The sequence below is a fragment of the Streptomyces sp. NBC_00557 genome, from assembly GCF_036345995.1.
Lineage (GTDB): Bacteria > Actinomycetota > Actinomycetes > Streptomycetales > Streptomycetaceae > Streptomyces.
The window spans coordinates 5651698-5708308 of record NZ_CP107796.1 but is presented as its reverse complement, the minus strand read 5'-3'; the positions used below and the strand labels follow the sequence as shown (position 1 = coordinate 5708308).

Annotated in this window: 55 protein-coding genes and 1 pseudogene (1 of these 56 cut by a window edge); 11 read left to right on the top strand and 45 right to left on the bottom strand. The window is 69.1% G+C overall.

The window, feature by feature from the left end; all coding sequences use genetic code 11:
• Window positions 1–256: 256 nt before the first annotated feature.
• The 3 genes from OG956_RS24940 (at window position 257) to OG956_RS24930 (ending at window position 4312) form a co-directional block, all read left to right on the top strand.
• A complete protein-coding gene (locus tag OG956_RS24940; RefSeq protein ID WP_330340213.1) occupies window positions 257–655 on the top strand; it encodes a hypothetical protein in 399 nt (132 codons plus the stop codon).
• Between the two features lie 268 nt (window positions 656–923).
• A complete protein-coding gene (gene adhE / locus OG956_RS24935) occupies window positions 924–3611 on the top strand; it encodes a bifunctional acetaldehyde-CoA/alcohol dehydrogenase (protein WP_330340212.1) in 2688 nt (895 codons plus the stop codon).
• 209 nt (window positions 3612–3820) lie between these two features.
• Window positions 3821–4312 carry a pyridoxamine 5'-phosphate oxidase family protein gene (locus OG956_RS24930; RefSeq protein WP_330342939.1) on the top strand — a complete coding sequence of 164 codons (492 nt, stop codon included), beginning with the start codon at window positions 3821–3823 and terminating at the stop codon, window positions 4310–4312.
• 94 nt (window positions 4313–4406) lie between these two features.
• Here the strand turns inward: OG956_RS24930 and OG956_RS24925 are convergent, their stop codons facing one another.
• The 4 genes from OG956_RS24925 to OG956_RS24910 form a co-directional block, all read right to left on the bottom strand.
• Window positions 4407–5306 carry a universal stress protein gene (locus OG956_RS24925; protein WP_330342938.1) on the bottom strand — a complete coding sequence of 300 codons (900 nt, stop codon included), beginning with the start codon at window positions 5304–5306 and terminating at the stop codon, window positions 4407–4409.
• A gap of 127 nt (window positions 5307–5433) precedes the next feature.
• Window positions 5434–6183, bottom strand: a complete 750-nt coding sequence (pflA, locus tag OG956_RS24920; RefSeq protein ID WP_330340211.1) for a pyruvate formate-lyase-activating protein — start codon at window positions 6181–6183, stop codon at window positions 5434–5436.
• A complete protein-coding gene (pflB, locus tag OG956_RS24915) occupies window positions 6180–8441 on the bottom strand; it encodes a formate C-acetyltransferase (RefSeq protein ID WP_330340210.1) in 2262 nt (753 codons plus the stop codon). The genes pflA and pflB overlap by 4 nt, the downstream gene beginning before the upstream one ends.
• A gap of 177 nt (window positions 8442–8618) precedes the next feature.
• Window positions 8619–9059 carry a pyridoxamine 5'-phosphate oxidase family protein gene (locus OG956_RS24910; protein WP_330340209.1) on the bottom strand — a complete coding sequence of 147 codons (441 nt, stop codon included), beginning with the start codon at window positions 9057–9059 and terminating at the stop codon, window positions 8619–8621.
• Between the two features lie 177 nt (window positions 9060–9236).
• Here OG956_RS24910 and OG956_RS24905 point away from each other — a divergent pair, with 177 nt between their 5' ends.
• Complete coding sequence (locus tag OG956_RS24905) at window positions 9237–9626, top strand: STAS domain-containing protein (RefSeq protein WP_330340208.1); 390 nt, start codon at window positions 9237–9239, stop codon at window positions 9624–9626.
• 92 nt (window positions 9627–9718) lie between these two features.
• Here the strand turns inward: OG956_RS24905 and OG956_RS24900 are convergent, their stop codons facing one another.
• A complete protein-coding gene (locus tag OG956_RS24900) occupies window positions 9719–10699 on the bottom strand; it encodes an Acg family FMN-binding oxidoreductase (RefSeq protein ID WP_330340207.1) in 981 nt (326 codons plus the stop codon).
• Between the two features lie 296 nt (window positions 10700–10995).
• On the opposite strand from OG956_RS24900, the gene OG956_RS24895 reads away from it, so the two are divergent.
• The 4 genes from OG956_RS24895 to OG956_RS24880 all read left to right on the top strand — a co-directional run bounded on the left by OG956_RS24895 (window position 10996) and on the right by OG956_RS24880 (window position 16417).
• Complete coding sequence (locus OG956_RS24895; RefSeq protein WP_330340206.1) at window positions 10996–11595, top strand: Rv1733c family protein; 600 nt, start codon at window positions 10996–10998, stop codon at window positions 11593–11595.
• A gap of 186 nt (window positions 11596–11781) precedes the next feature.
• On the top strand, window positions 11782–12471 hold the full coding sequence (locus OG956_RS24890) for a hypothetical protein (RefSeq protein ID WP_330340205.1): 690 nt from the start codon (window positions 11782–11784) through the stop codon (window positions 12469–12471).
• Complete coding sequence (locus OG956_RS24885) at window positions 12468–14417, top strand: hypothetical protein (RefSeq protein WP_330340204.1); 1950 nt, start codon at window positions 12468–12470, stop codon at window positions 14415–14417. Before OG956_RS24890 ends, OG956_RS24885 begins: the two co-directional genes overlap by 4 nt.
• Before the next feature lie 53 nt (window positions 14418–14470).
• The gene (locus tag OG956_RS24880) at window positions 14471–16417 is read left to right on the top strand and encodes a hypothetical protein (protein WP_330340203.1); all 1947 of its coding nucleotides are present in this window, start codon (window positions 14471–14473) and stop codon (window positions 16415–16417) included.
• Window positions 16418–16441: 24 nt separating this feature from the next.
• Here the strand turns inward: OG956_RS24880 and OG956_RS24875 are convergent, their stop codons facing one another.
• The 4 genes from OG956_RS24875 to OG956_RS24860 all read right to left on the bottom strand — a co-directional run bounded on the left by OG956_RS24875 (window position 16442) and on the right by OG956_RS24860 (window position 20584).
• Window positions 16442–17344, bottom strand: coding sequence for a ParB N-terminal domain-containing protein (locus OG956_RS24875; RefSeq protein ID WP_330340202.1), 903 nt, complete (start codon window positions 17342–17344; stop codon window positions 16442–16444).
• A gap of 2 nt (window positions 17345–17346) precedes the next feature.
• Window positions 17347–18681, bottom strand: coding sequence for a putative antirestriction adenine methyltransferase (locus tag OG956_RS24870; RefSeq protein ID WP_330340201.1), 1335 nt, complete (start codon window positions 18679–18681; stop codon window positions 17347–17349).
• Window positions 18682–18812: 131 nt separating this feature from the next.
• A complete protein-coding gene (locus tag OG956_RS24865; RefSeq protein WP_330340200.1) occupies window positions 18813–19226 on the bottom strand; it encodes a DUF488 family protein in 414 nt (137 codons plus the stop codon).
• Between the two features lie 209 nt (window positions 19227–19435).
• A complete protein-coding gene (locus tag OG956_RS24860) occupies window positions 19436–20584 on the bottom strand; it encodes a ParB/RepB/Spo0J family partition protein (RefSeq protein ID WP_330340199.1) in 1149 nt (382 codons plus the stop codon).
• 1392 nt (window positions 20585–21976) lie between these two features.
• On the opposite strand from OG956_RS24860, the gene OG956_RS24855 reads away from it, so the two are divergent.
• The gene (locus OG956_RS24855; RefSeq protein WP_330340198.1) at window positions 21977–22744 is read left to right on the top strand and encodes a hypothetical protein; all 768 of its coding nucleotides are present in this window, start codon (window positions 21977–21979) and stop codon (window positions 22742–22744) included.
• On the opposite strand, the gene OG956_RS24850 is transcribed toward OG956_RS24855, so the two are convergent.
• Window positions 22741–23730 carry a recombinase family protein gene (locus OG956_RS24850; RefSeq protein WP_330340197.1) on the bottom strand — a complete coding sequence of 330 codons (990 nt, stop codon included), beginning with the start codon at window positions 23728–23730 and terminating at the stop codon, window positions 22741–22743. The two genes, OG956_RS24855 and OG956_RS24850, sit on opposite strands and share 4 nt — an antisense overlap.
• A gap of 632 nt (window positions 23731–24362) precedes the next feature.
• Between OG956_RS24850 and OG956_RS24845 the strand changes: the two genes are divergently transcribed.
• Window positions 24363–26129 (top strand): tyrosine-type recombinase/integrase, encoded by a 1767-nt coding sequence (locus tag OG956_RS24845; RefSeq protein WP_330340196.1) that lies wholly within the window; start codon window positions 24363–24365, stop codon window positions 26127–26129.
• Window positions 26130–26811: 682 nt separating this feature from the next.
• Window positions 26812–28299, top strand: coding sequence for a hypothetical protein (locus tag OG956_RS24840; RefSeq protein WP_330340195.1), 1488 nt, complete (start codon window positions 26812–26814; stop codon window positions 28297–28299).
• A 144-nt stretch (window positions 28300–28443) separates the two neighbouring features.
• Here the strand turns inward: OG956_RS24840 and OG956_RS24835 are convergent, their stop codons facing one another.
• From OG956_RS24835 to OG956_RS24665, 35 genes and pseudogenes are all read right to left on the bottom strand, one after another.
• Window positions 28444–28917: a hypothetical protein gene (locus OG956_RS24835; protein WP_330340194.1), complete on the bottom strand. Its 474-nt coding sequence runs from the start codon at window positions 28915–28917 to the stop codon at window positions 28444–28446.
• Window positions 28918–29087: 170 nt separating this feature from the next.
• Entirely contained in the window at window positions 29088–30170 is a 1083-nt protein-coding gene (locus tag OG956_RS24830) for a DUF4192 domain-containing protein (protein WP_330340193.1), read from the bottom strand.
• Window positions 30167–30679: a hypothetical protein gene (locus OG956_RS24825; protein WP_330340192.1), complete on the bottom strand. Its 513-nt coding sequence runs from the start codon at window positions 30677–30679 to the stop codon at window positions 30167–30169. The genes OG956_RS24830 and OG956_RS24825 overlap by 4 nt, the downstream gene beginning before the upstream one ends.
• Window positions 30676–31686 carry an N-6 DNA methylase gene (locus OG956_RS24820; protein WP_330340191.1) on the bottom strand — a complete coding sequence of 337 codons (1011 nt, stop codon included), beginning with the start codon at window positions 31684–31686 and terminating at the stop codon, window positions 30676–30678. The genes OG956_RS24825 and OG956_RS24820 overlap by 4 nt, the downstream gene beginning before the upstream one ends.
• 89 nt (window positions 31687–31775) lie before the next feature.
• Complete coding sequence (locus tag OG956_RS24815; RefSeq protein ID WP_330340190.1) at window positions 31776–32078, bottom strand: hypothetical protein; 303 nt, start codon at window positions 32076–32078, stop codon at window positions 31776–31778.
• A gap of 60 nt (window positions 32079–32138) precedes the next feature.
• Window positions 32139–32777 (bottom strand): hypothetical protein, encoded by a 639-nt coding sequence (locus OG956_RS24810; RefSeq protein ID WP_330340189.1) that lies wholly within the window; start codon window positions 32775–32777, stop codon window positions 32139–32141.
• Between the two features lie 297 nt (window positions 32778–33074).
• A complete protein-coding gene (locus tag OG956_RS24805) occupies window positions 33075–33704 on the bottom strand; it encodes a hypothetical protein (RefSeq protein ID WP_330340188.1) in 630 nt (209 codons plus the stop codon).
• Window positions 33705–33741: 37 nt separating this feature from the next.
• Window positions 33742–34236: a hypothetical protein gene (locus tag OG956_RS24800; RefSeq protein WP_330340187.1), complete on the bottom strand. Its 495-nt coding sequence runs from the start codon at window positions 34234–34236 to the stop codon at window positions 33742–33744.
• A 61-nt stretch (window positions 34237–34297) separates the two neighbouring features.
• Complete coding sequence (locus OG956_RS24795) at window positions 34298–34639, bottom strand: HU family DNA-binding protein (protein WP_330340186.1); 342 nt, start codon at window positions 34637–34639, stop codon at window positions 34298–34300.
• Window positions 34640–34791: 152 nt separating this feature from the next.
• Window positions 34792–35211, bottom strand: a complete 420-nt coding sequence (locus tag OG956_RS24790) for a hypothetical protein (protein ID WP_330340185.1) — start codon at window positions 35209–35211, stop codon at window positions 34792–34794.
• A gap of 18 nt (window positions 35212–35229) precedes the next feature.
• The gene (locus tag OG956_RS24785; RefSeq protein WP_330340184.1) at window positions 35230–35955 is read right to left on the bottom strand and encodes a hypothetical protein; all 726 of its coding nucleotides are present in this window, start codon (window positions 35953–35955) and stop codon (window positions 35230–35232) included.
• A gap of 27 nt (window positions 35956–35982) precedes the next feature.
• Entirely contained in the window at window positions 35983–37473 is a 1491-nt protein-coding gene (locus OG956_RS24780) for a DNA cytosine methyltransferase (protein WP_330340183.1), read from the bottom strand.
• Window positions 37474–37680: 207 nt separating this feature from the next.
• Window positions 37681–38301, bottom strand: a complete 621-nt coding sequence (locus OG956_RS24775) for a hypothetical protein (protein WP_330340182.1) — start codon at window positions 38299–38301, stop codon at window positions 37681–37683.
• Window positions 38302–38391: 90 nt separating this feature from the next.
• The gene (locus OG956_RS24770; RefSeq protein ID WP_330340181.1) at window positions 38392–38670 is read right to left on the bottom strand and encodes a hypothetical protein; all 279 of its coding nucleotides are present in this window, start codon (window positions 38668–38670) and stop codon (window positions 38392–38394) included.
• Between the two features lie 76 nt (window positions 38671–38746).
• On the bottom strand, window positions 38747–39718 hold the full coding sequence (locus OG956_RS24765; protein ID WP_330340180.1) for a helix-turn-helix domain-containing protein: 972 nt from the start codon (window positions 39716–39718) through the stop codon (window positions 38747–38749).
• 87 nt (window positions 39719–39805) lie between these two features.
• The gene (locus tag OG956_RS24760) at window positions 39806–40948 is read right to left on the bottom strand and encodes a PD-(D/E)XK nuclease family protein (protein WP_330340179.1); all 1143 of its coding nucleotides are present in this window, start codon (window positions 40946–40948) and stop codon (window positions 39806–39808) included.
• Between the two features lie 61 nt (window positions 40949–41009).
• A complete protein-coding gene (locus OG956_RS24755; protein WP_330340178.1) occupies window positions 41010–41990 on the bottom strand; it encodes a recombinase RecT in 981 nt (326 codons plus the stop codon).
• 16 nt (window positions 41991–42006) lie between these two features.
• Window positions 42007–42351 (bottom strand): hypothetical protein, encoded by a 345-nt coding sequence (locus OG956_RS24750; protein ID WP_330340177.1) that lies wholly within the window; start codon window positions 42349–42351, stop codon window positions 42007–42009.
• Between the two features lie 106 nt (window positions 42352–42457).
• Window positions 42458–42661, bottom strand: coding sequence for a hypothetical protein (locus OG956_RS24745; RefSeq protein WP_330340176.1), 204 nt, complete (start codon window positions 42659–42661; stop codon window positions 42458–42460).
• An 89-nt stretch (window positions 42662–42750) separates the two neighbouring features.
• Entirely contained in the window at window positions 42751–43320 is a 570-nt protein-coding gene (locus OG956_RS24740; RefSeq protein ID WP_330340175.1) for a hypothetical protein, read from the bottom strand.
• A 157-nt stretch (window positions 43321–43477) separates the two neighbouring features.
• On the bottom strand, window positions 43478–43927 hold the full coding sequence (locus tag OG956_RS24735) for a hypothetical protein (RefSeq protein ID WP_330340174.1): 450 nt from the start codon (window positions 43925–43927) through the stop codon (window positions 43478–43480).
• Between the two features lie 79 nt (window positions 43928–44006).
• Window positions 44007–44252, bottom strand: a complete 246-nt coding sequence (locus OG956_RS24730) for a hypothetical protein (RefSeq protein WP_330340173.1) — start codon at window positions 44250–44252, stop codon at window positions 44007–44009.
• 331 nt (window positions 44253–44583) lie between these two features.
• Window positions 44584–45486: pseudogene (locus tag OG956_RS24725) on the bottom strand (peptidoglycan-binding protein); the annotation flags it as partial.
• 146 nt (window positions 45487–45632) lie between these two features.
• On the bottom strand, window positions 45633–46070 hold the full coding sequence (locus OG956_RS24720; protein WP_330340172.1) for a hypothetical protein: 438 nt from the start codon (window positions 46068–46070) through the stop codon (window positions 45633–45635).
• Window positions 46071–47174 carry a hypothetical protein gene (locus OG956_RS24715; RefSeq protein WP_330340171.1) on the bottom strand — a complete coding sequence of 368 codons (1104 nt, stop codon included), beginning with the start codon at window positions 47172–47174 and terminating at the stop codon, window positions 46071–46073.
• 2 nt (window positions 47175–47176) lie between these two features.
• Complete coding sequence (locus tag OG956_RS24710; RefSeq protein WP_330340170.1) at window positions 47177–48103, bottom strand: hypothetical protein; 927 nt, start codon at window positions 48101–48103, stop codon at window positions 47177–47179.
• Window positions 48104–48115: 12 nt separating this feature from the next.
• On the bottom strand, window positions 48116–49072 hold the full coding sequence (locus tag OG956_RS24705; RefSeq protein WP_330340169.1) for a phage distal tail protein: 957 nt from the start codon (window positions 49070–49072) through the stop codon (window positions 48116–48118).
• On the bottom strand, window positions 49072–53340 hold the full coding sequence (locus tag OG956_RS24700) for a phage tail tape measure protein (protein ID WP_330340168.1): 4269 nt from the start codon (window positions 53338–53340) through the stop codon (window positions 49072–49074). Before OG956_RS24700 ends, OG956_RS24705 begins: the two co-directional genes overlap by 1 nt.
• 34 nt (window positions 53341–53374) lie before the next feature.
• On the bottom strand, window positions 53375–53773 hold the full coding sequence (locus OG956_RS24695) for a hypothetical protein (protein ID WP_330340167.1): 399 nt from the start codon (window positions 53771–53773) through the stop codon (window positions 53375–53377).
• The gene (locus OG956_RS24690) at window positions 53716–54198 is read right to left on the bottom strand and encodes a hypothetical protein (protein WP_330340166.1); all 483 of its coding nucleotides are present in this window, start codon (window positions 54196–54198) and stop codon (window positions 53716–53718) included. Before OG956_RS24690 ends, OG956_RS24695 begins: the two co-directional genes overlap by 58 nt.
• Window positions 54199–54272: 74 nt before the next feature.
• A complete protein-coding gene (locus OG956_RS24685) occupies window positions 54273–54911 on the bottom strand; it encodes a phage tail tube protein (protein WP_330340165.1) in 639 nt (212 codons plus the stop codon).
• A 130-nt stretch (window positions 54912–55041) separates the two neighbouring features.
• Window positions 55042–55485 (bottom strand): hypothetical protein, encoded by a 444-nt coding sequence (locus OG956_RS24680; protein WP_330340164.1) that lies wholly within the window; start codon window positions 55483–55485, stop codon window positions 55042–55044.
• On the bottom strand, window positions 55482–55910 hold the full coding sequence (locus OG956_RS24675; RefSeq protein WP_330340163.1) for an HK97 gp10 family phage protein: 429 nt from the start codon (window positions 55908–55910) through the stop codon (window positions 55482–55484). The genes OG956_RS24680 and OG956_RS24675 overlap by 4 nt, the downstream gene beginning before the upstream one ends.
• A complete protein-coding gene (locus OG956_RS24670) occupies window positions 55910–56341 on the bottom strand; it encodes a DUF6093 family protein (protein ID WP_330340162.1) in 432 nt (143 codons plus the stop codon). The genes OG956_RS24675 and OG956_RS24670 overlap by 1 nt, the downstream gene beginning before the upstream one ends.
• Window positions 56331–56611 carry the 3' portion of a hypothetical protein gene (locus OG956_RS24665; RefSeq protein WP_330340161.1) on the bottom strand. Its footprint extends 97 nt past the window's final position, so the window shows 281 of its 378 coding nt (coding positions 98–378); the start codon falls outside the window, past its right edge; its stop codon occupies window positions 56331–56333. The genes OG956_RS24670 and OG956_RS24665 overlap by 11 nt, the downstream gene beginning before the upstream one ends.

Here is a 56611-nt window from a genome sequence, read left to right as displayed (position 1 = left end):
CCCGCGGCCATGAGATACCTCTGCCGCCAGAGTACGAAACGGCCCGTCGCCCCCTTCAGTGGTCAGGTGCCACGGCTCTGATGCTCTGGGAAGCCGAAGCCGAAGCCGAAGCCGAACCGGGCCCGCATACCCGAATCGCACCATCCCCAGGGTGAAGGTCCAATGGCCCCGCTGCTGGGGCCCGACAGCCCTGGGCCGGGACCGCTGATCGCAGAAGTCTGGAGCCGCTGCGAAACGATCAGAAGGAGCGGAGCACATGACTGCCAAGGACACCAGCACCCAGGTCACGAGCACCGTCGCCGTAGAGGTGCGTGTGGAAGGTGATGTGGACGAGGAAGCCGTCGCATACCTCCGGGAGAAGGTCGACGCGGTCCTCGGCCGACCAGGGCTTCCAGCCGTGAGCGGTGCGGTGAGGGTCACCAGGGCGGTGGCGCACCACGCCGAGCGGCCCTGGTCCGCCGGGGCCGAGCTCGTCGTGGGGAACGCCCTCGTGGTCGTGCATGCCCAGGAGGCCACGGGACACGAACTGGCGGACCGGCTGCAGGACCGGCTACGCAGCCAGATGAACCGTGTCCTGCACCGCAAGGAGGAGGCCCGCAGGTCGGCCACTCCTCCTCCGTGGCGCGGCGGCCGTGCCGACAGCGGCCGAGAGTAGAACCCATCGTGAGCCTCCGCTGCGGCACGGTCGCTCTTCTCCGCGTACGTGTGGTTCCTGAGCCCCGGCGAGGGGGCTGCTCGGACGGGTCGCCAGGCCTCGCCAGACCAGTGCTGGTCAGCCCCCGGAAGGGACCATCGGCACCTGGGAGTCGGGGCCGGGCAGGACGAGAGTGAAGGCGTGAGCGGCACCGATCCCCCGCGGTGCCGCTCCCGTCCGCCCACCGTCGGCCACCGCCGACGGCTCTCGTCAACGGAGGCGCTCCCCAATGACCCGTCATGAGGCCGGAACCCAGGCGACAGCAGCTGCCGACGCGCCGTCCGACATCGCCATCGCCGTGGACCAGCTGGTCACGAACGGACTCAAGGCGCTCGCCGACTACGACGCCCTCACCCAGGAGCAGGTCGACCACATCGTCAAGAAGGCCTCGGTCGCCGCCCTGGATCAGCACACCACGCTGGCCCACCTGGCCGTGGATGAGACCGGACGCGGGGTCTTCGAGGACAAGGCCGCGAAGAACATGTTTGCGTGCGAGCACGTCACGCACAGCATGGGCCCGATGAAGACCGTCGGGGTCATCGCCCGCGACGACATCGAGGACATGATCGAGGTGGCCGAGCCGGTCGGCGTGGTCTGCGCGATCACACCGGTCACCAACCCGACCTCCACCACTGTCTTCAAAGCCCTGATGGCGCTGAAGACGCGCAACCCGATCGTGTTCGCCTTCCACCCCTCGGCCCAGCGGTGCAGTGCGGCGGCGGCCCGGATCGTACGGGACGCGGCCGTCGCCGCCGGCGCGCCGGAGCACTGCGTGCAGTGGATCGAGACCCCGTCGGTGGAGGCGACCGGCCTCCTGATGCGCCACCCTGGCGTCTCGCTGATCCTCGCCACCGGCGGCAACGCCATGGTCAGGGCCGCCTACTCGGCGGGCAAGGCCGCCCTGGGAGTCGGTGCGGGCAACGTCCCGGCGTACGTGCACAAGAGCGCGAAGCTGCGCCGGGCCGTCAACGACCTGGTGCTCTCCAAGTCGTTCGACAACGGCATGATCTGCGCCTCCGAGCAGGCCGTCATCCTGGACGACGAGATCTACGACGCGGCACTGGCCGAGTTCCGCACTCTGCACGCTCACGTGGCGACCGCCGAGGAGAAGGCGAAGCTGGAAGCTTTCCTGTTCCCGACGGGCCCTGCGAACGCGGGCTGCGAGCCCAAGGTCAACGCCGCGGCCGTCGGTCAGAGCCCTGCATGGATCGCCAAGCAGGCGGGCTTCACCGTCCCAGGCGACACCTCGCTGATCCTGGTCGAGGCCGAGCGGGTGGGTCCGGACGAGCCGCTGACCCGCGAGAAGCTCTGCCCGGTGCTCGCCGTGCTGCGCACCGGCTCCGAGGAGCAAGGCTTCGACCTCGCCGCGGACATGGTCGCGTTCCACGGCCAGGGTCACACCGCGGTCATCCACACCGAGGACCCGGCGCTCGCGGAGGCATACGGCCGGCGCATGAAGACCGTACGGATCATCGTCAACGCCCCCTCGTCGCAGGGTGCCATCGGCGGCATCTACAACAGCCTGCTGCCATCCCTCACCCTGGGCTGCGGCTCCTGGGGCCACACCTCGGTGTCCAACAACGTCTCCGCCGTCCAACTGCTGAACATCAAGCGGGTCAGCACGCGCCGCAACAACCTGCAGTGGTTCAAGGTCCCGCCGAAGATCTACTTCGAGCCGCAGTCCCTGCGCTACCTGACCTCCATGCCGGACGTCCACCGCGTCACAGTCGTCACCGACGCCACCATGACCCGCCTCGGCTTCGTCGACCGCGTCAGCAGGGTCCTGCAGCGGCGCCACGAACCGGTCACCCTCCAGATCATCGACAACGTCGAACCGGAGCCGAGCATCGACTCCGTCCGGCGCGGTGCCCAGCTCATGCGCGACTTCCGCCCGGACACGATCATCGCGCTCGGTGGCGGCTCGCCGATGGACGCCGCCAAGGTGATGTGGCTCCTCTACGAGCACCCGGACATCGACTTCGCCGACATGCGGCAGAAGTTCTCCGACATCCGCAAGCGCGCCTTCCGCTTCCCGGTCCTCGGCACCCGGGCCCGCCTGGTGTGCGTGCCCACCACCTCCGGCACCGGCGCGGAGGTCACCCCCTTCGCGGTGATCTCCGACCCCACCAGCGGCAAGAAGTACCCGCTCGCCGACTACGCGCTCACCCCGAGCGTGGCCATCGTCGACCCGCTGCTCACCGCGGACCTGCCCCCGGCGCTGGCGGCCGACAGCGGCTTCGACGCCCTCACCCACGCCATAGAGGCGTACGTGTCCGTCTACGCCAACGACTTCACCGACGGCCCGGCCCTGCACGCGATCCGGCTGATCTTCGACAACATCGAAGCAGCGGTGAACGACCGCAAGGGCCGTCCCGACGCACGGGAGAGGATGCACAACGCCGGCACGATCGCCGGCATGGCCTTCGGCAACGCCTTCCTCGGCATCGTCCACGCCATGTCGCACACCCTGGGCGCCACCTTCCACGTCGCACACGGCCGTACCAACGCGGTTCTGCTGCCGCACGTCATCCGCTACAACGGCACCATTCCGGCGAAGCTCACGGGCTGGCCCAAGTACGAGCACTACCGCGCCCCGGAACGCTTCCAGGACATCGCCCGAGCCCTCGGCCTGCCCGCCTCCACCGCGCAGGAGGGCGTGGAGTCGCTGGCCCGCGCAGTGGAGCGGCTGCGCGACGCCGTGGGCATCGAGCCGTCGTTCCAGGCCCTCGGCATCGACGAGCGCACGTTCCTGGACGCTCTGCCGCAGCAGGCCCTGAACGCCTACGAGGACCAGTGCGCGCCGGCGAACCCGCGCATGCCGATGCTCGACGACATGCAGGAGATCATGCGCACGGCCTACTACGGGGGTGCGCTGGGCCGACCGAACGCCGACAAGGGCCGAACGGCCCTGGCGTGAAGAGCTTCGGTGCCGTTCCAATGACCTGATCAGCCTGCCCGCGGTTCCAAGCCGGGTGCCACGGACACGCAACCACCACGTCTTGAGGGGACGACGCACATGCCGTACCGGCGCACCGGCCGCGACCACGGCGAAAGGCCGTGCAGCCGCCTCGCCGCCCCAGTCGAAGAAACGCAGCAGTGAGCAACGAGACCGTACGGAAGCCCGCCATGACCATCGACACCGCACAGGACCTCCCTGTCGGGCCACGCCGAAGCATCGAGCTGGACAGCGACGAAGCCCTCCGGCTGTTGGGCAGCGTGTCCTTCGGACGGATTGTCTTCACCCGCCACGCGCTGCCGACCGTCCGCCCGGTCAACCACGTCCTGGACAACGGCGACATCGTCATCCGCACCCACGAGGGCGCGGCCCTGACCGCGCGTGCCGGGCAGGCCGACGGTCAAGGCGTCGTGGTGGCCTACGAGGCCGACGCCATCGATCCCGACACGCACCTCGGCTGGAGCGTGGTGGTCACCGGCTACGCGCACCTGGTGACCGACGCGGAGGAACTGGCCCGGTACCAGGCACTGCTCACCCCGTGGGTGCACCGGACCATGGACTACGCGGTGCGCATCCGCCCGGACCTCATAACCGGCGTGCGGCTCACCGCTGACGTAACCGGCGCGCGGCCCACCGCCGACGACGAGTCCGGCGGCGCCTGATCGCAGTCCGACTGCAAAGCCATGCGGCGTGAGAACCGTCCGGGTTCTCACGCCGCGTTCAGCCCGATGCCGGCTCCGCTCGCCGGGTGGCACGTCAAGCGTGCGGGACCACCGCGACCGGTGCGGTGGCGTGGTGCAGCACCGCGTGGGTGACCGGGCCGATCGGCGTCCGGCGCCGGCGGCGACCGACCACGACCAGGGACGCGTCGCGCGAGGCCTCCACGAGGTGGGAGCCCGCCTTGCCGATCACGGCCTGCTCCGTCACCTCGACGCCGGGGAACTTGTGCCGCCAGGGCTCCAGCGCCTCGGCCAGGGCGCGGTGCATCTCCCCGGTGAGTTCATCGTGCAGTTCGGCGTTGAGGTCGCCGCCATTGTCGTAGTAGGGCAGTTCCGGGCTCCGGCCATGGACGACGCGCAGCCTCGCGGCACGCTGAGAGGCGGCCTCGAAGGCGAATCCCATCACGGTGTCGTTCGGCGCCGTCGAGTTGAGGCCCAGGACGACGTCACGGAACGGCGCGGCCCCGGACCCGAAGCCGCCAGGCTGGCGTTCGTCCTCGGAGCGCAGGCCGCCCCGCACGAGGACGACAGGCCGCCGGCTGTCCGCCACGACTGCCTGGGCGACGGACCCGACCAGGAATCCGGTCACGCCGCCCAGACCGCGAGAGCCCAGCACCAGTAGGTCTGCTGTTCCAGCCGCGCCGAGCAAGGCGGTGACGGGTTCTTCGGTAAGACTGTCGGTGGTGATCTGCAGGCCCGGGTGGCGCCGCGCGATCACAGCTTCGGTCTCGCGAAGCATGCGGTCCGCCCGGCGAATCTGCTCGCCCGGGCTCAGGGACGGCTGGGTTGCCCCGCCCAGGGGCGCGTAGAGCTGCCGCCCAAGGGCGTGGACCAAGTGCAGCGGGAGGTCCCGGAGCAGGGCTTCCCTGGCCGCCCAGTCGGCGGCGGTCAGGCTCTCCGGGGACCCGTCCAGGCCTGCGGTGATGGTGCGGGGCATCTCGGCCTCCTTCAAAGTCACGAATTCAGTGTCGATGCCGTGTACTTGGGACAGGAGAGGCCTCAGGTCCCTGCGCGGAGGCCGTCCGGCCCACGCGCGGATGAACGTTCGATGGGCGTCGGCCGACTCACAACGCCCGCAGCCCGTGCTCCCGGAACTGCTCGCGCACGCGTTCCGTCAGCTCCGGATCGGGCACGGGCGTGTCGCGCAGCGGGAAGTCGATGCCGAGGGCGTCGTACTTGTGGGCGCCGAGTTTGTGGAAGGGCAGGACGTCCACCCGGTCGACGTTGCTCAGCCCGGCCAGGAAGGCGCCGAGACCGTCCACCGCGGACGCATCGTCTGTCCAACCGGGGACAAGGACGTAACGGATGTACACGGGGACGGCCAGCCGGTCCAAGCGGGTGGCGAAGTTGAGCGTGGGGGCCAGCCGGCCGCCGGTGAGCCTGCGGTAGGTGGTGGCGTCGAACGACTTGATGTCCAGCAGCACCAGGTCGGTGTCGGCGAGGAGCCGGTCGGAGGCGCGGTGGCCCAGGAAGCCGGAGGTGTCCAGCGCCGTGTGCAGTCCAGCCTCCTTGCAGCGGTGCAGGAGGGAGCCGGTGAACGCCGGCTGGAGCAGCGGCTCCCCGCCCGTGACGGTCACCCCTCCCCCGGCCGTGGCCAGGAAACCCCGGTACTTCTCGATCTCCCCCATGACCTCGTCCACCGAGGTCTCACGGCCGTCGCGCATGTGCCAGGTGTCGGGGTTGGCGCAGTACAGGCAGCGCAGCGGGCAGCCGCTGACGAACAGGACGAACCGGGTCCCGGGACCGTCCACGCCGGTGGACAGGTCCCAGGAGTGCACCCGACCGGTCACCGCCGGCGCCGAGGTGACGTTCACAGCGACCCGTGGAAGGTGCGGCTGATCACGTCGAGCTGCTGCTCACGCGTGAGACGGACGAAGTTGACGGCGTAGCCGGAGACCCGGATCGTCAACTCGGGGTACTTCTCGGGGTGTTCCATGGCGTCCTCGAGCGTCGCCCGGTTCAGGACGTTGACGTTCATGTGGAAACCGCCGAAGGTCATGTACCCGTCGAGGATGCCGACCAGGTTGCCTGCACGCTCTGAGGGGTTGTGCCCGAGCCCCTCGGGCGTGATGGTCGTGGTCAGGGAGATTCCGTCGCGGGCCTGCTCGTACGGCAGCTTCGCCACCGACAGGGCCGAGGCGACGACACCGTGCCGGTCCCGGCCGTTCATCGGGTTGGCACCGGGCGCGAAGGGCTGTCCGGCGCGGCGGCCGTCGGGGGTGTTGCCGGTGTGCTTGCCGTAGACGACGTTCGAGGTGATGGTGAGGACGGACTGGGTGTGCTCGGCGCCACGGTAGGTGGGGTATTGGCGCACCTTCTCCATGAAGGACTCCACCAGGTCGACGGCGATGCCGTCGGCGCGGTCGTCGTTGTTGCCGTACGCCGGGAAGTCGCCCTCGGTGCGGAAGTCGACGGCGAGTCCGGTGGCGTCCCGGAACACCTTCACCCGTGCGTACTTCACGGCGGACAGGCTGTCAGCGGCCACCGACAGACCGGCGATCCCGCAGGCCATGAACCGGTGCACGGGGTAGTCGTGCAGGGCCATCTCCAGACGTTCGTAGGCGTACTTGTCGTGCATGTAGTGGATGACGTTGAGCGCGTTGACGTACGTCCGGGCCAGCCAGTCCAGGACGTGGTCGTAGGCCTCGATCAGTTCCTCGTAGTCGAGATACTCCCCGGTCAGCGGGGGCGCTGCGGGCGCGATCTGTTCGCCGGTCATCTCGTCGCGGCCGCCGTTGACCGCATAGAGCAGCGCCTTGGCGAGGTTGACGCGGGCGCCGAAGAACTGCATCTGCTTGCCGACCGCCATGGCGGAGACGCAGCAGGCGATGGCGGTGTCGTCGCCGGTGCGTGGGCGCATCAGGTCGTCGGACTCGTACTGGACGGCGCTGGTGTCGATGGAGACCTGGGCGCAGAACTCCTTGAAGCCGTCGGGCAGCCGGGGCGACCAGAGAACGGTCAGGTTGGGTTCGGGGGCGGGGCCGAGGTTGTAGAGGGTCTGCAGGAAGCGGAAGGAGTTGCGGGTGACCAGGGTGCGTCCGTCGGCACCCATGCCGCCGATGGACTCCGTCACCCAGGTCGGGTCGCCGGAGAACAGGGCGTCGTACTCGGGTGTGCGCAGGAAGCGCACGATCCGCAGCTTGATCACGAAGTCGTCGATCAGCTCCTGGGCCCGCCTCTCGTCGATGGTCCCGTCTGCCAGGTCCCGCTGGAGGTAGACGTCGAGGAAGGTGGAGGTGCGGCCGAGCGACATGGCCGCGCCGTTCTGTTCCTTCACCGCAGCCAGATAGCCGAGGTAGAGCCACTGCACGGCCTCCTGGGCGGTGGCGGCGGGGCGGGAGACGTCGCAGCCGTACGACGCCGCCATCCGCGTCAGCTCTTCCAACGCCTTCATCTGTTCGGCGAGTTCCTCCCGGTCACGGATGACCTCGGTGGAGGATGCGCAGGCATCGAGCAGGGCACGCTCGGCCTTCTTGGCCTGGATCAGGCGGTCGGTTCCGTACAGAGCGACGCGCCGGTAGTCGCCGATGATCCGGCCGCGGCCGTAGGCGTCGGGCAGTCCGGTGATGACGCCGGCCTTGCGGGCGGCGCGCATCTCCGGGGTGTAGGCGTCGAAGACGCCGTCGTTGTGGGTCTTGCGGTAAGTGCCGAAGACCTTGGTGACGAACGGGTCGGGCTCGTAGCCGTACGCCTTCAAGCCGTTCTCGACCATGCGCAGCCCGCCGTTGGGCATGATCGCGCGTTTCAGCGGGGCGTCGGTCTGCAGGCCGACGATCAGCTCACGGTCCCGGTCGATGTAGCCGGGGGCGTGCGAGGTGATCGTGGAGGGGGTGGCGGTGTCCACGTCGAGGATGCCCTTGCGCCGCTCCTCGGGGAACAGGGCGCTGACCTTGTGCCAGACGGCGCGCGTGCGCTCGGTCGGGCCGGTCAGGAACTCCGGGCCGCCTTCGTACGGCGTGTAGTTGGCCTGGATGAAGTCGCGTACGTCGATCCGGTCGCGCCAGCCCCGGCCGGCGAAGCCACGCCAGGCATCGGCGGGAGCGTCCACGTCGGGACGGGTTGCCACGATCATCACTGCCTCCGCATCGTTCGCGACACCGCACACGGACGGTTCCGTGCGCGGCTCCACTGACGATGGTCCTCACGCGCCCCTGGGCGGGGCAGGGCCTGCGGGAACCCGTCGCCGCGCCGTCCGGCCCCGCACCGTTGGGCCCTTCGGTCCAAGCCGCGGGCACGTGGTGCCCAGCGGTCAGGCGGAGAGGTGCAGGCCGTACACGGTGCGGCCGCCAACGAGTTCACGCCCGGTGACCAGTTCAGACTCGATGCGCACGAAGACCTCCTCGGGCGAGGGAACCCAGGAGTGCAGGCCGACCCGCTCCAGGCGTGCCGCCTCGGCCGGATCCGTCACGATCTCCGCACGACCGGTCACGACGACACTCCAGCCAGAGTGCGTCTCCACGTCGGCCGCGTCCGCCTCGAAGGCGACGACCGCGCCGTCGACCGCGCGGGCCAGCTCCGAGGCCGTGGAGGTGCGCAGCAGCACCGCTCCGTCGGCGTCCAGGCCGAAATTCACCGGCACGACCGCGGGCAGCGCCTGGCGCGTGAAGACGATACGGCCGATGGGAGCCGTCGCCAGCAGGCGCAGGCACTCGTGACGACCGAGTTCGCGGAAACCATCGTTCGGGTACATGAGTCAGCCCGTCTTTCGCCCGGTGGAGGGGGTCACAGTCCATGCTGAGACCGCGAGTGGACTCGGGTGAGGGCCACGGGTCCCGCCCTGACCGGAGAGCGGCCCGAGGAAACGCGGCGGCGAAGGGGGGCCGTACGGCCCTTCCGGCGCGCCCATCGGCCCGGGTTTCCTCGGACCATGGTCGAAACCCTCGTCACCTCCGCACCCCGCCACACCGAGCGTGCCGCTAACGGGACGACCGTCGTGGAGCTGCGCGGTGAGATCGACATCCTCACGGCACCGTCGCTTGGGGCGCGCCTGGACGGTCTGACGGCGGTCGTCCTCCCTGACCTCGTGGTGGACCTTCGCGCCGTGTCCTTCATCGACTGCGCCGGACTGGGGGTGCTGTGCCGGGCGCGGAACAGGGTCATGGAACGGCACGGCCGGCTGCGTGTCGTCACTGACAGCAACCAATTCCTTCGAATTCTTCGTGGTGCGGGGCTGGATGGCGTGTTCGAGATCTACGACCACCTGCCCGAAGCCATGGCTGCTGTGCCCTGCAGGGACCTCACCGCCGCAGCGGGCTGATAAGGCCGGGGCGCAACCAGCGACCACATGGGGCCTTCGGAGTGGCCGCGGGCCCAGGATCACGGCCACCCAGACGGCCTGGTCGTTGAGCGTCAGCACACCTGATCCGGTGCACGTCTCGGAGTGGACGGTCCCTCCGGTCCGTACCCGAGGCGAATCAGCATCTGCGCATGCCCGGTGAGGTCCGGCACGGGGCTCACATCTCGGCGCAGGTCGGGCCACTCCATCGGCTGGTGCAGCAGGGAGGCACGCAGACCGTGCGCTGTGGCCACCAACAGGTGGTGCTCCAGCGCCTGTCCGGCGCGCAGCCAGTCGCTGCGGCGGTCGTGCTCGGTGGTCAGCAGGGCAACCACCGGCAGGGACTCGAAGGGCTGGGCTGGGAGCCGCTCAGGATGCCGTTGTGCGGTGAAGTCACGCATGGGCAGCTTCTCGTGCGCGTCCTGCAGCCCCAGCGCCGCTTGGGGGATGCCAACGTTGGCAGAGTCGTCTGGATCCCGGTGTACCCATCGGCGGCTCTCCACTGCCCGGTCCGGGTCGGCGCGGTTGCGGCGCTCCGCCGCCGCGACCACGCGCAGCAGCCGAGCCGTCTCGGTGGGCCCGGGGAAGGTCATGGTGGCGCCTTCCGTTTGAGCGGCATCGGCGAGCTCGACTCGAACGTTCGGCGGAAGCGGCCTGCCGGAGAAGGGGAACCTGCTGCTGTGCCTGCGCCAGATCATCGAGTAGAGATCGGGGCGGTGCCCCGCAGTGTGCCGCTGGGCCGTCCCGGCCAGCCGGAGGTTGGCCAGCACGCTCGGGTCCTCGGGATCCGGCAGCAGGCGTACCACAGGCGCCCAGCCGAAGTGGGCCGCAGCCACGCGCAGGTTGAAGACAGCGGCACCGACAGACAGATGCAGAGCCCGGCCTACAGGATCCGCGTGGCGCAGGCCACGCTCGGGCACGGCGCGTACCTCCAGCTCGCCGGTCTCCGGGTCGAGCCGGAAACGCCACGGCTGGGTGTTGTACATCGAGGGCGCGGCCCCTGCGGCCGAGATGCAAGCTTCCAGGGTCGCGGCGTCAAGAGGCGCGGTTTGCATGATGGCCTCCTCCCGTACGAAGTCAGACAGGTGCGGATGTCCTACGAGCGTGAGAGCACCACGGCAGAACGGCGAGGGGCCGATGGTCCCTTTGCCAGGCCCGTGCAGGGCACACTGGCCCACTACGCACGGGTACAGAACCACGGTGAGTCCACAACCCGTGCGTGTGCTGGGCCGAACCGCCCAGCACCGGCCCGGGCTTGGCCCGATCGGCCCTCGGCTTCCGCCTGATCGGCCCATGTCACGGCGCGCCTGGGCTGTCACCTTCGTGTGTGACGCCGAGGAGGTGCGGAGAGATGCGCGAGGACAGGCCCGCGAACAGGAAGCGCAAACGAACGAGGGTGCCGCTGTGGCGATGGCGGAACAACCCGATCCGGCGACGCGACGACATCCTCGAGGCATGGCTCGTTCTGGCTATATGGGTGCTCATCGCGGTGGGGGGCACGGCGGCCGGTGTGGTGACGGCCCATGCAGCCGACCAGGTCTTCGCCCAGCAGCGGGCCGACCGGATACCCGTCCGCGCCGTTCTGCTCGATGACGTCCCGCGTCCCGCGACCTCGGGGATGGGCAGGGATCTTGCCTCGGCAAGGGTCCGCTGGACGAACTCCGACGGCTCCACGCGCAGTGGTATGACGCTGGTGACCACCGGGAAGAAGGCCGGCTCAACGGTGAGTATCTGGATCGACGGCCAGGGGAAGCTGAGCACCCAGCCGACGCCCCCCACCGAGGCGGCCGTCGAGGCAGCACTCTTCGGAGGCTCGGCCGCCCTCGCGCTGAGCGGCGTGGTCTTCGGCATCGGCAGCGCCGGGCGGTGGTGGCTCGACCGGCGACGCATCGCGCAGTGGGACAGGGAGTGGACCCTGGTCGGGCCGAAATGGGGCCACAAGACCAGTTGACCCGCAAACCGCGCGCGAGATTCACCGACCGCGCCGAGGCTGATCTTCGGGCTCCGGTGAGCTCTGGCCAGGCAATCCGGCGGCTGCCCCAAGAATCGTGCTCAACCGGTTACGGAACGCTTCACCCGTGTGTTATCTGTGGGGATCTTCAGGTTTGTTGCAAAGGCAGCGGTCGACGGGGGTGGCATGGCAGAGCAGGAAGGGGTACGGCGGGCGTCGCGAGTACAGGACGCGGTTCGCTTGCTGTTCGTCCTGGACCGGTGCGGTGCGTCGTGCGGAACCGATGAAGACCAGGCCCTGCCGCAGGGGGCCGTCGGGGTCATCCGAGGGCAGAAGCGGTTGCAGGCACTGGACTTCTGGCTCCGCAACCCTGACTACCTCGCCGACGAGCTGCTCAACCAGGTCGAGAACGGTTCGGCACCGGACCCGGAGTCGGCGCTGACCCAGGCCAGGGACCTACTGGACGGGGACGAGCCGGACGTGTCCCGGTACCCGATGGTCCGCTGGCGTTTCGGGGCCTGGGAACCGCTGGACGATGCCCTGGCCCTGTTGTTCGCACACAACCTGATCGCCGTCGAGGCGGTTGGCGAGCCTCCGGCCAAGGTCGAGCGGTGGGACTACTACCTCCTGACCGCCGGCCGCGACCTGGCTGCCGAACTGCGCGCCGACGCCCCGGATCTGGCCTGGTACGACGAGCGAGCCGCGATCGTCCTCTCCGTGGCTGGGCAACGCAGCGGCAGCCAGCTCAAGGAGATCCAGTACGGGCAGGCCGAGTACGAACGGACGGTATGGAAGGCCAGCATCAGCGGCATCACGGAGCGGGTGCGCGAGCGGCTGGCCCGGATCACGGGACAGCCGGTGGGGGCGAGTGAATGAGCGACTTCGTGCAGGCGGTGGCCCGAAAGGCCGGCATCAGCGACGAGCAGGCCGGGGAGATCCTGGCACGTCACGGGGTCAGGGAGAGCGGGATTCTGCCCAAGCCCCATCGGCTACTTGTCCGGAGGATCGCGTTCACCGGAGAGAAGACCGGCAAGTCGACCGGGGCTGTGGACTTTTCTTGGGACCTCGGACCGGGCCTGTGGTGCGTGACGGCGGACAACCTGCGGGGCAAGAGCACCATCCTGGAGATCATCTGGTGGCTGCTGCGCGGCTCCGACGCCCTGCAGGCCGACGTACGGCACTGGATCCACCAAATCAGCCTGGATGCCGAGGTCGATGAGGAGCCATTCACGGTCTACGTCGACACGACCGGAGATCAACTGACCGGCACTCTGACGGTCGGCACCCAGCGGCACATCACGCCGTTCACCGGAGAGCCGGAATTCTCGTCCGTCATGGGCGCCTTCATGATGGATCGCCTGGGACTGGAATTCCTCCGCGGCTGGCGCAAGGACAACGCGGCCCAGGCCGAGAACGACGCCGAGTCTCCGGACGGCCAAGTGATCGTCACCTCGTGGCCCGCCTTCAGCCACGCCCTGCTGTGCCGCAACCGCGAAAACGACGCACTTCTGGGCGAAACGTCCGGCGGCGGGACCATGCAGAGCCTCTTGCAGATGTTCGTGGGCCTGCCCTGGACCACGACCCGACGCGACGCCGGTGCCGCCCTGAATCTGCTGCAGCAGTCGACGAGAGGTGAACGCCGCCGAGCCCAGCAGGATCTACAGGCCCGCGGTGCCTCGTTGGAACAGCTGGAAAATCAGCTCGCCCGGGCCCGCGAATCAGCCGCCCAGGCCGAAGCCGGCCCCAGCCTGGAAGCCGCAGCCGATGCGGTGGAGCAGGCCGCCGCACGCTTGGCCGAGCTCACCGCTCGACACGCCGACCTGGTGCAGGAGATGCACCAAACCCAGCAGGCGGAGGAGGAACTGCACGAGACGCTCGTCCTGGACCAGGCCCGGCTGAGAGACCTGCGCGAGACATCCGTGGCCCAACGCTTCTTCGGCGCCCTGAAGCCCACCTGCTGTCCCCGCTGCTCGACCTCACTTGACCAGCTCCCCCACGCCGAACTGAGCGAGCAGCACTGCCGGATCTGCGGATCGGAGCCCCCCGAGGGGCCCGTCGACTCCTCTGCAGCCGACGACCTCGCCGCCTCGATCGAAACGCTCAAGCAGGCCCACCAGAAGGCCAAGAAGGCCGCCCAGCAGGCCGTTTCAGCCGTCACTGCCTCCGAGACCAAGATCACCGAGGCGCGGACTGCCCTCAGCGTCGCTCAAACGGCCATGCCTGCCGAGTCAGCACTCCGGGTCCACTTGGAGGTCGCCCGCCTCGAAGGCGCTCTCGAAGAGCGCCGTGCCGCCGAGCGCCGCGCACAGCAGCCGCGGGCCAAGTCCACGGAGGAAGCCGTACTCGAAGCCGCTGCCAAGGAAGCCGACAAGCGCACCAAGGCCGCCTCTGCCGCGCTCCTGGGCGAGGTCAGCGCGGAGATCTGCCGTCTGGCCATACGGCTGGGCATGAAAGAACTCCAGCAGATCAAGCTGCAGGCCAACGGCCCCCTGAACGTGACCAAGGGGGACAGCAGGACCACCTTCACCGCCGTCACTCCCGGCGAACAGCTCCGCCTGCGGATCGCCACCCTCCTCGCCCTGCTGCGAGTCGGCCAGTCATCCGGCGTGGGCCGCCACCCTGGTCTCCTTCTGCTGGACTCGGCCGGCGCCCAGGAAACAATCGACGTCGACCTGGCAGAAGTCCTCAGCCAGCTCAAGAGCATCTGCGAGGAAACACCCGGCCTACAAGTCATCACCGCCACCGCCAAACGCGACGTCGCCACTCACGTGATCCCAGCCGACCGCCTCATCGCCGCAGCCCCGGGCGAACCCGTGTGGTGAGCCCTCAGCTAACGTGACCGACCGCCCACCGACCTCGAGAAAGGCCGCCCACCGTGACCCCACTCGAGACGCTCCTCGCCCAGGACGGTGATCCGCCCACGCTCACCACCCTCGGGGGCGAAGACGCCCTCTGGCGGCAAATCGACGCCCTGATCGCATCACCCCTGTGGTTTCGCGCCGCCGAAAGTCTCCTCGCAGAGTGGGACACCCTCGCCCACCCAGATCAAGCCGCCGCCTTCATCACCCGCGCCCTGGCCACAACCACCAGCCCCGCAGCCGCCGACGACATCCTCGACCAGCTCGTCGAGCACCCCGGCTACATCCAGTACGCGGCCAACGAGCTCAACGCCCTGGCTCTCGACCGCAGCCGCCACCACGCCACCCCCCTTGACGCAGAACTCGCCGGCATCTTCCTCGAAGCCGCACTCCGCCTCGCCCTCCCCGGAACCACGCGCCGCTACGGCGTCCTCGACCGCCTCGTCGATCCAACCGCCACCAGCGCACCGGCTGCCTACGCCCGCCGCACCGTCCGCTCCCTCGGCACCGCCTACGAACACTGGCGCGACCAGGACCTGTTCAGCGCCCTGCAACGCTTTGTCGGCGGCCCGGTCCATGGGGACGCCGTCTACGAACTGGCCATGTGCCACCTCGCCGACGCCTTCAACGCCCCCGACCGCGCCACCCTTCTCGGCGCATTCTCGGCCGCACGAGAACTCCTACAGCAGGCCGTCGACGCCGACGAAGACCGCCCCGACGCCACCGCCTATCTCGCCGCCCTTGAAGCCGTCCTCGCCTTCGACACCGGCCACGCCGACACTCTGCGCACCGCTACACAACAGCTCCGCCACTCGCTCAACGAACACGCCATGTGGCTGAGCGGTACCCGCACTCACTGGCGCGCCGGCCGCTACGACACCGAAGCCGTCTGGTACGCCCTCAGCGCCGACCTCGAACACACAGACGCCCATCTCGACCAGCCTCTGCCCGCCTGGCCGAACCAGACCATCCAACACGTCCTCGCCGTCTACACCGCCCACCGCAGTGTGCGTCTCCAGCCGGCCAACGCCGCCGCGGGCCTCCAGGTCATGGTCGCCCCACGCATCGAAGAGGCATTCGCCCGCCGTGAAGGCCTGCTGCTCCACCTGCGCGGCCTCCTCGCCGAAGCGCCAGCGGACTGGGACGCCCCCGCTGCCCGACAACTTCTCCAGGCCGTCGACGAACGTCTGCACGCCCAAAGCCACCAGTCCGCCCTCGGAGCCCCGGGAAAAGCCCCGCAGGCGGCCTACCCGGACCTCGCCGCCATCATCGGTAGCCACGTTCTCGCAGGCCTACCGGCCGAGATGCTCCAGAGCCTCCAAGACCGCCTCTCAGACGACGAAGCAGCCCTGGCCACACGGCTCCCGATCGCGCAGCAACACGTCTTCAACGACATCCTCACCGTCCTCAACGACTGCCCCGACTTCCACAACCCCGTCATCAGACAGGGAACCGTTCGACTGGTCTCCCAGACGATCCGCTTCCTGGACAGTCGCACCAACCGCGCCCGCGCCCACCACACGCCACGCTTCGCGTACCTCTACGCCCCGGGCCCGGACGAGGATCTTCCCAAGGAGAACACCGTCCAAGAAGACCTGCAGGACTACCTGGACGGCAACCTCGAAGACGTCGACATCGAACTCACCGACCGCAGCGGCGGCCGAGCAGACATCGAGGTCCGCTTCCATGGGTTCTCGATCATCATCGAATGCAAGCGGACCAAGGGTAAGACCACCCGCAAGGGGCTACGCCGCTACCTCGGCCAGACCGTCGCCTACCAAGCGAGTGGCATCACCCTGGGCATGCTCGTCGTCCTTGATCTCCGCCCCAAGAAGGACTGGATTCCGAACATTCGCGACAGCATGTGGGCGGAACACGTCGCCGCTCCCTCCTCCGACGAGCGAGGCCGGTGGGCAGTCGTCGTCCGGGTGCCGGGGAACCGCATCACGCCGCACGAGATGTGATCGCGACACCATAGGTGCCACTGCCTACGCCGCCTCCCCTGCCAGCACATCCAGGGCACGCCACGGCTCAGCCGCCGGCACGATGCCGTCTTTGACCAACCGGTCGATCAACGTCCGTACGGCCACCGCTGTTTCCACCGGGATCTCCCGCACGCCGAACACCGCCTCCAACGGCGCAGTTCCCGACCGGGTCGGCTCCCCGGAGTCCGCGTCGAACCAGCCCTCGGCCAGCTCGCCAAGGTGCCGCTCGAACACGGTGAGGATCACGCCAAGCGCCGTCGCACTGTTGCCGATCTTGTACGCGGCTCGGGAGGTCTCCAGCGCATCAAGCACTGGCTCGTACTGCTCCAGGCCTGCGATCCACCGCCGGTCCGCCGTCGCCGCAGACCGCGCCGCGTCGAACGCGGCCTCCGCCCGCTCCAGCTCATTGGGCAGGAACATGAACTGCACGCTGGCGAAGTCGAGGTTCGCCTCGCCCAAGGAGGCGACGTCCACCTTCTCCAGTAGATCCAGAGCCTTGTCATCCAGGCCCGTGTACTGCCTCCACTCCACCGACTCCAGCTCGTCGTACAGCTCCTTGAGGATCGCCGGATCATCCTGGCCTGCGATGGCGTTGTGCGAGAGCTGAAGCGCGATCTGCCGCTGGCGGGGCAACGGCTCGTCTATCTGCATCCACCAGATCTGCGAGAGGCCTGCCTCGATGGCGGCGAGCGTGCGGTGGTTGCCCGACAGCACGACCAGCCGTCCGGCCTCGCGGTCGTTCCACACCAGCGGCGTCGAAGTGAGGCAGCCGTCCCGCTCGATGTTCGCCACGAGCTGCCGGAACTGCTCATGCGGCAGGAACCGCGCGTTCACGTCGAGGAGCGTCAGCGTGCGCGGGTCGCCCTGCACCATCTGCGGTGGGGCGAGGCGAGTGGTCTCCTCCATGGTCAGACTCCCGTCTTCGTCGTCGGGGCGCCCCACCGCTTCGCCCATATCTGCAGGGCATCGGCCAGCGTGTGCTCGCCCATCGCCCCCTGGTACTGGAGCTGGAACTTCCAGCCGTCCTCGTTGGACGGGCCGCGCTTGGTCAGCCGCAGCAGCCCGCGGTACTTCATCGACACCGGGTTGTTGCTGAATGCCGTCGTGGACACCCGCCGGATTCGCCGCGAGAACGCCCGCTGGCAAAGCAACTGCGCCTCGGCACTGGTAGCCGCCAGCACGATCAGCTTGGACAGCCGCGGGTAGTCGGTCGGCGCGACGGCAAAGTCCGAGAGCACGTACGCCTCGTCCGGCGTGTACGAGCTGGGAGCCATTGCAAAGACGCCGAGCACCCGCCCCTTGCCGTCCTTCACCGCGATGGCCAGGTTCGCCGCACCCGGTGCGATCTTCGGGTTCAGATACCGGGAGCGTAGGGCGTTGAACTGGCCCGGCTTCAGCAGTGACAGGCTCAGCGGGCCGACCAGTTCGTCCCCCTGGCGCAGGCGGGGCGCCTTCACTGGCTCGATCGGCTGGCGAGGGGCGACGATCCTCGTCCGGGCCTCGCTGGCGTACACGTAGAACGGGGCGGCGCGCGGCGTCGCCTTGATCACCCCGCGTAGGTAGCGGTGCAGCTCGGGAACATCGTGATTGGAGGCCGTCAGCCAGTATGGCCGGTCCGTGATCGCGCCCAGCACACTGACCACGTCGTCGTCGGACAACGGTTCGTACTCGGGCGCGTCCCAGGTGAAGTGCGCCTCCAGCGGCTCGTACAGCTTCTCGTAGCCGCCGCCATAGAAGGGAGGGAAGGAACACACCGGGGCATCGCTGGGGATCTTCTGGAGCCAGGAGCGCACGTCCTCCACCGCGTACGAGGCGAGTTCGATGTCTGAGCCGGACAGCCGCTCGATCGTCTCCGCGTGCTTGGCCTTCCACTGCTCTCGGTAGGAGCGGACGACCCGTTCGTGCCACAGCCCCTCGCGGCCGACGCTGGCGAGAAACCGTGTGCCGAGCATGAGCGTGGCCACGGTCCCTACGCCGTCGTCCAAGGAGTCGGCGAGCCAGCCGAGTTTGTCTCGGCTCTCCTCAAGGAGCTGGATGCCGACCGGCTGGCGAGTGAGCCACCGGCCGACCGCGCTAGTGTAGATGGACACGTCGGAGGAGTGCAGGGCGAAGCCCATGCCGGCCACGCTGCGCTCGATCGTGAAGTTGCCGCAACAGGGCACGTACATTGGGCCGCCCGGCCACTGGCTGGCGGTCTCACGCACGATGGAGCGCATGGGGCCCGGGATGGTGCCCTGGAACATCTCTCGCCTCCCGAGTACGACAACGCCCGGCCTCGTCGGGGCCGGGCCGGGCGCTGCGCTTGGAACCTAACACAAGGAGCACGTAGCCCCTTGGAATCATGTCATCTATCTTTTAGGCGCGATTCCGACGCTCACATCAAGGTTCCCTGTTGGTAGTGGCCGTCCTCCATCGGGGACAGCTCCCGCACGTTGTCCCCTGTGACGTCCTTCCACCAGGCGGCGAATACCCGGCGGTGGCACCACAGGCCCGGCTTGGCCAAGTCTTCGAAGCAGAGCAGCACCAGACGGTGGTCGCTCTCCGCCTGGGTGATCTGCCGTAGCCGTGCGGCGATTTGCTCAGGTCCGAGCTGATCGAGGTCTGCCCGGTAGGCCTCGGTGAACTCAGGCTCGGGGCTGGAGAGGTAGTCCCGACGCGGCGCGAGCTCCCGCACCGAGTGGGTGAGGGAGTAGGGGAGTTTGAAGCGGGGGGCGCCCAGCGTGATGCGCACCGGCACTCCTTGCGGAGGCTGGAAAGCCTGGAACCGATTGGTGAACAGAGTGAGCACGTAACTTCCTTTCGTCTGTGCTCAGCGGTCGGGCGCCCTCGTCGGCGCCGCCGGCGGCGCGCCCGGATGCCATCGGTGCCCCGCTCAGGCCGCAAAGAACCTGAGCGGCACCGTGTCCGCAGGGGGAGCAGCTCCTGCGGGCACGGCGACGGGCCATACACGCCAGCAGGGAGGGGGCCCGCTGAGTGCGGGCCCCCTCCCCGTTGGAGCTACTTCGCCGCCGCTGCGGCCTTCTTGGCGGCCGTCCGGCGCGTCGGGGCCTTGGCCGTCGCGGTCGTCGGCGCCACGGGCTTCGCGGTGGCGGACTTCGCTGCCGTCTTCTTCGCCGTCGGCTGCGGCTTGGCCGCATCCTTCGCCTTGGGCTTCTCCACCTCGGCCGTCTCCGGCTTGGCCTCAGCCTCGGCCTTCTTGGCGGCGGCCTCCCGCTGAACCTCGACCGCGGCCTTGTTGAACTCCGCTTCCATGGCCCGCTGGATGCCCTGCGCCTTGCTCAACAGGTTCCGCACCATCTGCACCTTGGCGTACAGGCGGCCGACGACGCGCACGTGACGGCTGAGGTCGTCGCCGAGGATGACTGCCAGGTCCTCGGGCTTCTTCTCGGCCAGTTCCTCCAGCAGCGGGATCAGGACTTCCTCGGCCTTTCCGAGCCCGTCCTTCGCCTTGGCCTTGGCCTTCTTCCGCGTCTCGTGCTCCTCGGCCGTTGGAGCCGTTTCGTTGGTCAGGGAGGTCTGCTGCTCCATCAGCTTGAGGCCATTGGCGAAGTGCTGCGCCTCAGCCTCGCTGTCGAAATCGCCGCGCACGTATCGCATGGCGGCCACCATCTGGTTGGCCGGGTTCAGCTGGGCGATGTGCCAGGCCAGGTTGTTCTTGATCTGGCCGTTGTCGACCATTTCAGCCACCTCGGGGCGCAGGGTGAGCAGGCCGAGCCGCCACGTGATGTGGGTTTCCGTCTTGCCGAACTGCTTGGCAATCTTCGCCGGGGTCCAACCGGCAGCCTTGAGGTCGGCGTACGCGCCGGCCTCCTCCATGATTGTCATGTCGGCGCGGTTCACGTTCTCCGCGATGCTCAGCACGTACGCCTCCTCTTCGGAGGCGCCCTCGACGACCTTGGCCGGGATGACCTCCAGGCCGGCCGCCTGGCAGGAGCGCCAACGCCGCTCGCCCGCAATCAGCATGTAGGGGACCTTGGCACCCTCGACCGGCCGGACGACGACCGGCTGGAGGAGGCCGTTCTCCTTGATGCTGGCGGTCAGTTCCTCCTGGGCCTGCTCGGAGAAGAACTTGCGGGGCTGCTCCGGGTTGGGGGCGATCTCGCTGATCTTGAGGTTAATGAAAGCGACCTTGTTAGTGTCGGTCATTTCCCGCGCCTTTCACGTATTCCGATAGGGGTGTTTCCCCTTGTTCTTACACTTATATCTTAATGGCAAATACCACCAATGCAAGTGAAACCCCCTTTAATTCAAGGGAATTCAGAAAGGGAATTGATCTCGCTTTCTTAAGTTCCTTGCGGATGCGGACACAAGAGAGCCCGCCGCGACCGAGCGGTCACGGCGGGCTGGCTCCCGTCACACACCCCGACGGCCGCACCGGACGGCCGGCTCCTCGCCGGGCGGGGCGCGGGGGGTTCGGCCACCCGGCGAGGAGCAGGGAAGGACGCCGCTTGCGCGACGTTGCCGTGCGGGGTTCCTGCGGCTGCTGTACCCGCCTCGGCGCCATAGAACTTACCTCAGCTCATCAAAAATGTCACCTACTTCAGGAGTGATGGCGGCGACGCCGCGGCCGTTCAAGCATGGCCACCCTCCTGGGGGTTGGTGCTTGGCCTCTCCCGGCGCATCAGGGCTTGGCACTCCACGACCTTGCGCGCTTCCTCCGCGGCCCTGTCGCCTCCCCGCCCTCGCAAGACCTTGGAGGGCGCGTTCGCCAGCGCAGCGACTCGCCGCTCGTCTATCCCAGACATGCGATTCCTCCCGTGAACGGCAAGCGCGCCGCCACCGCCCGCCCTCTGCAACTCCCCCGTACACGCCTGCCGGCAGGCAGGCACGAGAAACGCCGCGGCGCCCGCCATGCACCCGCCACCGCTCCCCGAGGAACTGTCCAATAAACCTTATAACCCCTCCGACCTGCGAGGTACGGTGAGAGGCAGGACCTCATCACTGGCCAGTCGCCTTCCGGCGAGCATACGACACAGCAGAGTTGACAGGACATGGAAGACACCCCCGGTGCACCCCAACCAAGGAGCCTGAGCGCGAAGTTGCTCACCTTGCTGCGTCTGCGCCGCGACCCAGACGGGTTCACGCCCAGCGCCCGCGACGTTGCACAGGCAACCGTGACGCCGGGACGGCGCAAACCAGTTCTGTCCCACGGCCAGGTCAGCAATCTGCTGAACGGCACGAGCACGAACCCCACGTCGTCTACAATTGCCGCTCTTGCTCGGGCACTTGGTGCTCCGGCAGCGTTCATGCTGCCCGGAGCCGAGTGGGATGACCTGACCGCGCTCACGGTGTACCAGGAGCGCCCCGAGGCCCGTGAGACTCTGCGTTTAATGCGGGGCCTTGAGGTGCAGGACATTCTTGAAATCAATAGAAGGCTCCGGGAGATCCGCGGTCGTAGGGGGCTGTCCGACGATGTCCCCTCGATCCCCCCACCTCCCCCCGGCGTCGACCAGCCCCGCGAGGGGCGACCGCGACGCCATCTGAGCTGGGACGAAGCCGCTGAGAGGGCAGCGGCAGATCTGGAAGGACGTTGACCCGTTGGACGGCCCGATCTTCGGCGCCTGTGCCCTGCTCTCGGCGCTCACCAGCGCGTTGTGCCTGTACGTCACCCTTCGGCGTCGGCACAGACCCGACTACCGCCTGGCTCGGAGCGCCCGAACCGTCGCCTCCCTGAGCGCGTGCATCGGCTCGCTCCTGGCGATCCCTATCGTCGCCGACGCAGTCGACCGCATGACCGGCTGCAATGAGCTGGCCACACTGTCATCGGACCTCGCCGCGGTCGTCTTCTGCGCCGGGCTTCAGGTCATGGTGGTGGACTGGAGGCACCCCAGAGAACGCATCAATGCCAGTGTCACCAAGCGCGTGGCGGCGCTGGGCGCTGTCGTCGTGCTCTTGATCTGGGAGTTCCAGCGCATCGACAGGGCACACTTCGACCTGTCCCCCGTTGACGGCCGTGATCGTCAGGTGACCGTGTATCTGCTGACCTACCTGGCGTTCTCCACTGTCGCGGCGCTGGAGGTGGGCACCGTTTCCGCCTTCCTCGCCCGCCGCACTTGGCTACGAGGTCACGCATCCGCCGTCGGTCTGGGTATCTGTGCGGCAGGCGCCGCGTTCGGCCTTGCCTACGCCGTGAGTCGCGGCGGTTACCTGGTCGCTGTCCATACCGGCCACACTTGGCCGGCGTACGTGGAGAGCGGTATCAGCCCCGTCTTGGCAGGGCTGTGTATCGGTGGCGTCACCATAGGGCTGTCGCTGGCCACCGTCAGTGCCGACGCCGACCGCAGGACCTCGGGCAGGAGATCCTAGGCGGACTTCTCGTCCGCTTCCTCGTCCCGCTCGGCGCCACCCCACTGACGCCAGCGCAGCGCCACCCGGTCCGCGTCCACGGTGCGAGAGCCCCTGGACGCGGCCGGGTACACGGCCACCTGCTCCAGCATGAGGACCAAGACGCCCTTCTTCGCGGCCAGCGGAGCGTGCTTCCACCACCGCACCAGATCCGGCACGGCCCCGACCGGGACGTGCTTGGCCTGTTCCAGGAACCTCGCCCGCGCCGAGTCCTCTCGGATCTGCTGGGACAGTTCCTTGTCCGCCGCTTTGAACGCCTTGAGGGACATACCCGACGAACTCGCATAGTCCGCGCCGAGCTTCTTCTGCCTGCGGCGCGTGGCAGCCGCCTTCTTCCGCAGCCGAGTCGCCTCGGCCAGCATGTCGTCGCGCGCCTGTCCGATCAGCGCACTGACCTCCGGCTTGGCCAGCTCCGCCAGCACGTGCTCGGCGACGTAGTCCTCCAACAGGTCCGCCTTGATGCGAACCTTGCCGCAGCCTCCCGGATGCTGCGCAGTGCTTGGAGCGCAGCGGTAACCGCGGCTGCCACGGTTCGAGGGCGAGGCGGTGAGTGTCTTCGCACACAGGCCGCAGACGCCCAGCAACCCGGAGATGAGGTACTCCCTCTGCGGCGCCCGCTGAGCGTTCGGGTCATTGGAGGGACGCAGCGCGCGGATGGCCTCGAAGTCCTCGCGGGGGATGATCTGCGGACCGCCGGTCTCGACCAGCTCGCCATCGTCGTCTTCCGCAAGGCCGGCGATAGCGGGGTGATCGAGTACCTTCGCCAGGACATCCGGCTTCCAGAGGCCGCCGCGCGTCGTGCGGTAACCCTGGTCGTTCATCCACTCGCAGATGGCGGGATAGCTCTGCTTGAGCAACCGCCGTGAAGCGGCAGCCCGAATGCCCTCGGCCTCACTCTCGCGCACACGCCGGTACGCCATGTCGTCGAAGCCGTACAGCCTTGGCATCTCGTCGCCCCTCCTACCGACCCCCCTGGCCTGTCAAACTTTACAGGAGATAGGTCACAATCTTGCTAAATCACCCGAACACCTCTCGACGCAGCACTGCCGATCACGCTCCGCGCCGTCTGTCTACCCCGAGCAGCTTCCACAGCTCCGCCGTCGGCACACGTACCGTCCTACCCAACATCAGGGTACGGACCGGGAAGGACCCGCTGCGGATCAGCTCGTACGCCTTGTCACGGCCGATGCCAAGGGCTCGCCCAGCAGTTGTCACGTTGACCGTCGCCGGAAGAGACAGCAGCTCCTCCAGACTCATCGCCCCGGCTGAAGCCTGCCCGCCCGCTTCCTGAGCAGTCATCTCGTTGGTCGCAATCTCCCCCACGCCAACTTGTAGGCGACTTTACAACAGTGTCCGACAGCCCCAGCAAGATCGAGAGAGAGCAAGCAAGACGCGTACAGACACGTGCGCACAACGACGACTGGCTCCACGTCAGTCGACAGCAGGGGGTCGGATGTTCTCGCCGAGCTACTACCGGCGATGCCAGTGCAAGGGACCGATGAAGGACAAGACGGGCAAGCCTCTTCTGAATCCGGATGGCAGTCCGAAGATCGGCGACATCGGTCTTTCCTGTTCCAAGTTGGGTCAGAAGGGACACGGCTCCTGGTACTTCTACTTCGAGCTGGAGCGCGGCGAACGCGGCAAGCGTCAGCGCATCCGCCGCGGCGGCTTCGCCACCAAGGACGACGCGAAGAAGAAGGCCAAGGAGATGTATGACGCCGCCAGCGGCGGCGCCGACGTCCTCTCCGACGAGCTGTGCAGCGACTTCTTCCGCCGCTGGATCAGTGCCAAGAAGTCGCTGGCCCGCACCACCCGGCACGGTTACCAAGAACACATCGACAACTACCTCATCCCCCACCTCGGCCACATCAAGCGACGCGAGCTGCATGTCCGCCATCTCGACCGGATGTACGAGGCGATCGAGAAGGAGAACGCCGAGCGGGTCCTCCACCGCCTCCGCGTCGAGGAACTCCAACAGGACCGCGACAAAGCCCACCGAGCATGGGTGAGGACCGCCGGCTACGCCACGAGGGAGGAGCGACGCCGCACCCGCCAGGCGTTCCTGGAAGCCAACCAGGCCCTGCGCGACGGTCGCCGCGGCCTGCGGAAGGTCACGTCTGCGGCAACGATGCACCGCATCAACGACACGCTCTCCTCTGCCATCAGCTGGGGCATCAAGCGGGAGGGAGCCTTCGCGAAGAACTGGGCCAGGCTCGTCGAGCTGCCGCCGGCCACCCGCCCAAAGCCCCTGGTGTGGACCCCCGAGCGCGTCGAACACTGGAAGCGCACAGGAGAGAAACCCGGACCCGTCATGGTCTGGACACCCGAGCTCACCGGGGAGTTCCTTGACTTCGTCAAGACCGACTGGCTCTACGAGCTGTGGCACTCGTTCATCTTCAACGGCCCCCGGCGCGGCGAGATGTGCGCGCTGCCCTGGCCGGAGGTCAGCATCGACGGCCTCTGGATGCGGATCTCCGCACAGATCGTCGAAGTGGCCTACCGCCTGTACGGCGAGGCGCCGAAGGCCGACAGCGTACGCACCGTCTCACTGAGCCTGGAGTCGGGCGAGAACCTGGCCCGGTGGCGGGAGAAGCAGCAGAAGAAGCGCGAGGAGTGGGGAGACGCCTGGGTCGAGTCCGACCGCGTCTGGACGCAGGAGAACGGCGAACCCCTTCATCCCGACTGGGTCTCCAGGCGCTTCAAGCGGCTCATCGAGCTGTCCGGCCTTCCTCCGGTACGCCTCCACGATCTCCGGCACCTGTCCGCCACGCTGTCCCTGCTTGCGAAGAACGACATCAAGGTCGTCCAGGAGCGCCTGGGGCACTCCTCGCGCCAGATCACCTCGGACACCTACACCAGCGTCCTGCCGGAGATGATGCGGGCCGAGGCGGAGTCCATGATGACGGTCGTCCCGCGGGAGGTCTCGTACGAGATCCACAGCCCCCTGGTGATCCCTGACGACGCCTGGCACGGAGACGTGGCCACGATCTTCGCCCACGGCGCCCTGCAGACCGGCAGCACTTGGGCGATCGGGGCACAGACCCGGCCCGGCACGGACCTCCTCGGGGAGATCAGGACCAAGGGCCACGGCCAGGAGCACGCGGCCAACGCGGCTCTGGAGTGGATCAGGATGCACTGCGCCAGCAACGGCTTGGAACTCGTGCGGGTGGAAAACCTCAACGAACGCTACCCGGAAGATCAGCGGCCGTACTTCTCGCTCCTCCGGTTCATGATCGCTCGTTCCGAGGCCCCGGGTATCGACGGGTGGGGGCTGCCGCAGGGGCTGCCGTCCGGCTCGCCAGGGAGCACGCGTCGGGGACGTGGATCACGCCGGAAAACCGCCTGACCGCCGCCCGTTCCCCTGAACGGGTCCCCGTGTCCCCTGTGTGTCCCCTGGATCTTGGTCTGAGGGAGTGAAGGAGGGCCGCCACGCTGGTGTGGCGGCCCTCCTTCATACGTTTCTGCAGGTAGAAACGCTTCTGCGCGTGGAGCGCCTGGTGGGGCGGGTGGGACTCGAACCCACGGCCGACGGATTATGAGTCCTTTGAGGATCTTCCGCGATCTTCCTGATCCGGCCCTCCGCTTCCTGTTTCCGCAGGTCAGAGCCGTGCTGCCATACGCCTGAGGCCAGTGCCCTTCCTGATCTTTCCGGGTCCTTCCGGTCCCTTGCTGGCCCCTGGGCGCCTTCCGGGTCCCTGGAAGGCCCCTTCGCCGGCCCCTCGACGCGCGATGAGATTGCCGCGGCGCCACCTCATTCGCTAAGGCGCTGGTCGCCACCGCGAGATGCGCTCCGGTTGAACCTGGGCGCAGCGGAGTGCCTTACCGACGAGAAGGGCTCCGCCCTCTTCGCCCGAGGGTGGAGCCGCGCGACGTTTCCGCAGGTCAGCCGCCTATTCACAGCGTAGCAAAGTAGCCCTCCACATGACGTGGGCATGCAACCTGCTCGCTTGCTGACCTGGGCAATTGTGGTCGAGGGCACCGCGACGACCACTATTGTGAGCCACCTCATTTGCCGGTGAACTTGTGGCATGCACCGCTGGACAGCGTTGAACGACCGACAGCTCACTCTCCTCAGAAGCATCGCCGACGGAAAGGATCCCAGCGCCCAGGACCCGGGCATGCGGCGATCAGCCTATGCGCTGCGCGATCGAGGTCTGGTGACGATCAGCCGCCAAGGTGGCGGCTGGCGGACACACGTCACCGACGCTGGTCAGTTCTACCTGGAGCACGGTCATCATCCAGAGCATCCGACACTTGGCGGCGCTCCGGGTGAGGCCTCAAAGACGTCGGTGGCTGCAGCGACGGGCAAGGGCCGCGCCTCCGAGACGACAACCACACCGCGCCGACCCAAAGGCAGGACCACGCAGAAGAAGCCGCCGACGCCCTACAGCGAAAGGCCCATTCCTGCAGCGCGCCGGGCGCAGGCAACCAAGCTCGTCGAGCGATTGATCGCAGAGCGTCATATTGTCATCTCGGAGCCGGACGAAGCTGAGATCACCGAGTGGCGGCGTGTCGTCGACTTCGCCAAGCGACACGGACTTGCTCCGCCGGGCAAGCGCATCGAGAAGCAGCGACTGTGGAATGCGGGTCGGGACCTGCAGATATCGCTGGTGGATGGCTCGCACGCTAACTCGGGGCGCAGGTCCTCAGTGGACAACCCGCGAGTTCCAGTGCCTGCGCAGCTGCGCTCACCGCACCGGGTCGTGGCGGGGTTGCGAGATAGTGAGCGCCGGCTTCTCATGCCACCCGCCCTGCGCCGCCGAGCTCTGCTGCTGCTCCAGGGACTGGCCGCAGAGGCTGAGCGCCGGGGGTACAAGGTCCGAGAGCATCCCGTCCCCGAGCCTGACAATCGTTCAGCGCACTACTACGACGGCCGGTACTTCCCGGCGAGCTGCCGCGAGGGGGTGCTGGACATCGTCGTCGATGGCTTCACCTGCAGCGTCACGATCAAGCAGGAATTTCCCCAGTCTGCTGACCCAGATCGCTCTCAGCAGCTCGCCCTGGACATCGGTTACAGCCGATCCCATAGGCAGCACCACTGGGGCGACCGCAAGCGGTCGAAACTCGAGGACGTCCTGGGGATCGTGCTTCGGGAACTGGAGACCCGCGCGGTCGAGGAGCGGCAGAGGGAGTTGGATGAGAAGCAAGCGAAGGAAGAGCGCCGCGTCCAATGGGAAGCGGCCATGGCTGCCGCCAAAGACAAGGCTGCTCAGGCTCGCTTCGGGACGATTCTCCGTGAGCAAGTAGAGCATTGGCAGGAAGCGCAGGCGCTCCGCCGGTACTGCGACGCTCTGGAGCGACGGCTGGACTCAGCGCCGGAAGAAGGTCCAGACCTCGAGTCGGCGCGTTCCTGGTTGCGGTGGGCACGCGACTATGCGGAGGCGCTGGACCCGCTGACGCAACTGCCGACCATGCCGTCCGGGCTTTCGTTCGAGCCTGAAGACCTCAAGCCCTACCTGAAGGGGTGGAGTCCGTACGGGCCAGAAACGCGCACATCGCTGTGGAACTCCGTCTGACGCGGAAGGTGAGGTAACGCAAGCGTTGTCTTTACCCCAAAGCGACGGCAGGGCTCCACCCTCTCATCCGAGGGTGGAGCCTTGCGGATTCTCGCAGGTCAGCCGTGTGGTTACACGCTACTCGTTGTTGTTTCGTTCGTGTTCCTACCTCCTCGCGTGTTGTACAGCGGCGGCCACTTCTTCGGCCAGGCGCTGCTGAGCGCGCCGGAGCCGTGCTCTGTGCTTCTTCAGGGCGCGACGAGTGTTGGCGAGAGCCTTGACCTGCCGCGCTTCCAGTTCCTCGAGGCGAGCAATCTGCCGTTCGGAGTACGCGATCTCCTCGGCTCGAAGCGTTGCAGCTGAGCGGCGCGGTGCCGCAGGTCGATTCGGGGCAGGCTTCTTGCTCAACTGGGCTCGGGCGAAGTCGAGGAACTCGGCGCGCGGGACGTACTTCACGCGCCGATCACCGATGCCCGTGAGAAGGGCGATCTTGGGGAAATTCGAGTGGCGCTTGGCCCAGTTGCTGACAGCCGAGCGACTGACACCGACGAGAGCTGCTCCTGCAGCGAGGTTGATCAGCTCGTCCTCGCGGCCCTTGTACTCAGGACGGAGCCATGTGACGGCCTGGGAGTCGCTCACATTGCCTCGCTCTCGTCTGCCGCGGGCAGCGTCTGGCTGATTGCTCTTCGAGACACCGTCCTCGGGTGGATGGCCTGTCGGGCGATAGCGCCGCGCGGTTCGTTCGTGTGGATCACGGTTCGTTTCGGGTCGGGGCGGCTCCGGCGTACGGGCCGGGGCCACAGTGGCGGTCAGAGGGTGCGTAGCGCGGCTTCGTCTTCGGCTTGGTCCTGGACGGCCGTGGTGCGGAAGACCTCGAGGAAGCGGTCTATCGGCACGTCCTGGTTGAGTCCTTGGTGGAGGTGCTGGGCCAGCAGGTAGTCGCTGTCGATGGTCATGGCCTCGCGGAGGGCGAGGCGTGCGGTGGGGGTGTCCTCCTGTCGCCAGGCGACCCAGGCGAGGAGGGTGAGGAGGGCGGGGGCGAGATCGGTGTAGGGCGGCACGCAGCGGCGGGCGAGGTCTGCCCAGAGCTGCCGCTCGTACGGCAGGTCCTCTTCCGGTCCCCAGGAGAGGGCGCGGTCGCGGGCACGCCGGTCCTGGAGGCCGAGGATGATGCGGGCGGCGGGCTCGTCAGCGATGGGAGTGCCGTTGCGCAGGTCCTTCAAGGCCCCGTCGATGATGTTGAGGGTGCCTTGCCGGGCGATGAGTCGGCCACTGGGAGTGCGGCTGTTGGTGAGGAAGTCGGTGCTGGCCTCATCGAGGGCTCGCCGGTAGCGGGCCGCGTTGGTGTGGGTGGGCCGGTACTCGCTGGCGATCTTGCTGCTGGGGCGGCCGGGTATGCGGCCGTGGGCGCGGAGTTGGGCGGTGACGCTCTCGGGGTGGTCGCCGGCGGGCAGGGGGTCACCTTCACAGCAGCCGGGCCAGTGGCAGGTGTAGTCCCACCACTGATTGCCGACGATGCCGAGGACGAGCTTGACCGGGGCGTGGCGAAGGTCGACGAAGGCGTCGATCATCCAGTCGGCCATGTGGCCGAGGAGGTGTGCGGTCACTTCCGGGCTCTGTCCGGGCTGGGGCGTGCGGTAGAGGCAGACGACGACGTCGAGGATGTCGATTCCGCGGTCTCGGGTGGAGTGGATGAATTCGGGGGCGACGGCTTCTGCGATGAGGCGCCATTGTGTGGGGTCTTCGGGGAGCGGCAGCGCCATGACGGGTCCGGCGAGGCCGACGTTGGTGATGCCGTGCACCACAAGGGCGTTCTCCGGGGTGTAGCCGAGGAGGAACGGCATCAGTTCGAGGAAGTCGCTGGGGCTGGCGATGCGCAGCGGCTCGGTCATGTCGTGGGTCCTTCGGTTGTGGTGTCAGCCTTCTGCTCGTCGGTGGTTGTGCTGACGTGCTTGGGCTTGCGGGTGAGTGCTGAAAGCAGGTGGTCGCGGACGAGCGCGGCGAGGTCGGCGGCCAGGTCCTTGCTGCGGCGTGTGGAGAGGACGGCGTGCCAGGTGCGGCCGGGCTGGAGCCGGGCGTCGTTCGCGGCTTGGGCTTCGGCCTGCTCGATGTCGGTGCCGTCGGGGATCGGCGGCAGGTCGGGTCCAGCGGTGATCCAGGTCTGGATGGCGAGGCCGCGGGGCTGGATGCGGAGGCCGAGGCGGTGGCCGTCGGGGTGGTGGTAGCTGGCGGTGCGGTCGGGTGTGTCGGTGTCCTCCTTGTGCCAGGGGGGTTCGAGGGTGGGAGCGATCTGGTCGAGCGGTGGCACGTCGATCTCGTCGGTGGGCGCGGCGAAGGACGGACGCCGACGGCGTGGTGCCGGTGTCGTGCTGGGTCGGGCGAAGTCGTCGGGTTCGGTCACGCGGCTGTCTCTTTGCTGGGCATGAGCTGGTCGAGGAGAGCGAGGGCGCGGCGGTGGGCGACGATCGTGGTGGCGGTTTCCATGTACCGGTCGCGCTGCTCGAAGGCTTCGGCGGCTTCGGCGCGGGTCTTGGCGTAGTCGTCTTCCGGTGCGAGGGAGTCGGCGCAGCCGATGAGGCAGCCGGGGCCGAGGTCCCAGATGATCGCGTTGACGGCGGCGCACCCGGCGGACAGGGAGTCGACGTCGTTGCCGTACCAGTGGAAGTCGTGGGGGTTGAGGCCGAGGTCGCGCAGGCGCTGGGCGACGGAGCGGAACATGCCGCCCGATCCGATGGCGGGTTCCCGAAAGGACATGCCGGGCTGGGCGAAGTCCTTAGCCAGCGTCATGTTGGCCATCAGGTCGGTGAGGCACGCCGGCGTGTGGTACTCGCCGCGCCACTTCTTGTCGCTCTTGTGCCGCAGGCCGGTGAGCAGGGGGCTGAGGACGTCGGCCTCGGCGCGTTGTCCGGGGTCGTCGTGGCCGGTCAGGTCGAGTAGACCGGTGTTGATGGCGGCGCGGGTAACGGCGTGGACAGCGCGGAGCTGCTGCCTGTCGGGGTCTGGGTTCCAGGCCCAGTCGTGCAGGCGTATCGCGCGGTTGATCAGGTCGGGGCGCTTGATCCAGTGGCCGAGGTAGATCTCCTTGAGGAGCTGCGGGAGTTGTTCGGGCTGAAGGTTGAGCAGCCAGTCCGCCAGGCCGGGGACGTTGCGCAGCAGGCAGAGCCCGGCGACCGTGCCGAGGGGTACGTCGATGCTGCTGCCGCCGAAGGACTGGTACCAGGCGTCGAGGACGTTCTCCGCGATCTTGCGGGCGTGCTCGTGCGGGTCGCGCGGGGCGGCGTAGCGGCGGGCGGTGATCCTTCCGGTGGGGCGCGCCTTCGACTTGGGCGGGGGCTTCTTCACCCACGAGGGCGCGGGCCGCGCGGCGGTGGCCGGAGCTGCCGCGCGGGGCAAGAAGTCGTCGGACATGCGGGGCGGAATCCTTTCTGCGGGCGCGCATGGGGCCGCCCCGGTGCGCGGGCGCAGCCGGGGCGGCGTGGGCGGGTGGAGGGGTTGGTTCAGCTGGTCTGCTGGAGGGAGCGGAGCGTGGCGAAGATTCCGCGGACTTCGACGGCGTAGGCGGCTTCGGGGTGTCCGGCCTGGCGCAGGCCGCCGATGAGGAACATCAGGGCTGCCTCGTCTGCGTCCATGTCGCTGGTGAGCTGTTCGAAGCTCATGTCACGCAGTTCCTCGGGTCGGTTGTCGTAGCCGACGCGGAGGGTCTGCTCGATGTCGGCGAGGGTGGCGGTGGTCTGTTCTTCGGTGAGGCCGAGGAGGGTGGACCAGGAGGCGAGGGTGGCGTCGTCGACGGGGAGTATCACGAGTTGTGCCTTTCAAGAGGGGGCGTGCCCGGTCGCGGGTGCGGCCGGGCACGGACGGAGTCAGGAGGCCGAGGTGGCGGGGAAGGGGTTGCCGCGCTGGTCGGGGTGGCAGGCGGCATACAGGTCGCCGGGGAGGCGTTCGGGGATGACGCCCCATCCGGCCCAGCGCATGACGGCGAGGTAGCCGAGGTCACCGCCCGCGAAGCCGGTGCGCGCCTTGGCGCCGGGGTCGGGCTTGATGAACACCCAGCCGGGGAAGTGGCCGGTGTCGTCCGGCATGACCTGGAAGCCGGGGCGCAGTTCGTGGACGCCGTCGGTGTGGATGGGCGGCATTCCAGCGGCGGTCAGGATGCGCACGGCCTCCTGGACCTGCGGGTGGCCGTGGTACTCGGGCAGGGTGCCGACGCCGGTGTGCGGGGGCCGCTCGTACGGGAGGCGTCCGACGGCGGCCTTGTAGACGTCCATGAGGAGCTGGGCGTCGTCGCGGCGGCCGGCGTGACGCATGGCGATGTTCGCGACGATCGCGATGGAGTGCCGGTCCTGGGTGAACAGGCGGCGGAACTGTTCGAGGCTCATGCCGGTGGTCACCTGCACGCGGGCGAAGGTGCGTGAGGCGACGCGGACGGCGTGTGCGACGTGTTCGGGGTCGAGCCCTATTTCGTGGGCCAGTTGGCGTACTCCGGGTGAGTAGTCGGTCATCGGGTTCTCCAAGAGGCGCTTGCGCGTATGGGTGCGCCCCCGGCGTTGGCCGGGGGCGCGGGATGTTGGTGGGGTTCGGGGATGGTTAGCGGCGTCCGCCGCATCCGGCGTGGCCGCAGCCGCCGCAGAAGCCGCCGCTGTTGCACTCGCAGCCGCATCCGTGGTTCTGGGTTTCCATTCCAATTCCCCTTCCTCTTCGGGCATTTCCCGAATTCGTTACTTATATCTTAATGGCAAATATCCCAAAAGCAAGGTACACGCAAACAAATGTGCATTTAATTTCCGCAATTCAATTCCCTAATTTGCGGCCACGGGAATGAGATCTGGCCAGCGCACCGCTTCCAAGGCCCGCCGGTGACTGTCCGGCACCGGAACGGTGGGATAACCGAGCCAGTCCAGCCCCATCGCGGCCAGGATCGTGGCGTCCGCCTGGTCGTAGCGGCCCGGCCCTTCGCACTCCACGCCGTACCGCTCGACTGCCACCGCGCGCACCATGCCCTTCGCGATCCGCGCCCGGTCCTTGCGCGGGTAGTCCTGAGCGGGGTTTGCCCGGCCGGTCGCGTAGATCGTGCGCCCGTGCGGCGTGACGACGGCGTACGGAATGCCGTTGCGCCACAGGTGCTGGGTGACCAGCCACCACAGTCCGGCCAGCTCGTGATGGCCGGCCTGACCGCCCTGGGCGTACGCGGCGCCCTCGACCACCACCAGGTCCGCGCCGTCCCGCACGCTCAGCGCGACGGCCGTCAGGAGCCAGTCCAGCCGCTCGTGGCTGCGGCGCCGGCCGGGCCGGTAGGCGCGCGCCCAGTCGGTTCCCGCGACGCCGGTCGAGGTCAGCGACAGGTCGAGGCCGATGACGCGCGGTTGCCACTCTCCCGCGTCCTGGACGCTGGGCAGGGTCACGGGGGCGCTCTGCAGCTCGGCGGTCACGCGGCACCTCCCGCCGACCGGATGACCTCGATCATCATCACCGGCCGCCCCCACCGGTCACCGCGCGGTGCTTGGTGATCAGCCGGTCGGCCTCGGCCATGGCTGGGCGCTTGTTGCGGTGGGCCCACTCGCCGTCGTAGCTGCCGAGCGGTCCCCACAGGTACCAGCCGGTGTCGGGGTAGCCGTCCTTCGGGTTCCGGCGGCGGTAGCTCAGCTCCCACCAGCCGTCGCGCCAGCGCCACAGGCGCTTGGCGTCCGCGTCGCTCACCCAGCCGGCCCGCTCGGCCAGGGCCTGGAAGCGGGCCAGCTCGGTGCGCAGCATCGCCGCTTCGGCCGCGGCGTCCAGGTCCCGGATGCGTTCAGCACCGCCCTGCGTGTACGCGGGCGAGGTGGGGCGAAGGCCGAGCTGCCGGACGGCGTCGTCCCTCTGGCGGGCAACGCGCCGCAGCAGGGCGGCAGCGCCGGCTATGCCGCGCTCCTCCAACCACCTCACGGTGGCGTCGATCTCGACCCCCACAGAACGGTCGTTCATCTGTCGATCTCCTTCGGCGGGCCGCCCGGCACACGACCGGACGGCCCGTAGTGTGCGGCGGTTACGGGCGGCCGGCCTTGGGGGTCTTGGGGTCCTTCTGGATGCAGTTGCCGGAGGCGGGCATGGCCCGGCGGCCTGCGACGAGGTCCTGGAAGCGGACGCCGGGGCGGAACTTCACCACGCGGCGGGCGGCGATATGCACCGGCTTGCCGGTCTGCGGGTTGCGGCCGGTGCGGGCCACGCGCACCGCGGGGGTGAGGCTGCCGAAGCCGGTGATGGAGACGGCTTCGCCGGCGGCGACGGCCCGGACCATGGTGTCGAAGGTGGTCTCCACGGCCAGCGTCGCCTGGGCGCGGCTCCCGATCGCCTCGGCCACGACCTTGATGAGCTGTGCCTTGTTCACTGCGTCTTCCTTTCGATTCGCGGGCTGGGCCGCAGGAGTTGAGTGCGGGTGCGCCAGGCGACCGGCAGGGGCCTGAGCGCGAAGCCGGATTCCTCCTGGCGCTCACAGGCCCTGACTGGAGAAGCTGCTTCTTCGTTTTTCACAGATGTCACCTATTTCTCGTCCGAGGAGTTAGCGCGCTTGCGGGCGCGGCGGGCCTGCTGGGCGAGCCGTCCGGCTTCCCGGCACAGGGAGCAGGCGGGCTCTCCGCGTCGGTTGTGAGCACGGGCTCCGGCTTCGGTGCCGTGGGTGATTGGGCGGCGCCCGCGTTCGCGCAACTCTCCGGGCCGTGCGCCCTCGCAGGCGGCGAGGGCCTGTCCGTTACGCCAGAGTCGCCCGCCGCACACGCCGTCGAAGAGGCTCTGGCTGGGCAGAACCAAGTCGATGCACTGCGATCGGAACGGGCAGACCTGGCAGACGGAGAGGAGCTGGAGGACCAGCGGCTGTGTCGGGGCTCCGGCCGCCGTCTCCTCGGACGTGAAGCGGGAATCCCCGGCGCAGGGGGCCTCAGCGACCCACCCGTTGCCGCTCATCTGCTCCTCCTCCGTGCGCTAAGCGGTCGGCGGCAGCGGCATCAGGCGCACCTGATCGCTGGTGCTGACGCCGTACGGGTGGGCGTAGTCACCGGGCAGGGGCATCAGGTGCCGGTCGGCCAGAGCCGGGAGGGCGAGCACCTGACCCAGAAGCCGAGTCAGGACGGTGTCACAGGCGGCCGGCCATTTCGGGCGCGGGGCACGGACCGGCGTGCCGTTGTCGGCGACGCCTTCGAAGACCTCGATGATCCGGCCTCCCCTTCGGCCGTCGATGACGACTGCGGTGGCCACGGGATGGTGCTCGCGCACCAGTTGGGCAATGCGCGCGGCCCGGTCGAGCGGGGGCAGCTCCACCAGCCAGAGGTTTCCGTCGCTGGCGCTGTTGCGTCGCACGGTGGCCCAGGCCGGGGAGTCGTAGGGCTCCAGGGCGGTCTCGACGTCAGCTTCGATCTCTATGGCGAGCTCCGCGAGGGGATGCTCTTCGTCGCTGGCCTCCCAGACCCAGGGCAGGCCGCCGAGCGGACTGGTCTGCTCGCCGAGCACGCCGAGCAGGTCCAGCTCCCGCGTCTTGCCGTCGTAGGCGACGCCGATGTACGCGGCCTCTGGGCACGCCTGGCGGACCTTGGCCGCAACGTGGTCAAGGACGGCCAGGCAGTGCGCCTTTTGGATGAGGCGCCGCTCGGCGTCCAGCTCCGCGCGCTGTTGCGCGAGGACGGCCATCTGCTCGGAGGTGACAGGGGTCATGACGGTGTACTCCTTCTTCTTGGTGGGTCAGGCCAGGACGGGCTTGAGGCGCTCGCCGATCCAGCGGGCGACGTTCACCGACACGGCGTTGCCGGCCTGCTGGGTCTGGGCGGCCTTGGAGCCGACGACTTCGTAGGTCCCGGGGAACCGCTGGGCCGACAGCTGCTCGCGTGGCTGGAGCATCCGGAAGTAGCAGTCCTCGATGGCGGGCGCGCTGCGTAGGACGGCCGCCGAGTCGCGGGTGGACAGGGTGTGCAGCGGCCCGGCCGTCGTCTTCGGCGCGGCCTTCCGGTACGGGATGACCAGCGTGTTGCGCGCCCGCGAGCGGATGTCACCGTCGGGCACGACCAGGCCGTGATGGCGGGCCGTGGCGATGGTGCTGAGTGGAGCGTCGATCGGCGCGGCGTCGCAGTTGTTGCGGAACTCCACGATGAACGGGTCCACCGTGACAAGGGCTTCGCTCTCGCGGGTGGTGCGGGTACGCATCGGCTCCGCGGCCGAGGAGGCGGTGTCGTTCCACGAGCCGCCAACCGGTACCAGGAGGGCTTCGCCGAGCTTGGCCGTGCGGGTGGGCAGCGGCCGGGTGTGCGGGGCGAAGGCCCGGTCGGTGCCGTCCTTGCCGTGGGTGAGGGTGACGACAGACGGGTCGTAGGGGAACTTCGCCAGCCCGGCCTCGATCCGCCGCATGGTGTTGGGCACCAGTGGCTTGGCGCGATCCCCGATCCGCTGGCCGATGTCGTCCCACATGATCACGTCGGAGGCGGGCCGGACGTACGGCTCCACGAGCGCGTGGCCGCAGCGGGTGTTCGGGCAGCGGTAGTCGTACTGGACGCCGTACTTGCCGACCTTCACCCGCGGGTCGCGCCAGCTCTGGCGCGCCTTGACGTCCCGCCCGCACTCGACGCAGTACGCCAGCGGTCGCGGCGCGAGGTCGGGGCGGCGCACGCCCGTGAGGGTGAAGACCAGGTACACACGGTCGCGCCACTGCGGGGCGTACGGGTTGGTCTCCGAGCCGATGTGCGCGGAGGACACGGAGACGATCTGGACCCGGTAGCCGAGCTTCTTCATGGCGCGGATCCACTCGGGGAACAGGATCCAGTCCGTGACGAACTCGACCACGTTCTCCACGACGACGCAGGGGAACCGCTTGGCCTCGGCGGCGCGCAGCACGCACCAGGCGGTCACCCGAGTCATCTCGAAGGCTTCCGGCGGAAGTTCGCGCCACTGCTCCTCTTCTTCGAAGAGGGCGTCCTGCACGGGGTCGGGGCGCTTCTTGCCGCCGGCGGGGCTGATCTCGGTGCAGATGACGCTGGCCCACAGCACGAGGGCCTTGGGGAGCCAGCGCATGGGGTAGTTCTGGATGTCGGCGCAGCGCGCGGCTGCGGTGGGGTGGTTGAGCTCGAAGGTGTCGACGGCGGTCTGCCAGTGGTTGATGCCCAGGATGGGTTCGAATCCGGCTTCAAGCAGGCCGGTTGCATCTCCGCCCGCCCCGCAGAGCAGGTGGATGGATCGGGGCACGGGGTGGGTCTCCAGGAGGCGGGGCCGCCCGGCCCGGCTGGGCCGGGCGGCCTTCGGTCAGGACTGGTCTCGGGCGCGTAATGCGCGGTGGTGGCGGCTGTCCTCGATGCCGAGGGCGGTGAACCCCAGCAGGACGAGGGCGCACACGATCAGCAGCCAGATCACCGGTCCGCGCCCCCGGTGGGGCGCAGTGCGCGGCGCGGCCGGTCAGCCATCGCTGGCGGTGACGCGGACGGTGGTGATGTGTCCGGCGCTTTCGAACAGCGCCAGCGGGTAGCCGTCGCGTTCGGACCGCTGCCAGACGCGGCGATAGCCCTCGTGGTCGGTGAGCCGCTTCGACCACTCTGAGAAGCGGGCGACGGCGGTGGCCGGGCCCTCGATTCCGGCGGTCTGGTTGTGGTTCGCGCCGTACGGCGAGGTGTGCGTGGCCGAGACGATCAGCTGGGGTGCGCGGCGGGGGGCGTCGAGGCCGTCGATGCGGGCGAACAGCGGGATGAGGGTGTTGCCGTGGTGGCGCTGCGGCCCGTTGGGCGTGGAGTCGTACAGGACGGTGTGGCGGTCCGGGTCCTGTGTGTGCTGCCGCAGGGCGTGCCAGCCGTTCACCTCGGCGGGGTCGGCGGGAAGGCCGTCCTCGGAAGCGATGATCAGCTCAGTGCCGTCACCGAGGTCGGCGCGGACGTGGTACTGGCCGCCGCTGGTCTCCAGGTCGGTGACCCGGCCCGCGTACCGCAGGGGGGTGATGACGTGCCGGTAGGCGTGGAACAGTCGCTGCCACAGCGGGTCGCTGAGGAGGTTGTGGTCGGGCAGGGCCGCGATGGTGGTGGTCATGGTCTGGTCTCCAAGAGTGTGTGCAATGACGGGCGGACAGGGATCTCGCCGGTCATTGAAAAATGTCACCTATCTCAGGTGAAGGAAATGTCAGACGGGGGGCAGTTCACTGCTGGCCAGGACCTGAACCGCCCACATCCGCCCGCCGTGCGTGACGACGCAGCCGATCGCGCGCCCACGGTACGGGAGGACGAAGCCGCTGCCACTCTCCTCCTTGCTCAGGTCGGCGACGAGTTCACGGACGCCGTGTTCGGCGCACTCGGCCGAGCAGTAGAGGCCGCTGCCGAGCCGGGGGGCGACGACGGGGCCGTGGATCACTTCGGCGACCACGACGTAGACGTCGGGGGCAGGGGTGAGCGTGTCGGTCACTGATGGTCTCCAAGAGGTCGTGGAGTTCGGCCAGTTCCGAACTCCTACTTATATCTTAATAGCGAACACCGAGGCGTCAATGTTGCTGATCTGCTGAAGCCCCTTGCTTGCGCCGGGAGTTGGCCATCTTCTCCCGCCCCATGCGCGCCAGTTCCCGAGTCCTCTGGCGGGCCATCTCCAACGCCTGCGGGTCCGTCTGGGCCACACGGCGCTCCTGCTCGGCGAAGAACTCCCGCAGCCAGTCCTGCTGCTCGCGGTGCTCGCGGTCGGCCGCCTCGCGGCGCGCTTCCTCCCGCCCGGCACGCGGGTTCGTACCGCACCCCCGGCAGTTCCCCACCGGCTCAGCATGCTTAGGACAGCGCACCCGCGACTGCTCCCCTCGCGGCGCGCCCGGCTGCCCTGCGGCGTCAGCCGTGGGGGTAGGGGGGTGAGGAAGAGAAGAGGAAGAAGGGGGAAGAGAAGGGGTTTCCCCAGGGGAACCCGCTCGGTTTCCCTGCGGCAACCCACTGGGTTCCCCTGGGGAAACCCTGCCCTGAGACTCATGAGGGTTCCCGTGGGGAAACCCTGCGTCCGGCACGTTCCCCTGGGGAAATCCTCGCTCCGCCTCGGCGCCCTCGCTCGCGCGCGCCTCCTCACGAGCGACGACGTCCTGCTGCGTGCGGGCCGCCGAGGACGGCTTGCGGCGGGAGGTCTTGCGGGCCAGCCGGGGATTCGTCGGTGCGCTCTGCGCCGCGCGGCGCCGCTCGATCAGCTCCTCCGTCGATGGGATGGGCGGCACACCGTACGGGAAGACCCTGTACTCGGCGCGGCGTCCGACGCGGCCGACCGAGACCCGTTCGACCAGGCCGAGGCCGACGAGCTGTGTGACAACCGTGATCACTTGCTTCTCCCCCACGCCGGCCCAGGCCATCATCCGCTCCAAGCCCGGCCGGGCCAGCCGCGTCTGATCGTCGGCCGAGTCCGCGATCTTCATGAGGACCAACTTCTGGGTGGTGTTGATCACCTCCTTGGGCAGGTAGGCGGCCACCACCATCAGCTGGATGCTCACCAGCACCTCTCCGTGTTCCGTCCGTTTCCTGCCGTGTTGGGCGGGTACGAGGCACATCTCGGCCCCGCCCCCCGCCGGGTGGCGCGGTCAGGGCTTCTTGTACGCGGTGACGTTGATGCTCACCGCGGTGCGCCGGTCGTGGTCGAGGCGCGTGGGCACGGGGATGCCTACCTCCTTGAGCGTCGCCTTCATCGCCGCCGCGTCCGGCACCATGGGCACCTGCAGACCAGCGCGGCGGTACAGCGCGACCATCGCCTCGACGTCATCTACCTTCGTCGGGTTGCCGCCACTCCACTTCAGGACGTTGTCGCCGTAGACGCCCGGCTCGGAGCCGTCGAGCTTGGCCCGCAGGAACTTCAGCTTCTCCTTGAGCGGCTTGATCTGCTCGGAGACCTCGGCGTACTCGGCCAGCACCTTGGCGCGTTCCTCGTCGTCGTGGATGAGCTGGCTCTGCGGGGAGCGGCCGGCGACCAGCGGCCCCCAGCACGCCGTGCGGAACGGGCAGTGGTCGCAGATCGCGGAGATGCCCGGCCCCTGGAAGGTGCGCGGCAGTTCCTCCGGGGAGGCCGCGGCCCGCACCTGCTGGACCCACCAGCGGGCCCGGCGGGCGCGCTCGGCGTCGTAGGCGATCTCCTGCACGTGGTCGTCGCCGTTGTCGCGGTTGATGAACCGGAAGCGGATGCGGGTGACCGGGACAGGTCCAAGGCGGGCGAGCTGCCGCTGGCCCCGGACGCCGGCGAATCCTTCGGTGCGCAGCAGATCGGCGTACAGGTAGACCTGCCGCAGTTCGGCTTCGCTCGCGCCGTACCGCAGGACGCTGTCCCACTGGTACGTGCTCTTGGTCTTCACGTCCTCGACCGTCGTCGCCTCGGCCGGGAGTGCGGGGCGCAGCCGCTTCGGGAGCCGGGCGGCGGTGGTGCTGTCGAGCTGGACGGCATCGATGTGGCCCCGGACGGTGTGGTCCTCGACCTGGCGCTCGACGAGCCAGCCGTACTCCTCGCGGGCCGCTTCGAGTATCCCTGCGTGCAGCCAGGTGCCGAGGATGGCCTTGCGCTTCTCGCCGGTGTCGGTCGGGGGTCGGCCGTGCAGGAGGTATCCGGCACGGCGTGCGCACACGGTGTCGCTGGCGCCCAGTTTCGTTTGCTGGGAGCGGGGACGGCGTGCGTCCGCCGCATGGGCGGCTGGCCACAGGCTGACGGGCCGCTCGGGCGTGATGGACAGGGTGGTCACGAATTTCTCCAAGAGGATGGGGGTGCCGCCCGCTGGCGCGGCGGCACCCGGTGTCGCAGGGTCAGGAGGCGGCGCGGCGGGTCGCGGCGGCACGCTTTCGCGGCGCGCGCTTCGCCGGTGTCGGGGCCTCGCCGGAATCGACGTCGGCGTCCTGCGGTGGCGCCGCAGCCGACTTCTTCGCGGGACGCGCCCGCTTCGTCGGCGCGGGCTTCGCCGCGCTCGCGTCCTGTGCCGCGGTCGCCGATTCGTCGGCCGGCTCGTCCTTGCCGTCGCCGTCGCCCGCTTCGAGACCGGCGGCCTCGCGCAGGCGCCGCGTGGCCTCCTCCGCCTCACGCACGACGGCTTCGGCGTCAGCCCGCTCCATCTCCTCGTCCACATACACGCCGGACAGGTCCTGCGGCGCGGCCATGCGCAGCGACCCGGCCTCGGCGCACTTGCGCAGCATGTGGGCGGGCATCTGCTGCCACATCTTCGCCACGACGTAGGCGCCCTGCTTGCGGTCGTAGTACGTCGGGGCGAACTCGTCCCAGCGGGCGATGAACGGGAAGCGCGCGGTGCCGCGCACGACGGTGACCTTGACCGCGGCCGGGTACGCCTTGGACAGCCAGACGTCGTGGGCGTTGCCCTCGGAGTCGTAGTAGACGGTGTCCTCGTAGGAGATGGACTCCCCGGCCCTCGCCGCCGCCCGGTGGGCGACGGTGCGGAACCCGTCGATGCCAGTCTGGATGGTCCAGGTCTTCTCGGGCTCGTCGGGGTTGTCGGCCGCCTTCCAGTTGGTGCGGCCGATCATGTAGATCTGCCGCGCGAACGGGTCGAGGCCGGTGCGGACGCAGTAGTGGAAGAACATGGCCAGGTGACCGCGCGGGGCGCTGGCCAGGCCGGGGCTGATCAGGTTCAGTGTCGAGAGCTGCTTGTGGTCGAACTCTTCCTGATCGGCGCGCAGGACGATGGCGCTCGGCCGCACGACGGGCTGTGCCGCCTTGTCCGTTTCGACCACCGCGCCCTCGACGGTGGCAGGCTCGGCAGGTTGTTCGTCGCTCACTCTTCTCTCCAAGAAGTCAGTCGGTCCGCAAGCTGCGGACCTCGAAGGCGCCCGCCCATTCGGGGTGGCGCTCGATGAGGAGCCGGACGTACCGGCTGCGGAAGTTGTTGTTGAGGCGGAACTCGTCGCCCTCGGTCGCCGTGACGTATCGCCAGCGCAGGACCTCGAAGAGCATCCCGATGCCGATGCGGCTCGAGCCGCGCTTGAGGTAGTCGGCTGTCAGGGCCTCCAGAGCGCGGAGCACCCAAGGGTTGAGCTGGTGGAACGTCTCGAACTGGGCCTGGATCGACGGTGCTTGGCCTTCGGGCTGCCGCACGGCGTGGATGACCAGGCCCGGTATCTCGTCCTGGACGGCTGCCATATCCACCCCCTGGTGACATGTTTCAAGAATGTCACCTATCTTGCGGGCTGGCGTGCAGATGATCAACCCCATCGAGGACAAGGGCGACTTCACACTTCGACCCAGGTCAGCCGCAGGCGCTTTCGGCGGTGTCATCCATGCGCGCCTCGCGGGCCTCGTTCAGCTGCGAGAAGTCCCGCAGGGCATCGATCGCGACGTTGGAGTCGGGGTTCTTCATCACGTAGAGCGAGAGGGCGCCTTCCATGATCAGCGCCTCACGGGCGTCCATGACGGCAACTTCGTCGCCGCCTGACGTGGTGATGAACTGCACTGCTTGCCTCCTTGGTGAATTGCGGCCCCGCGAATGGGATTACATATATCTTATTCGCAATTCGAGGCTAAGTACAGTATTTGCCCAGGTCAGAGCACCTTTCCGGCGTGACGACCGCGGGTGAGAACACGGCTTCCAGGCCCGTCGTAGGTGCCGTCCCGCAACGCGGCGACAACCGTCTCATCCACTTCCCACGGCACACTCCGCGCGCTCTCGCGCAGACTCGGAGCGGCGTCCAGCACGGTGTCCAGCAGCCAGAGCATCGACCCGGACAGCAGCCAGTCGTGCTGCGGGAACCGTCCGGTCGTGATCGACATAGCCAGGTTCCCCTGCGCGGGCAGGTGGAACATCTCGATGATCTCCTGCTGTCCGACAATCGGCGGCAACTCGTCCCCCAGGTCCGGTTCCCAGCCCTCGCCCTGTTCGGCGATGATGCGCGCCTTGACGTCGAGGTCGACTTGGCGGAAACGCTTCGTCGTGGTTCCAAAGCGGACGGCGAAGCCCAGCGGCCAGTACCGCACCCCGCTGACGACGATGGCCGTGGACGGGTCCAGGACACCGCGGCTGGGAGCCAGCCACTGCCCGACCATCTTTGGATCGACGCGGTACAGGGCGGCGAACTCCTGATGCCCGACCAGATACGGCTTGCGCCGACTCATTCCCGTCCTCCGCTGTCTGTCCTGGATGCAGACGGCAGCGTATCGGCGGCATCACGCCGGCGTGAGCGACGGTCGCTGCTATGGTGGCGGCGGTCTTCTCTCCAAGAGGGCTAAAGGCCCCCGCTTCGGCGGGGGCCTGTGTGCTTGCCCGCGCAGGCTACGCGGTCTTCTCCTGGTGTGCGTCGGCGGCGACGGAGCCGAGCCGGATCGAGCCGCGCTCCTTGGCCTGCCGCGTGAACCGCAGGGCGTGAACGCTGCGCCCGCCGGTCGCCGCACGGAAGGCAGCCGCCACCTTCGCCTTGCTCAGCCGCCGCCCGTCCATCTGGAAAAGGGGCCCGTCGGTGCGCGCCCCGATCAGCTCGCGCAGCGCGCCGGCGGCCGACGGGGTGATGCGCACCTCGAAGACGCCGGGCTCCTTCGCCTCCCGGACGACGACAAGGTGGTCCTCCAGCTCCGCGTCCGGCACGTCGAGGGCCAGGACCTCGTCCACCGTCACCTCCGACTCCCACAGCAGCTGCCACACCGCGCGGACGGCGGCCGGAACCGCAAGGTCCGCGAGCGCGGTGTCCACCTCCAGGTCGGTGACTAGCAGGTTTGTCGTATCCATCAAGACCCCCAGGCCGCAGGTACATTGCGCCCTCACGCTATGCACACTGTCGGACAACGCCTTTTGACGGAGAGGGTGTTCACCTCATCGTCAGGCTGACGAGGGTGAGCGCCACCGCGGTGACGCTGGCCAGCACGGCGATGGTCGGCAGCGGCCATCGGGTCTTCTCCAGCGCGCTCACTCGTTCTTCCAGCTCCTCAAGTGCCTTGTCCGTCTGGTCGCTGCGCTGGACAAGCAGGGCAAGCTGGCCGTCGATGCGCGCGAATCCCACCTCCAGCGCCGACCGGAGTTCTGCCAGGGCGAGAGCCACCTGTCCCTCGGGCACGGCTTCCTCCTTCCCTTCCGTCACCGGCGGGTCAGTACTTCGGGGTGGCCGGGTCGTGCTTCGCCGGCAGCCAGGAGGCTGTGCCCTGCCTGCCCAGGGCGGTGCCGAGGGTGGACTTCAGTGCGCTGAGCGCGGCGGGTATCGAGGCGACGGCCGCGGCCTGCCACGCCGACAGGGACACCATGTCGGTCGCGCTGGAGGCGGCCATCAGGCCCAGTAGCGCCTGGAGGTAGGTGGCGAGGGTGCGCTCGGCGATGTCGGCGAGGGACTGCGGCATCGGGTCGTGCTCCTGGTGCTGGGTGGTGGGGGTCGGTTCGGTGGTGCCGGCCTGGTGCGGGACGCGCAGGTCCGCCCAGGTCTCGGGTCCGGGGATGCCGTTGGCGTCGGCGCCGTGGAAGCCGCGCTTGATCTGGTAGGCGGCGAACGAGCGGCGGTGCGCCTCGTTCCAGACCGGGCCGGGTGGCGTGTCGTAGGAGTCGCAGCCCTCAGCGATCAGGCGCTTGGCCATCGCGGCGATCAGCGGCGAGGAGCGGCCCTCGCGGAAGAACTGGGCACCCGGGTACGCCGCGTACCTCGGCGTCGGCCTGGGCTTCGGCTTGGGGTGTGGCGTGGGCTTCGGGTGCGGCTTCGGCTTGTCGCCACCGCCTTTGAGGTGACGGGCGACGCGGGCACGGAAGTCGTCCATGTCGATGCCGCCCGGGTCCGGCTTGCCCGGCTGCCACTCCTTGTGGCCGATGACACTGTGCTCGTTCCAGCCATGCGCGTGGCAGAGCGCCGCCGCCGCGCGCGCCATGGCGTCGAGCTGCGCGGCCGGCCACGGCTGGCTGCCGGTGTTGATGCACTCGAAGCCGTAGAAGTGCCGGTTTCCGTCGGTGTCGGCCTCGTTGTCGCGCGGGAGGGTGGCCTTCTCAGCGATGACGGCGAGCAGAACGTCGGTGTCGCCCATCCCGGCGTGATTGCAGCGTCCGTAGCCGATCAGATGCACGGTGCCGGAGCGGTCGATCACCCCCTGGCACAGGGGGCCGGGCAAGTCCTGGTAGCCGGTCCGGCACAGCTCCACCATGTCCTTCTCGGAGCTGTACGGGCCGGTGTGGTGGATCATGACCCCGTTGACGGGGCCCCAGTTGCCGTGGGTGTTGCGGTTGTGGGTGCGCCAGTTGCCGTGCTCGACCACGCCGAGGCCGGCGCCCTTCAGCGCGGACAGGAACCTGTCCGCGCTCAGCGGTGTAGCCACGCGCTTCGTCCTTCTCCCCTGCGCCGGATGGCAGTCGGCCGTGGCCGCCGCTGCGGTCCGGTCCCTCGGGGTTGCGAAGCGGGTGGAGGGTCACCCGGGCGTCATGCTACCGGCGGTGCCCGGCTGGTGGCCGGGGCGTGCGCTGGTCAAGCCTCATCGTGGTCGGTCCGGAACGAGGTGCTGTCGAGGCTGACCCAGGTCGCGCGGACGCTACCCCCGCCCTGCACACGCAGCCGCACCAGGCCTTTGGGGTCGATGTCGAGCTGGAGGTTGCGGCGTGGGGCGTCGGAGGCGACGTCGACCGTACGCGGCGCCTCCGGCCAGTAGCCCTCGGGCAGCAGCGCGACCAGCTGTTCGTCGGTTGCCCGCCCGCCGGCCAGCCCTATGCGGCCGGAGAACTCGGTGGTGTCCCAGGGGTTGGCGCGGAACTGCGGCGGCTGCTCCGGGTCCGGGACAGTAGTGTCGCCGGTCAGGGGGAGGTCATGCCACTCCGGGTAGGGCGCGTGGCTGGCGCGTTCCAGGGTGGTGACCCGCTTCTCCAGGCGGGCCAGTCGGCGGCCGAGGGCGGCGATGGTGTCCGGCATCTACTGCTCCTCTCCCTCGCCCGTCTCGTCCTCGGGCTTGTTGGTGCGCTCCAGCTTCAGCGTCACGCGCTCGGCGGTCTCGCCCTCGCCGGGCCGTACGGTCCAGCCGACGATCCGGCACCAGCCGTCGTACTCGGTGTGCGGCTCGAACAGGCGGATCCGTACGTCGTCCCCGATACGCAGCGCCTCGATCGGGGCGGCCGGGTGGTCGATGATCTCCAGTTCGGTCAGCGTGGGCAGGACCTGGCGGGCCAGGCGTTCGCGGCGGGCGCGCCGCTTCAGCTTGGCCTCGTCCCTTTCGCTCGTCTCCAGCCGGTGTTCCAGGCGCAGACGTCCGTTGCATACGCCGTCCACGACGACCTTGCGCTTCTTGCCCTCGCCCGCGCCGAGCCCGATGACCCACTGGGCGTAGGAGTCGGCGTCCTTGATGACGTGCGGTGTGCCGACGACGTTGGCGCCGGTGGTGAACGTCAGGTCCTCCCGGCGCCGTCCGAGGCGGGGTGCGCCGAGGATGATGCGCCGCTCGGCGCGCCGCCCGCGCCAGGTCACAGCCTCGGACCACTCCAGGCCGTCATGGATATCGGCCATCTCGTCCACCATGTCGCCGAGGTTGCGCGGGTCGGTCTTGGAAGTGGTGTAAGGGTCCTTCGCGGTGCCGGTCTTCGCCTGGGACGTGGTGTCGTCCACGACCACGCCGAGGTCGCCGTCCGGCTGGGCCTGGGCGTAGGCCCACACGTCGCGGATGACCTGGCATGGGTCGGCGTCGATGTAGGGGCCGCGGCCGTCGAGGTTGCCGTGCAGGTCGAAGCGCCGGTGGAGGTAGCTGCCGAACCCGGAGGCTTCGATGGGCAGGGTGTTGCCCTCCGGTTCGGCGCGCCACAGCAGCCCGCCCCAGTGCAGGCGGGCGTTGCGCTCGACGAGGAGCACGGTGTCGCCGGCGTCGAGTGTGTCGCTGAGCTGGCGGCGAAACGAAGTCGGCAGGGTCGCCTTCAGCGCGCCTGGCCCGGAGATTTCCGGGCCGTACTCCACTTCGCTCAGCGGCAGGTTCCAGTGCAGGATGTCGCCGGTCGCGGCCCGCGCGACGATGTAGCGGTAGTCGGCCATCCTCACACGGGTCCTTCCGTAAAGGCGACGTCGAGGGTGACCGTCGTGCCCTTGGCGACGGTCAGGTCCCCGTCCCCGTATTTATCGTTCTGGTTGATCTCGACGGCCAGGTGTTGGCGGGTGCCGCGGTAGGCGGGCGGCACGGAGAGGGTGTCGGCCAGGGTGACGCTGGCGCGGCGGGTGGTCGTCCCCTCGTCGTCTACGACGGTCGGCTTCGCAGCGCGTTCCCCGAACCGCGTGCGCAGTTCGGCGTAGACCGGCCCCGCCTCGGCACGCAGGCCGGAAAGGGTAACGACGATGGCGGCCTCCGTCGCCCATGCGGGGATGTCCACGTCCCAGGCGGCTTCCTTGGGCCAGGCCGCCCACTGGCCGTGCTTGCCCGCCACCTTCTCCGTGGTCTCGGGGTGCACGGTGCGCAGCGTGCGCTCGGTGCGCGGGTTGGCCAGCCGCCGCAGGTCGGTGATCATCTCGGCGGTGATCGTCGCGGTGTTGCGAGGGATGGTGAGGCGGGCCAGGGGGATCGCCGTCATCGCCCGCAGCGCGGCGGTGCCCTGTGAGCCGATGTTCTCGATGAGGTGGAAGTAGCCGATCTCCTGGCGGCGCGGGTCGCGGTCGCCTTCGAACTCCGGGTCCTCGATGCGCAGCACGAGCAGGTCGGTGCGGGCGACCGGCCCGGTCGGCGGCACGTCGACCACGGTGTCGCCGATGTTGGACTGGGTGTAGGCCCCTTGCCACGGCTGGGCACCGTGGATGAGAGCGGAGCCGTCGCCGACGCGGACGCCGGGGCCCGGTGTCTCCAGGGGGCGAACCTTCAGGTCCTCACCGCCCGCGACACCCTGCCGGCCTCGGGCCAGGTCGCGGATCATCAGGCGCATCGCGCGGGCGGAGTGGTCGGCCCCGCGCACCATCATCGGGGGTTGCAGCGTCACGAGTCTCTCCGTTCACAAGGTGGTGTACGCGGACCGCCACGCGACCTCGAGGCGCGCGGTGCCGGACGGGTCGTTCGCGCTCCAGGCGATCTCGGACCGTCCGGGCGGGAGGGTGAACAGGTCGAGACGGGAGGCGGGGCTGAGGTCGTTTGCGACGTTGACGGTGCCGTTGCGCAGCGCCCAGCAGGTGCCGGGTCGCGTCTCCATCTCCACCCACTCACCCTCGCGCAGCGATAGGCCGAGTTCGAGAACGTGGCGGGTGGCGGTGTTCCAGATCCGCGGGTTGGTGACCGGGCCGTGTACCCGCAGGCTGGGGTGAGTGGGCACGTCGCCGTGGTTGGTGACCCATCCGGGCCGGTCGTCGGCCGGGCAATGTTCCGACTCGGGCGGCCGGCGGCCCGCGGCGGGGCGGCCCATTGCCTCGTCGACGGTGCGGTCCGCGCGGTCGGTGCGGGCCGCCTGGTCGAGGCCGAGCGTCAGCGTGGACAGCTCGTCGTCGTACCAGCGCGGGTCGTCCAGGCCGACGAACTCAATGTCTAGGGGTATCCAGCCGTGCACGGCGTTGGCTGTGCTGGTCGCTTCCATACGGCGAAGTCGCCCGTACATGCGGCGGGTGGCGTGTCCTGGCCACCGTCCGCGCAGGATGTGGCGGCCGTCGGGGCTGGTGCGGGCATCGGGGGTGTCCAGGGCCCGCTCCAGCCGGGCGAGGATGTCGGCGGCCTTCACCGGGTCGCCGGGGGTCTTGATGCCGGCCTCGAAGCGCAGGGAGCGCGGGCCGTAGAAGTCCCGGCCCGGAGTGGTGCCGTCGCTGTTGGCGTTGTCGGCGTCCTGCGGCCGGGTGGCGGGCGATCCGAGCCCTTCGACGTTGCCGACCGGGACGTAGGTGCCGGTGCCGAGGACGACGCCGCCGATCTCGTACTGCCAGGGGGCAAGTTCAGGGCGGCTGTGCTTGTTCGGTGCTGTGGTCATCACACTCTCCCGCCCCGCTGCGCGTTGCGCAGGGTGCGCATCATCTCGTTGCCGATCTGCTCGGGGATGGCGGCGCTGTCGGTGACGCTGATGGGCATGGAGCCGATCAGCGGCTGCTGCTCGCGCACGACGACGACCTGGACCCGGCCGCCGGCGCGCGCATCGACCACGCGGGTGCGGGCGCGGTCGCTGCTGGTGCGGATGTCGAAGGAGCGCACAACACCGGCGATGGCCTCGACGCTGCGGGCCTGTTTGAAGGAGCTGGCGAGCATCGGCGTGTAGTCACGGCTACGGGCGCCGCGGACGCCGCCATTGGCGTACCACTCGACCTGGCCGCCGAAGCGGTCAACGACTTCTTCCACGATCGCTTTGCTGCGCGCGCGCTTGGAGGCAGCCAGAGGCACGTAGGCCTCCCCACCGGTTTCCCGCTCACCCCAGATGCGGTAGCTGCCGGCCGGGGCGATCTGTGCGACGTGCCGCTCGCGGCGCTGGCCACCGGTGAGCCCGCCGTCGGCGAAGTAGTCGACCACCGCGCCGTCGGCATGCCGCTTGGCGGCGCGGGCCTGTGCCTCGGCCTGCTTCTCGATGACGTCCGCGATGTTGGTGTTCTGCTCGGCAAGCTGGCTGAAGATCGAGACGTGCCGGGTGGTGACCGTCACCTCCTTACCACGCAAGGCGTTGATGCGCTGCTGAATGGCGTCCGCGGCCTTGCGCGGGCCGCTGGTCGGCACGATGACCTTGACGTTCTTCGACCCAGGCACCTTCTCGATCCGGAAGCCGAGCGCCTGCAACTGCTTGCGCGCCTCGGCCGTCGGCGCCTGCACCACGACGTACTTCGCGCCCGGCGTCGCGCGGATCTTGGCCTGGACGGCCTCCAGGCTCTTGATCGCCGCGGCGGTCGACGCGGAGACGGTGACCTTCTTGCTGCTCGGCGTGCGGCCGAGTTTGTCGATCAAAGTGTCCAGGTTCTTCTTCGCCGCCGCAGTCGGCGCCGTGATCTTGATCTGACGGGTGCCCGGCACCGTCTTCACCGTGAACCCGAGGTCGCGCAGCTTCTTCTGCGCGCCGTCGCTGAGGGAGTCGACCTTGATGGTCCGCTGCTTCGGCAGACGGTGGAACTCGGCCTGGACGGCGATCAGGTTGGCCAGGGTGGAGTCCATGCCCTTGGTCTGGAGCAGCAGCGACACCTTCGACGGCAACAGGCCAAGGCTGTCGGCCACGCCTTCGGCCTGGGCCTTGGTCAGGCCGTAGCCTTGGGCGGCCTTGATCGCCTCGGCGCGGGCGCGGCTCATCTGCTCGCGTGCCTTCGCGAGCGCCGCGGGCAGCGTCTCGCCGTTGCGCTTGGCCAGGTCGAACGTCGCCACCGAGGCGTCGGCCGCCGCGTCGGACAGGGCGGTGAGCTGGGTGTACAGCTGCTGGCCGTTGCGGGTGGTGGTGTTGAGGGTCTTGTCCTCGTTGACGAGCTGCTTGCCGCCGTAGCCCTGTCCGCGGTTGACGTTCTTGCTGCCCTCCTGCAGGTCCAGGACGGCGCTGTTCACCTTGGCCTTGGCGGCCTGGAGGGAGATCTGGCCACCGGACAGCAGGTCGAGTGCCGACTTGAGCGAACGGGTGCGGGTGTCGGCGTCGGCCGTCTCGTCGGCGAGACCGCCGACGGCCGCCTTCAGCCGGTCGTACGCGGAGGTGCCGTCCCCGGCACCCTTCGTGGCGTTGGCGAGTTCCTTGGCGTTCTTGACCGCGTCGGCCATCTCGCCCTTGACGCTGCCGAGCGCGTCGGCGGCGTCCTTGTACCGCTGCCCGACGTCCGAGTAGTCCCGGACGGTCGCCTTGCCGCCGGCGACGTCCTTCCAGATCTTGTGCTTGTCAGCGGTCGCCTGCAGCTGCTTTTGCAGGGCGTCCAGGGACGTTCCCTGCCCGAGGTAGGCGTCGGTGAGGGCGGCCAGGGGCACGCCGGCCTGCTCCATGACCTTTGTGAGCTGGCCTTGCTCGGTCTTGGTGTCCAGGAGGGACTGGGCCGCCTGCTGGCGGACGTTGCTGTCGATCTGGCCGCCAGACTCGCGCAGCGCGGAGGTGAGCGAGGAGATGCGCTGCTGGTGTTCAGCGGCGGCCTGGGCGGCCTTCTGCTGGCGTGCGGCGAGCAGCCCGAGGCCGACCGACACGCCCGCCATGACGACACCGAACGGGCCGCCGAGGGCGTTGGTCACACCGCCGAGCGCAGAGCGCAGCCCCGATCCGGCTGCCCGGCCGATTCCGTTGAGCGTGCCGGTGAAGGTGACTCCGGCGCCGCTCGCGCTGCGGAACGCGGCCGTCATGTTGCCGAGGAATCCAATGCGGGCCTGGACTGCTGCCCAGGCGGCGCCGTACCGGGACAGGGCGACGCCGGACGTGGCGGCCAAGGACTGCTGGACCCGCATCTCGTCGTTGAACGACCGGATACCGGAGCGGACCGGCCCGCTGACGGTGGTGGCCAGGTTCGTCAGGGCGGGCTGCGCCCGGCGGAACAGGAGCATCGCCAGCGCGGCCGACTGGATGGGGGCCGGGAGGGCGCCGAACGCCGTGACGAGGCCGCCGACGACGTGCCCGATCGGCACGAGAACCAGGGACAGGCCGGAGACCGCATCCATGGCGGCGTTGGCGACGGTCGCGACGATGTCGAGCGTGCCGGCCGCCGCGCCGCCCTCCTGGCCCAGGCCCGCGACAGCCTTCAACAGCGGCTCGGCACCGTCGGCGGCGTTGGACAGGACATCGCCCAGGGTGGTGCCCGCGTTGATCAGCAGATTGAGACCGGTGGCCAGGGAGTGCTCGCCGATCTCCTTGAGCGGACCGACCAGTTGCCGGGCTTCCTCGATGAGCCCGCCCAGTCCGGCCTCGGTCCTGGCCTTCAGGTCTGGCCCGTACAGCGTGGCGAGGTCGCGGCCGTATTCGAGGGCCGTGGTCAGGTACGGCGTGGCCCCGGCCATCCCGCGGGTGAGCAGCCGGGTCACCCACTCCAGGCCGGGCGCCATCCCCTCGTACAGGGCGATGCCCGTCTGCCGCGCCTGGGTACGCAGCTGCGTCATCGCACCGGTCAGGCCCTGTCCGCGGGAGGCGGTGATGGACGCCGCGGCCCCGGTCTGTCGTACGGCCATCGACAGGGCGTCGAACGTCTCGGTTCCCTGGTGTGCGAGCGCCACCGCGCCACTGAGCGCGGGCTTGCCGAACGCGCGGGTGACCGCGGCCGCGAAGTCCTGCTGTGACATGGTGCGTTCGGCCTTCGACAGCCCGTCGATCACCGTGCGCAGGCCTCGGAAACGCCCCTGAGTGTCGAATGCTTCGATCCCCAGGTCCTTCAGGGCGCCCCGCATCTGTGGTGTGGGCGCTGCGAGGTTGGCGAAGATACCGCGCAGGCTCGTGCCGGCGGTCTGGCCGAGGATGCCGCTCTTGCCGAGCATGCCGACTGCGGCGGCGGTGTCTTGGAGGCTGACGCCGAGCGCGTGGGCGACCGGGCCCGCGTACCGCATCGAGTAGTAGATGTCGGTGATGGACCCGGAGGCGCTGTTGGCCGTGGCGGCGAGGGTGTCGGACGCCTTGGCCGCCTGATCAGCACCGAGACCGTACTGATCCATGATGTCGCCCAAGTACTTGGCCGAAGTGGCAGCGTTGACGTCGGCCGCCGCGGCGAGCTGGAGCGAGGCGCGTACAGCGTCGATCGACTGGTCCGCGCGGAAACCGGCCTTGCTCAGCTCGACCATGCCCTCGGCGGCATCCGCCGACGTCGTGGTGGGCAGCGTCAGGTCGTTACCGAGTTCCTGGGCGACCACGGCCGCCCTCTTCATCTGTGCGGCGGTCGCGCCGGTCACCGCACGGAAGAGGTTCATCTGCCGCTGGTAGCGGTTGCCCTCCTCGATGATCTGCCCGGTACCCAGGAGGAGGGCACCGCCGGCGAGCATGTTGGCGCCGGTCAGGCCACGCCGACCGGCCCCGGCGGTCGCCCGCTGGAGCCGGGACATCGACCGTCCCCCGTCCTCGCCCGCCGTGCGCAGGGCCGTGCGTGCTGCGGCGGCGCGGGCGGTGATTCGGTTCAGTTCCCCGACGGCGGCGCGGGAGGAACGATTCAGCGAGGCGAACTGCGCAGCGAGCCGGGCCCCATTGGCGTCCAGCCGGGCCAGGGACCGGTTCGCCGCGTCGGTCCGCTCCCCCAGGGTCCGCATCTGTACGGAGGCAGCGCGGGTTCCCGCGATGAGGTCGCGGACCTCGGCGCGCATCGCGACCGTGAGGGTGAACCCAGCCACCGCGGGCGGCCTCCTTACATCGTGCGGGGGTGGATCAGGGGCGCGGCTGGTACTGCTCGCGCGGGATGAGCTGGATCTTCACGCCGTAGCCGGACCGGTCCTGGGGGACGTGATCGCGTTCCTGCTCGATCAGCTCGCAGCCGGGGCAGCGCAGGGTGTCGGTGACGTAGGCGTGGGGGTCGCCGCCACGTTCGCGGTCCCACTCCTGGAGCCGTGTGCGGCACTCCGGGCACACCGACCGCTGCCATTCCGCCCAGGCCAGCGCCTTGGCCCGGTCGAGATCGGACCAGCGGCCGTCGCCTCCGAGGAACTGCGAGTGCGGGATGCGGAACTTCTCGCATAGCTCCAGTTCGGCGCGCAGGCTGGCGTCACGGCTCAGCCTTTTCCCAGCTCGACCCGGCTCTCCTGCTGAACCTGCCAGGCCGCGTCCCACAGGGCGTTCGCATCCGGCGCCGACCAGCCGTTCAGCAGCTCCTCGGCCTCCTCGCGGCTCATGCCGTCCACGGAGGCCGCCGCCACCAGCGCGGCGGGGAAGGTGTCGGGGTTGAAGATCGCCCCCTCCTCCGCCTGCTGTTCGGTGGGCGGATGCTCGGAGATCAGCTCCTCCAGCACCGGGCGCGGCAGCGCGCGGAAGGTCAGGAACTCCGAGGCAGCGTCGAGCGCCGCCAGGGACTGGTCCCGCGCGGCGTCGGCCTCGGTGGCCTGGCACGCGGCCAGCTCGTCACCCGGGTTGGCCTCGGCGACGAACCGGGCCCGGCGGGCTGCCTGCTCAGCATCGTCGTACCGTCGGCGCAGCCCGGTGTCATCGCAGATCCGCAGCCGGTTCTGTGGGCGGGCTCGGCGGCGCAGTCGTTCCATCTTGGCCGACCACGCCCCCTCCCCCGGGCTGGCGGAGGGGGACGGGCGCTTGGCCTGTGCGGGGCGCGACATCATCAGGCCTCGTCGGCGTCGTGCTCGCGGACCGTGGCCTCGGTCTTGGTCTTGGTGGTGCTGACCACGGTCACGTCGACCTCGTCGTGCTCGTGGTGGCCGTGCCCGCGGCCGGGGGTGTCGCAGTCCTCGTCCGGCATCGGGTGGGGGTGTGCCTGCGGTACCGGACGGTCGAGCGAAGGCTCGTCGGTGATGGTGAAGTCCACCTTGAACTTCGCGGCCTCGTTGCCGGTGGAGTAGGTGGCAGCGCGGGTGGCGACCTGGACCGGGAACACGTCGACCGAGCGGGAGCCGGGCAGGTCGCCCTTACGGAGCAGGATGACGTAGCCCTTCGCCCCCTTGGGGAGCTGCTGCTCGATCGCGTCGGAGAACCGGTCCTCGTAGAAGGTCAGGCTGGAGTTCTCGGCCTTGTCGTTGCCCGGGATCGAGGAGTTGAACGTCGAGCCCATATCGGGGGTTTCGATGGGGTCGTTCTGCAGGGCCCAGCCCTCGATGTCCGAGACGGCGTCGGTCAGGCCGAACGCGCTGTTGATCTCGTGGCGGCTGGGGTACTTCGGGTTGCCCAGGTCCTTCGACCACAGGATCTTGGAGATGCCGCGCCGCAGAAAACGGGTCTGGGTCTTCTTCGTGCTGGTGGACACAGGTCCGCTCCCACTTCTGGGGCAGCGCACCGGTGCCGAGGCCCTGCCCCTTGAGGTTCAAAGGGGGTTCGCCTGGCCTGGGGCCTAGCGTCCGCGCGGGCCTCCGCGGTGAGGGTGAAGAACCGAGTCTTCAGGCAGGTGTCACGGTGATCGTGACGCGTTGCACGTAGGACACGATAGCGCCTACCGCCGACACGGAAGGTTCTCCTCCGGCGTCGTAGGTCAACTCCCGGTCGATCACGCGGGCTTCGGGTACGTGCAGGTCGTGGGACCAATGGCCGTCGATCCGGCCGACGACGCCGGCGCGTACCCGGTCGGCCAGCCACTCGACCTGATCGGCCCGCTCCCCGACCGAGGTGACCTGATAGGACCAGGCCGCGTCCGCATGCCAGTCCCACAGGGGCGGGCCACCGAACTCAGCCGGCAGCGAATCGAGGATCGTGTACGGGGCGAGTGGGGGTTCCCAGCCGGACTTGCCCTGCACACGCGGGAGTTCCCCTATGCCGCACGGGCGGCCGGTGGTGTGCTCAATGAGGGTGGCGAGCGCGCGGGTAACCGGAAGGCGGGCGGTCACGGCAGCACCCCTTCGGCCAGGGCCTGGATGAACCCTGGTTCGGTCTGCCGGAATGCTGGTTCGACATGCGGAAACGGCGGCTGCCGGTAGTGCCGTCCGAGCGAGTCGACGCCGACGAAGCCGTACTCCAGCCGCCGCGCCTGCGGGGCATCGGAGAACACCTCGGCCGTGGCCTCGCCGCCGCTGATGCGCATCCGCACGTCCCAGGAGGCACGATACTGCCCGGTGATCACGTTCGGGCCGGGCCTGCCGCTGGCGTTCCGCTGGATGCGGACCCGCAGCAGCATGGCGTGATGCCGCGTGATCGTCCGCGTGCGGGCGCGGGCAGCGGGACCCATCCTGGCGAGCGCGGCGGCCAGCGCGATCGGGTCCCGGAAGGCCGTCGCGTCCGGGTGGGCGTTGGGGTGCGGGTTCGCCGGGGCCATCAGTCGATCACCTGGACCCGGACGATGCGCACCACGCTGTAGGTGCCTACCGCTTCGTCGGAGACGCGGAACCGGCGGCCGACCAACTGCGGGTCGCGGGGGCCTCTGGGGCGGACGGAGCCGGCCACGCGGATTACGTCGTCGCGCCGCAGCACGGGGGCGTCTACGGGCAGTACGGCTTGGTAGTCGGTGGTCGGCGGCTCGACGGCGACCGACCCGCCGACGGGCTGGGTGATGGCAGGGCGGCCGAGCGGCATCACCGCGCCGAGCCCGTCCCAGACCAGCTCCTCGTCCGGTGCGGGTGGCACCAGCTTGCCCGTGGTCTCGTCCAACACGTCGTCCGTACGGCCGGCGCTATCACGCCATACCTCCAGCTTGTCGTCGAGGATGCGGCCGACGACGCGGCGGGCGCCGTCCACGTCAAAGGCCACGGGCCCACTCCCCGAGTTGGGTGAGCATCGCCTTCGTCAGCGAGTACGGCTCGATGCCCAGGTCGGGGCGGGAAAGAGCCGCGCGTTCCAGAGCCTCCGGGTCGATGGCGTCGAGGAAGAGTGCCGCTGCCGGGCCAGGGTCCGGAAGGTCGGCGACAGCAACGCGGGCCATCCCCGACCAACGGGTGTCGCCTCGGTCGGCAACCTGCAGCAGGACCTCGGGCCATTCCCCGGCGAAGTAGTTGACCGAGTACGCCTTGACGGCACTCG

What these genes read in the sequence shown, in the direction of transcription:
- OG956_RS24940 (WP_330340213.1), top strand. Translation starts at nt 257, where the DNA reads ATGACTGCCAAGGACACCAGCACCCAGGTCACGAGCACCGTCGCCGTA.
- adhE (WP_330340212.1), top strand. Translation starts at nt 924, where the DNA reads ATGACCCGTCATGAGGCCGGAACCCAGGCGACAGCAGCTGCCGACGCG.
- OG956_RS24930 (WP_330342939.1), top strand. Translation starts at nt 3,821, where the DNA reads ATGACCATCGACACCGCACAGGACCTCCCTGTCGGGCCACGCCGAAGC.
- OG956_RS24925 (WP_330342938.1), bottom strand. Translation starts at nt 5,306, where the DNA reads ATGCCCCGCACCATCACCGCAGGCCTGGACGGGTCCCCGGAGAGCCTG.
- pflB (WP_330340210.1), bottom strand. Translation starts at nt 8,441, where the DNA reads ATGATCGTGGCAACCCGTCCCGACGTGGACGCTCCCGCCGATGCCTGG.
- OG956_RS24910 (WP_330340209.1), bottom strand. Translation starts at nt 9,059, where the DNA reads ATGTACCCGAACGATGGTTTCCGCGAACTCGGTCGTCACGAGTGCCTG.
- OG956_RS24905 (WP_330340208.1), top strand. Translation starts at nt 9,237, where the DNA reads ATGGTCGAAACCCTCGTCACCTCCGCACCCCGCCACACCGAGCGTGCC.
- OG956_RS24900 (WP_330340207.1), bottom strand. Translation starts at nt 10,699, where the DNA reads ATGCAAACCGCGCCTCTTGACGCCGCGACCCTGGAAGCTTGCATCTCG.
- OG956_RS24895 (WP_330340206.1), top strand. Translation starts at nt 10,996, where the DNA reads ATGCGCGAGGACAGGCCCGCGAACAGGAAGCGCAAACGAACGAGGGTG.
- OG956_RS24890 (WP_330340205.1), top strand. Translation starts at nt 11,782, where the DNA reads ATGGCAGAGCAGGAAGGGGTACGGCGGGCGTCGCGAGTACAGGACGCG.
- OG956_RS24885 (WP_330340204.1), top strand. Translation starts at nt 12,468, where the DNA reads ATGAGCGACTTCGTGCAGGCGGTGGCCCGAAAGGCCGGCATCAGCGAC.
- OG956_RS24875 (WP_330340202.1), bottom strand. Translation starts at nt 17,344, where the DNA reads ATGGAGGAGACCACTCGCCTCGCCCCACCGCAGATGGTGCAGGGCGAC.
- OG956_RS24870 (WP_330340201.1), bottom strand. Translation starts at nt 18,681, where the DNA reads ATGTTCCAGGGCACCATCCCGGGCCCCATGCGCTCCATCGTGCGTGAG.
- OG956_RS24860 (WP_330340199.1), bottom strand. Translation starts at nt 20,584, where the DNA reads ATGACCGACACTAACAAGGTCGCTTTCATTAACCTCAAGATCAGCGAG.
- OG956_RS24850 (WP_330340197.1), bottom strand. Translation starts at nt 23,730, where the DNA reads ATGCCAAGGCTGTACGGCTTCGACGACATGGCGTACCGGCGTGTGCGC.
- OG956_RS24840 (WP_330340195.1), top strand. Translation starts at nt 26,812, where the DNA reads ATGCACCGCTGGACAGCGTTGAACGACCGACAGCTCACTCTCCTCAGA.
- OG956_RS24830 (WP_330340193.1), bottom strand. Translation starts at nt 30,170, where the DNA reads ATGACCGAGCCGCTGCGCATCGCCAGCCCCAGCGACTTCCTCGAACTG.
- OG956_RS24820 (WP_330340191.1), bottom strand. Translation starts at nt 31,686, where the DNA reads ATGTCCGACGACTTCTTGCCCCGCGCGGCAGCTCCGGCCACCGCCGCG.
- OG956_RS24810 (WP_330340189.1), bottom strand. Translation starts at nt 32,777, where the DNA reads ATGACCGACTACTCACCCGGAGTACGCCAACTGGCCCACGAAATAGGG.
- OG956_RS24800 (WP_330340187.1), bottom strand. Translation starts at nt 34,236, where the DNA reads ATGAACGACCGTTCTGTGGGGGTCGAGATCGACGCCACCGTGAGGTGG.
- OG956_RS24790 (WP_330340185.1), bottom strand. Translation starts at nt 35,211, where the DNA reads ATGAGCGGCAACGGGTGGGTCGCTGAGGCCCCCTGCGCCGGGGATTCC.
- OG956_RS24785 (WP_330340184.1), bottom strand. Translation starts at nt 35,955, where the DNA reads ATGACCCCTGTCACCTCCGAGCAGATGGCCGTCCTCGCGCAACAGCGC.
- OG956_RS24775 (WP_330340182.1), bottom strand. Translation starts at nt 38,301, where the DNA reads ATGACCACCACCATCGCGGCCCTGCCCGACCACAACCTCCTCAGCGAC.
- OG956_RS24750 (WP_330340177.1), bottom strand. Translation starts at nt 42,351, where the DNA reads ATGGCAGCCGTCCAGGACGAGATACCGGGCCTGGTCATCCACGCCGTG.
- OG956_RS24740 (WP_330340175.1), bottom strand. Translation starts at nt 43,320, where the DNA reads ATGAGTCGGCGCAAGCCGTATCTGGTCGGGCATCAGGAGTTCGCCGCC.
- OG956_RS24735 (WP_330340174.1), bottom strand. Translation starts at nt 43,927, where the DNA reads ATGGATACGACAAACCTGCTAGTCACCGACCTGGAGGTGGACACCGCG.
- OG956_RS24720 (WP_330340172.1), bottom strand. Translation starts at nt 46,070, where the DNA reads ATGCCGGACACCATCGCCGCCCTCGGCCGCCGACTGGCCCGCCTGGAG.
- OG956_RS24715 (WP_330340171.1), bottom strand. Translation starts at nt 47,174, where the DNA reads ATGGCCGACTACCGCTACATCGTCGCGCGGGCCGCGACCGGCGACATC.
- OG956_RS24705 (WP_330340169.1), bottom strand. Translation starts at nt 49,072, where the DNA reads ATGACCACAGCACCGAACAAGCACAGCCGCCCTGAACTTGCCCCCTGG.
- OG956_RS24690 (WP_330340166.1), bottom strand. Translation starts at nt 54,198, where the DNA reads ATGGAACGACTGCGCCGCCGAGCCCGCCCACAGAACCGGCTGCGGATC.
- OG956_RS24675 (WP_330340163.1), bottom strand. Translation starts at nt 55,910, where the DNA reads ATGGCCCCGGCGAACCCGCACCCCAACGCCCACCCGGACGCGACGGCC.